Annotated in this window: 55 protein-coding genes (2 of these 55 running past the window's edge); 31 read left to right on the plus strand and 24 right to left on the minus strand. The window is 69.7% G+C overall.

What is annotated here, in order from left to right; all coding sequences use genetic code 11:
• The 5 genes from LX16_RS09165 to LX16_RS09180 form a co-directional block, all read left to right on the plus strand.
• Positions 1-958, plus strand: partial view of a hypothetical protein gene (locus tag LX16_RS09165; RefSeq protein WP_147136008.1) — the 3' portion only. 14 nt of this gene lie to the left of the window's left edge; the window shows 958 of its 972 coding nt (coding positions 15-972); the start codon falls outside the window, past its left edge; it ends in the stop codon at positions 956-958.
• Positions 949-1,086 (plus strand): hypothetical protein, encoded by a 138-nt coding sequence (locus tag LX16_RS26555; RefSeq protein ID WP_158645540.1) that lies wholly within the window; start codon positions 949-951, stop codon positions 1,084-1,086. The genes LX16_RS09165 and LX16_RS26555 overlap by 10 nt, the downstream gene beginning before the upstream one ends.
• 187 nt (positions 1,087-1,273) lie before the next feature.
• Positions 1,274-2,287 carry a prephenate dehydrogenase gene (locus LX16_RS09170; protein WP_147136011.1) on the plus strand — a complete coding sequence of 338 codons (1,014 nt, stop codon included), beginning with the start codon at positions 1,274-1,276 and terminating at the stop codon, positions 2,285-2,287.
• Between the two features lie 106 nt (positions 2,288-2,393).
• Complete coding sequence (locus LX16_RS09175) at positions 2,394-3,146, plus strand: alpha/beta fold hydrolase (RefSeq protein WP_147136016.1); 753 nt, start codon at positions 2,394-2,396, stop codon at positions 3,144-3,146.
• A gap of 32 nt (positions 3,147-3,178) precedes the next feature.
• The gene (locus LX16_RS09180) at positions 3,179-3,619 is read left to right on the plus strand and encodes a YbaK/EbsC family protein (protein WP_147137372.1); all 441 of its coding nucleotides are present in this window, start codon (positions 3,179-3,181) and stop codon (positions 3,617-3,619) included.
• 22 nt (positions 3,620-3,641) lie between these two features.
• On the opposite strand, the gene LX16_RS09185 is transcribed toward LX16_RS09180, so the two are convergent.
• The 8 genes from LX16_RS09185 to LX16_RS09220 all read right to left on the minus strand — a co-directional run bounded on the left by LX16_RS09185 (position 3,642) and on the right by LX16_RS09220 (position 12,375).
• Positions 3,642-4,967, minus strand: coding sequence for a radical SAM protein (locus LX16_RS09185; RefSeq protein ID WP_147136019.1), 1,326 nt, complete (start codon positions 4,965-4,967; stop codon positions 3,642-3,644).
• Between the two features lie 190 nt (positions 4,968-5,157).
• Positions 5,158-5,847 carry a PIG-L deacetylase family protein gene (locus LX16_RS09190; protein ID WP_147136022.1) on the minus strand — a complete coding sequence of 230 codons (690 nt, stop codon included), beginning with the start codon at positions 5,845-5,847 and terminating at the stop codon, positions 5,158-5,160.
• Between the two features lie 8 nt (positions 5,848-5,855).
• On the minus strand, positions 5,856-6,728 hold the full coding sequence (locus LX16_RS09195; protein WP_147136025.1) for a carbohydrate ABC transporter permease: 873 nt from the start codon (positions 6,726-6,728) through the stop codon (positions 5,856-5,858).
• Positions 6,725-7,684, minus strand: a complete 960-nt coding sequence (locus LX16_RS09200) for a carbohydrate ABC transporter permease (RefSeq protein WP_147136028.1) — start codon at positions 7,682-7,684, stop codon at positions 6,725-6,727. Before LX16_RS09200 ends, LX16_RS09195 begins: the two co-directional genes overlap by 4 nt.
• 4 nt (positions 7,685-7,688) lie before the next feature.
• Positions 7,689-8,978: an ABC transporter substrate-binding protein gene (locus tag LX16_RS09205; RefSeq protein ID WP_147136031.1), complete on the minus strand. Its 1,290-nt coding sequence runs from the start codon at positions 8,976-8,978 to the stop codon at positions 7,689-7,691.
• Positions 8,975-9,946 carry a GNAT family N-acetyltransferase gene (locus LX16_RS09210; RefSeq protein ID WP_147136034.1) on the minus strand — a complete coding sequence of 324 codons (972 nt, stop codon included), beginning with the start codon at positions 9,944-9,946 and terminating at the stop codon, positions 8,975-8,977. Before LX16_RS09210 ends, LX16_RS09205 begins: the two co-directional genes overlap by 4 nt.
• Before the next feature lie 303 nt (positions 9,947-10,249).
• Positions 10,250-11,170 (minus strand): MurR/RpiR family transcriptional regulator, encoded by a 921-nt coding sequence (locus tag LX16_RS09215; RefSeq protein WP_244615736.1) that lies wholly within the window; start codon positions 11,168-11,170, stop codon positions 10,250-10,252.
• Positions 11,171-11,175: 5 nt separating this feature from the next.
• The gene (locus LX16_RS09220) at positions 11,176-12,375 is read right to left on the minus strand and encodes an exo-beta-N-acetylmuramidase NamZ family protein (protein WP_244615737.1); all 1,200 of its coding nucleotides are present in this window, start codon (positions 12,373-12,375) and stop codon (positions 11,176-11,178) included.
• A 212-nt stretch (positions 12,376-12,587) separates the two neighbouring features.
• Between LX16_RS09220 and LX16_RS09225 the strand changes: the two genes are divergently transcribed.
• Positions 12,588-14,843 (plus strand): terpene synthase family protein, encoded by a 2,256-nt coding sequence (locus LX16_RS09225; protein WP_211354361.1) that lies wholly within the window; start codon positions 12,588-12,590, stop codon positions 14,841-14,843.
• A 102-nt stretch (positions 14,844-14,945) separates the two neighbouring features.
• Here the strand turns inward: LX16_RS09225 and LX16_RS09230 are convergent, their stop codons facing one another.
• Together LX16_RS09230 and LX16_RS09235 are read right to left on the minus strand one after the other, a co-directional pair.
• Complete coding sequence (locus LX16_RS09230; RefSeq protein WP_170283848.1) at positions 14,946-15,740, minus strand: DUF1206 domain-containing protein; 795 nt, start codon at positions 15,738-15,740, stop codon at positions 14,946-14,948.
• Positions 15,741-15,815: 75 nt separating this feature from the next.
• Complete coding sequence (locus LX16_RS09235; protein WP_147136042.1) at positions 15,816-18,830, minus strand: NACHT domain-containing protein; 3,015 nt, start codon at positions 18,828-18,830, stop codon at positions 15,816-15,818.
• Positions 18,831-19,058: 228 nt separating this feature from the next.
• On the opposite strand from LX16_RS09235, the gene LX16_RS09240 reads away from it, so the two are divergent.
• Both LX16_RS09240 and LX16_RS09245 read left to right on the plus strand, forming a co-directional pair.
• Positions 19,059-20,342, plus strand: coding sequence for a L,D-transpeptidase (locus LX16_RS09240; protein ID WP_244615738.1), 1,284 nt, complete (start codon positions 19,059-19,061; stop codon positions 20,340-20,342).
• 4 nt (positions 20,343-20,346) lie between these two features.
• Positions 20,347-20,559, plus strand: coding sequence for an SCO4848 family membrane protein (locus tag LX16_RS09245; protein WP_147136048.1), 213 nt, complete (start codon positions 20,347-20,349; stop codon positions 20,557-20,559).
• A 19-nt stretch (positions 20,560-20,578) separates the two neighbouring features.
• Here LX16_RS09245 and LX16_RS09250 read toward each other — a convergent pair whose 3' ends face one another.
• On the minus strand, positions 20,579-21,613 hold the full coding sequence (locus tag LX16_RS09250; protein ID WP_211354362.1) for a hypothetical protein: 1,035 nt from the start codon (positions 21,611-21,613) through the stop codon (positions 20,579-20,581).
• Positions 21,614-21,680: 67 nt separating this feature from the next.
• Entirely contained in the window at positions 21,681-22,373 is a 693-nt protein-coding gene (locus tag LX16_RS09255) for a helix-turn-helix transcriptional regulator (RefSeq protein WP_211354363.1), read from the minus strand.
• A 171-nt stretch (positions 22,374-22,544) separates the two neighbouring features.
• Here LX16_RS09255 and folE point away from each other — a divergent pair, with 171 nt between their 5' ends.
• The 4 genes from folE (at position 22,545) to LX16_RS09275 (ending at position 26,708) form a co-directional block, all read left to right on the plus strand.
• Positions 22,545-23,183, plus strand: a complete 639-nt coding sequence (gene folE / locus LX16_RS09260) for a GTP cyclohydrolase I FolE (protein ID WP_147136055.1) — start codon at positions 22,545-22,547, stop codon at positions 23,181-23,183.
• 19 nt (positions 23,184-23,202) lie between these two features.
• Entirely contained in the window at positions 23,203-24,447 is a 1,245-nt protein-coding gene (locus LX16_RS09265; RefSeq protein WP_147136058.1) for an NAD(P)/FAD-dependent oxidoreductase, read from the plus strand.
• Between the two features lie 216 nt (positions 24,448-24,663).
• Positions 24,664-25,590 (plus strand): aminoglycoside phosphotransferase family protein, encoded by a 927-nt coding sequence (locus LX16_RS09270; protein ID WP_147136061.1) that lies wholly within the window; start codon positions 24,664-24,666, stop codon positions 25,588-25,590.
• Between the two features lie 107 nt (positions 25,591-25,697).
• Positions 25,698-26,708, plus strand: a complete 1,011-nt coding sequence (locus LX16_RS09275) for an aldo/keto reductase (RefSeq protein ID WP_147136065.1) — start codon at positions 25,698-25,700, stop codon at positions 26,706-26,708.
• Positions 26,709-26,766: 58 nt separating this feature from the next.
• On the opposite strand, the gene LX16_RS09280 is transcribed toward LX16_RS09275, so the two are convergent.
• The gene (locus tag LX16_RS09280; RefSeq protein ID WP_147136069.1) at positions 26,767-27,522 is read right to left on the minus strand and encodes a YebC/PmpR family DNA-binding transcriptional regulator; all 756 of its coding nucleotides are present in this window, start codon (positions 27,520-27,522) and stop codon (positions 26,767-26,769) included.
• Between the two features lie 30 nt (positions 27,523-27,552).
• Complete coding sequence (gene pdxT / locus LX16_RS09285) at positions 27,553-28,149, minus strand: pyridoxal 5'-phosphate synthase glutaminase subunit PdxT (RefSeq protein ID WP_147136072.1); 597 nt, start codon at positions 28,147-28,149, stop codon at positions 27,553-27,555.
• Between the two features lie 167 nt (positions 28,150-28,316).
• Here pdxT and LX16_RS09290 point away from each other — a divergent pair, with 167 nt between their 5' ends.
• The 13 genes from LX16_RS09290 to LX16_RS09350 all read left to right on the plus strand — a co-directional run bounded on the left by LX16_RS09290 (position 28,317) and on the right by LX16_RS09350 (position 42,189).
• Positions 28,317-29,519, plus strand: coding sequence for a glycoside hydrolase family 64 protein (locus tag LX16_RS09290; RefSeq protein WP_147136075.1), 1,203 nt, complete (start codon positions 28,317-28,319; stop codon positions 29,517-29,519).
• 242 nt (positions 29,520-29,761) lie between these two features.
• The gene (locus LX16_RS09295; protein WP_244615739.1) at positions 29,762-32,230 is read left to right on the plus strand and encodes a beta-glucosidase family protein; all 2,469 of its coding nucleotides are present in this window, start codon (positions 29,762-29,764) and stop codon (positions 32,228-32,230) included.
• Positions 32,231-32,288: 58 nt separating this feature from the next.
• Positions 32,289-33,935 carry an ABC transporter substrate-binding protein gene (locus LX16_RS09300; protein WP_147136077.1) on the plus strand — a complete coding sequence of 549 codons (1,647 nt, stop codon included), beginning with the start codon at positions 32,289-32,291 and terminating at the stop codon, positions 33,933-33,935.
• Between the two features lie 180 nt (positions 33,936-34,115).
• Positions 34,116-35,138 (plus strand): ABC transporter ATP-binding protein, encoded by a 1,023-nt coding sequence (locus tag LX16_RS09305; protein ID WP_147136080.1) that lies wholly within the window; start codon positions 34,116-34,118, stop codon positions 35,136-35,138.
• Positions 35,135-36,115: an ABC transporter permease gene (locus tag LX16_RS09310; protein WP_147136083.1), complete on the plus strand. Its 981-nt coding sequence runs from the start codon at positions 35,135-35,137 to the stop codon at positions 36,113-36,115. The genes LX16_RS09305 and LX16_RS09310 overlap by 4 nt, the downstream gene beginning before the upstream one ends.
• 33 nt (positions 36,116-36,148) lie before the next feature.
• Entirely contained in the window at positions 36,149-37,117 is a 969-nt protein-coding gene (locus LX16_RS09315) for an ABC transporter permease (protein WP_147136086.1), read from the plus strand.
• A complete protein-coding gene (locus LX16_RS09320) occupies positions 37,114-38,151 on the plus strand; it encodes an ABC transporter ATP-binding protein (RefSeq protein ID WP_147136089.1) in 1,038 nt (345 codons plus the stop codon). The genes LX16_RS09315 and LX16_RS09320 overlap by 4 nt, the downstream gene beginning before the upstream one ends.
• An 89-nt stretch (positions 38,152-38,240) precedes the next feature.
• On the plus strand, positions 38,241-38,906 hold the full coding sequence (locus LX16_RS09325) for a TetR/AcrR family transcriptional regulator (RefSeq protein ID WP_147136092.1): 666 nt from the start codon (positions 38,241-38,243) through the stop codon (positions 38,904-38,906).
• A gap of 98 nt (positions 38,907-39,004) precedes the next feature.
• On the plus strand, positions 39,005-39,406 hold the full coding sequence (locus tag LX16_RS09330) for a hypothetical protein (RefSeq protein WP_147136095.1): 402 nt from the start codon (positions 39,005-39,007) through the stop codon (positions 39,404-39,406).
• Positions 39,407-39,546: 140 nt separating this feature from the next.
• Positions 39,547-40,023: a hypothetical protein gene (locus LX16_RS09335; protein ID WP_147136098.1), complete on the plus strand. Its 477-nt coding sequence runs from the start codon at positions 39,547-39,549 to the stop codon at positions 40,021-40,023.
• 88 nt (positions 40,024-40,111) lie between these two features.
• Positions 40,112-40,564 (plus strand): hypothetical protein, encoded by a 453-nt coding sequence (locus LX16_RS09340; protein ID WP_147136101.1) that lies wholly within the window; start codon positions 40,112-40,114, stop codon positions 40,562-40,564.
• Between the two features lie 114 nt (positions 40,565-40,678).
• Positions 40,679-41,080 carry a hypothetical protein gene (locus LX16_RS09345; RefSeq protein WP_147136104.1) on the plus strand — a complete coding sequence of 134 codons (402 nt, stop codon included), beginning with the start codon at positions 40,679-40,681 and terminating at the stop codon, positions 41,078-41,080.
• A gap of 143 nt (positions 41,081-41,223) precedes the next feature.
• Positions 41,224-42,189 carry a hypothetical protein gene (locus tag LX16_RS09350; RefSeq protein WP_147136107.1) on the plus strand — a complete coding sequence of 322 codons (966 nt, stop codon included), beginning with the start codon at positions 41,224-41,226 and terminating at the stop codon, positions 42,187-42,189.
• Positions 42,190-42,365: 176 nt separating this feature from the next.
• Here LX16_RS09350 and LX16_RS09355 read toward each other — a convergent pair whose 3' ends face one another.
• Positions 42,366-43,580: an MFS transporter gene (locus LX16_RS09355; protein ID WP_211354364.1), complete on the minus strand. Its 1,215-nt coding sequence runs from the start codon at positions 43,578-43,580 to the stop codon at positions 42,366-42,368.
• A 111-nt stretch (positions 43,581-43,691) separates the two neighbouring features.
• Here LX16_RS09355 and LX16_RS09360 point away from each other — a divergent pair, with 111 nt between their 5' ends.
• Positions 43,692-44,279, plus strand: a complete 588-nt coding sequence (locus tag LX16_RS09360; protein ID WP_147136112.1) for a TetR/AcrR family transcriptional regulator — start codon at positions 43,692-43,694, stop codon at positions 44,277-44,279.
• 62 nt (positions 44,280-44,341) lie between these two features.
• On the opposite strand, the gene LX16_RS09365 is transcribed toward LX16_RS09360, so the two are convergent.
• From LX16_RS09365 to pdxS, 3 genes are all read right to left on the minus strand, one after another.
• Positions 44,342-44,728 carry a TfoX/Sxy family protein gene (locus LX16_RS09365; RefSeq protein WP_211354365.1) on the minus strand — a complete coding sequence of 129 codons (387 nt, stop codon included), beginning with the start codon at positions 44,726-44,728 and terminating at the stop codon, positions 44,342-44,344.
• A gap of 55 nt (positions 44,729-44,783) precedes the next feature.
• Entirely contained in the window at positions 44,784-44,963 is a 180-nt protein-coding gene (locus LX16_RS27070; RefSeq protein ID WP_211354366.1) for a hypothetical protein, read from the minus strand.
• Between the two features lie 308 nt (positions 44,964-45,271).
• Positions 45,272-46,120 carry a pyridoxal 5'-phosphate synthase lyase subunit PdxS gene (pdxS, locus tag LX16_RS09375; protein ID WP_244615784.1) on the minus strand — a complete coding sequence of 283 codons (849 nt, stop codon included), beginning with the start codon at positions 46,118-46,120 and terminating at the stop codon, positions 45,272-45,274.
• A 354-nt stretch (positions 46,121-46,474) separates the two neighbouring features.
• Between pdxS and LX16_RS09380 the strand changes: the two genes are divergently transcribed.
• Positions 46,475-48,403 (plus strand): glycosyltransferase family 4 protein, encoded by a 1,929-nt coding sequence (locus LX16_RS09380; RefSeq protein ID WP_147136121.1) that lies wholly within the window; start codon positions 46,475-46,477, stop codon positions 48,401-48,403.
• Here LX16_RS09380 and LX16_RS09385 read toward each other — a convergent pair.
• On the minus strand, positions 48,376-48,858 hold the full coding sequence (locus LX16_RS09385; protein ID WP_147136124.1) for a hypothetical protein: 483 nt from the start codon (positions 48,856-48,858) through the stop codon (positions 48,376-48,378). The genes LX16_RS09380 and LX16_RS09385 overlap by 28 nt on opposite strands.
• Before the next feature lie 106 nt (positions 48,859-48,964).
• On the opposite strand from LX16_RS09385, the gene LX16_RS09390 reads away from it, so the two are divergent.
• On the plus strand, positions 48,965-49,690 hold the full coding sequence (locus LX16_RS09390) for an SDR family NAD(P)-dependent oxidoreductase (protein ID WP_147136127.1): 726 nt from the start codon (positions 48,965-48,967) through the stop codon (positions 49,688-49,690).
• Between the two features lie 16 nt (positions 49,691-49,706).
• On the opposite strand, the gene LX16_RS09395 is transcribed toward LX16_RS09390, so the two are convergent.
• From LX16_RS09395 to pgsA, 3 genes are read right to left on the minus strand one after another with little or no spacing between them, the layout of a single operon-like run.
• Positions 49,707-50,864: a glycosyltransferase family 4 protein gene (locus tag LX16_RS09395; RefSeq protein WP_147136130.1), complete on the minus strand. Its 1,158-nt coding sequence runs from the start codon at positions 50,862-50,864 to the stop codon at positions 49,707-49,709.
• A gap of 15 nt (positions 50,865-50,879) precedes the next feature.
• Complete coding sequence (locus tag LX16_RS09400) at positions 50,880-51,779, minus strand: phosphatidylinositol mannoside acyltransferase (RefSeq protein ID WP_147136134.1); 900 nt, start codon at positions 51,777-51,779, stop codon at positions 50,880-50,882.
• A complete protein-coding gene (gene pgsA / locus LX16_RS09405; RefSeq protein WP_147136137.1) occupies positions 51,776-52,393 on the minus strand; it encodes a phosphatidylinositol phosphate synthase in 618 nt (205 codons plus the stop codon). Before pgsA ends, LX16_RS09400 begins: the two co-directional genes overlap by 4 nt.
• Before the next feature lie 435 nt (positions 52,394-52,828).
• Between pgsA and LX16_RS09410 the strand changes: the two genes are divergently transcribed.
• Positions 52,829-54,976 carry an elongation factor G-like protein EF-G2 gene (locus LX16_RS09410; RefSeq protein WP_147136140.1) on the plus strand — a complete coding sequence of 716 codons (2,148 nt, stop codon included), beginning with the start codon at positions 52,829-52,831 and terminating at the stop codon, positions 54,974-54,976.
• A 28-nt stretch (positions 54,977-55,004) separates the two neighbouring features.
• On the opposite strand, the gene LX16_RS09415 is transcribed toward LX16_RS09410, so the two are convergent.
• Together LX16_RS09415 and LX16_RS09420 are read right to left on the minus strand one after the other, a co-directional pair.
• Positions 55,005-55,244, minus strand: a complete 240-nt coding sequence (locus tag LX16_RS09415; RefSeq protein ID WP_211354367.1) for a hypothetical protein — start codon at positions 55,242-55,244, stop codon at positions 55,005-55,007.
• A gap of 128 nt (positions 55,245-55,372) precedes the next feature.
• Positions 55,373-56,116, minus strand: coding sequence for a TetR/AcrR family transcriptional regulator (locus LX16_RS09420; protein ID WP_147136143.1), 744 nt, complete (start codon positions 56,114-56,116; stop codon positions 55,373-55,375).
• A 96-nt stretch (positions 56,117-56,212) separates the two neighbouring features.
• Here LX16_RS09420 and LX16_RS09425 point away from each other — a divergent pair, with 96 nt between their 5' ends.
• A complete protein-coding gene (locus LX16_RS09425) occupies positions 56,213-57,124 on the plus strand; it encodes an NmrA family NAD(P)-binding protein (protein WP_211354368.1) in 912 nt (303 codons plus the stop codon).
• A gap of 121 nt (positions 57,125-57,245) precedes the next feature.
• Positions 57,246-57,671, plus strand: the 5' end (the start) of a protein-coding gene (locus LX16_RS09430) for an Rv1352/Rv1906c domain-containing protein (protein ID WP_147136149.1). 531 nt of this gene lie beyond the right edge of the window; the window shows 426 of its 957 coding nt (coding positions 1-426); its start codon is at positions 57,246-57,248; its stop codon lies beyond the right edge, outside the window.

Raw genomic sequence — 57,671 nt, forward strand, 5'->3', positions numbered from 1 at the left:
ACTGCAGAACGCCGACATCGCCGGGATCGAGAAGTCCTACAGCCACTGGGAACGGGCGATCTCGCTGTTGAAGGACGCCGAATCCGGTGTGGCGGGACCCATCACCGGGAAGATCCGTTCGGGTGCATGGCAGGGACTCAGCGGTGTCACCGCCGCAACCACCGCCGACTCGATGCGGCAGAACCTCGCGACGGGGGAGACGGAGGCGACCTCGGTGAAGTGGTTGCTGTGGAGGGCCGCCGGGTACTTCCGTCCCGCGAAGGAACGGCTCAACCAACTGGTCGCGGGGGTACGCGCCAACCCGAAACTGAGGCTCGAAGAGGACGGCCGGGTATGGCCGGCACCGCCCACCGCCGCGGAGACGGTCTCCGGAACCGGCGCCCACCACGAATACATCCAACTGGTCGATCAGGCCAACCAGTACACCACCGCAATCCGGAAGATCCTGTCCGAGGCCACCGAGGCCGACAAGAAGATCGCCGACGCACTGCGGAAGGCGGCGGACACCGCGGGTATCGGATCGCCCCGCATGTTCAACACCGACGCGCCGACCGACGGTGCCCTGGACCTGTCGGAGATCCCCGGCCAACGGTTGGGCTGGTACTACACCCTGCTCGACCAGATCGGCGCCGGCAACATCGGGGGTGGCACTCCGAAGGAACAGTCGGCGCGCATCGGCGAGATGGCGCAACGCCACGCAGAACGAGGCGGCGGTCAATGCAGAGTCGTCGAAGGCATGATGACCTGTGTCGGGGTGCCGCCGCACATGTACGCGCGGGGCGGCACCACTTACGGGGACACGTTCATCTCGCCGTATGCGTCGTTCGAAGAACTCGAGACCGGGTACTCAACGACTCGAGCTACGAGGATTACGAACCGGGGTTGCTGCAGCACGAGATCCGTCACCGGGACGGACAGTGGCGGGTCCACGGCACGGACTTCGGTCGCATGTACCTGATGGAGGAACTCAAACCGGGCTCGTTCAACAAGTACGAGTACGACGCCACCGTCAACGGCGGGGACGGCGGTTACGAATACCCCTCTCCCTCACCGAGTCCAGGCGGGTCCCCCACCCCACGGCCCTGAACCACACCCACTCCATCACCGACCGGACCGACACCGCCCCCACCCCGTGGACGTGTCGTGCGCCCCCGCCGGACCGTTCCGCCGTGGGCGCACGACATGAAGGGATACTGGAGGAGCGACGTCGGCGGGGAGGAGGCCAACCGGGGCACCCTCGACCTGTACCGACCGGAGACCCTGGGGGACGGCAATGTGGAATGAGACGGTCGGGTCACTTCGGTTCGCCGTCATCGGCACCGGACTGATCGGCGGTTCCATCCTGCGAAGACTGTCCGACGCCGGTGCCGACGTCATCGGTTGGGACCCCGACCCCGAGACGGTCCGATACGGACACGCGCGCACCATCCCGTTCACGGACCGGCTCAGCGACGCGGTCATCGGCCGCGACGTCGTCCTGCTGGCGGCACCGCTGTCGGCGATCCCGGCGGCACTGGACTCGGTCGCCCCCCACCTGGGATCCGACTGCCTGGTCACTGACGTCGGATCCGCCAAGGCGGGAGTGGCCGCCCACGGACGCACCACCGGCGTCGCCGACCGGTTCATACCGGGCCACCCGATGGCCGGCACCGAACGCGCCGGGCTCGCCGCCGCCGACCCCGAGCTGTTCGACGAGGCGACCTGGGTGCTGTGCCCGGACCCCGCGGTGCCGCTGCGGCTGATCCGGCGGCTCATCCACGTGGTGGTGACGTTGTTCGGGGCGCAGGCGACCCTCATGGCCGCCGAGGACCACGACCGCACCGTGGCACTGTCGTCGCACATCCCGCACCTGCTCGCCGCCACGCTCGCCGGCGCCGTCGCCCGCTCGGACAGCCCCGACGCGGTGTTGGGCCTGGCGGCGGGCAGCTTCCGCGACGGCACCCGGGTGACCGGGACACCGCCGCGACGCACCGTCGACATGCTCGCCCACAACCGCGCCGCCGTGCTGGCGGGCACCCCCGGCGTCGAGGAGTTCCTGGCCGACCTGCTGGCGGCGGTCCGGCAGGACGACGTCAAGGCGCTCACCGAACTCGTCGACGAGGCGCACCGGCTGCGCGACCGGCTCACCGGCAGGCCGATGCGGCAGCGCGTGCACCGGTTCGGGGCGGCCGAGTCCGACGAGGAGCGCGCGTTCCTGATGTCCACCGGCACGACGGGCGGCCAGATCGTCGACGTGGTCTCCGACCCGGAGGGCACCGGCTACACGTTCCGGTCGCCCGCCGGATAGGCACCGTGCGAGCGGCCCGGCCGCACGTATCGGCATCCGGGCGAAAACGTCCCACCGTCACGGCAGGATGAGGGCGAGACACATCGACCATCCGAAGGAGTCAGTCATGCCGCACGTCGTCTCCGCCGACGGCACCCGGATCGGGTACGAGAGGCTGGGCGAGGGGCCGCCCGTCGTCATCGTCTCCGGTGCGATGTCGTTGGGGGCAGCCGCGATCCCGCTCTCCGAGGAGTTGGCGTCCCGGTTCACCGTCTACCGGTACGACCGGCGGGGCCGTGGCGACAGTGGAGACACCTCGCCGTACTCGGTCGAGGCGGAGATCGCCGACCTCGACGCCGTCATCGCCGAGGCCGGTGGCCACGCGTTCGTCCACGGCAACTCATCGGGCGCGATCCTGGCGTTGCGCGCCGCATGCGCGGGCTCGGCCGTCGACAGGCTGACCCTGTTCGAGCCGCCGTTCGTCGGCGCGGACCCGAATCTGGTCGCCGAACTGTCACGGTATCTGGACGCGGGTGACCGCGCCGGAGCCGTCGGCCACTTCATGCGGTCCATCGGTGTCCCCGAGGAGATGGCCGCGGCGGCCCACGAACCGGGACTCACCGCGATCGCGCACACCCTCATCTACGACCTGACGATCACCGGCGACAACGACGGACTCGTCCCCACCGAACGACTCGCCGGGTTGACCGTCCCGACCATGGTCCTCGACAGCACCGGCACCGCGCCGACGCTGCGGGAGGCCGCCGAGGCGACCGCCGACGCGATTCCCGGCGGCGTGCACCGCTCACTGGCGGGCGGCTGGCACGGTGTTCCCGACGCCGATCTGGCCGACGTCCTCGTCCGGTTCTTCGAGGCGTGAGCGACGGCGGATACCCCGAGGCGGTGCGGGCGATGCTGGCGGCGGCCGCCTCCCGAGGGGTGGACGTGACGGTGAGGGCGCGGCCGGCGGCGCGGACGCTGGAGGAGGCGGCCACGATCCTGGGGGTGACTCCCGCCGACATCGCCAAGACCCTCGTGGTGCGACGCGCCGAGGCCGACTACCTGTTCGCCGTGGTACCCGGCGACCGGGCGGTCTCGTGGCCGAGGCTGCGCCGGGCCGTGGGCGTCAACCGGCTCTCACTGCCCGACGCCGACGAGGCCCGGGAGGCCACCGGCTACGCGCGGGGCACCATCACGCCGATCGGGAGTCACACCGCGTGGCCCGTCTTCATCGACGACCGGTTGACGGGCCGCACGGTCGCGATGGGTGCGGGCGCCCACGGTTACAGCGCCTTCGTGGCGATCGACGCGCTCGCGGCCGGATACGGCGCCACGGTCACCGCGTTGACGTAGGCGCGACGACCGGCGATCCGGCTCAACCGGTGGCGGCGGGCGCCGTCTCGGGCGGGAGGCAGTCCATGAAGGACGACACGGAGAACACCGCGTTGCCCGCGCCGGGCGGGCCGTAGCCGGGCGGGCTGGTGAGCCCGTTGCGTTCCATGGTGGCCTGGTACGCCTCCAGCAGCCGAATGTGGTACTCCAGCGGCGCACCCTGCGGATTGGTCTTGCCCAGTGGCGTGGTCGGCTCCGGGCACCAGGTGGTGAACCGGGGGGTGATACCGCGGGACATGAAGTACTCCAGTCCCTCGGTCGTGGACTCGATCGCCTCGTTCACCGTCGTGAAGCCGAACGGTGCGGCCATCTCCACGCCCGCCACGAAGTTCGGGATGACGTTGCGGGGGCCGAACACCTCGGCGGACTCCAGGATGCGGCGGTGCCACTCCTCCCGGCCGACGTAGCGTTCCTTGCCGGGGCAGTACAGCTCGAACAGCCGCTTGTCCCAGACCTCGTAGTTGGGGTGGTAGATGCGGATCCCGTAGTCGTGGAAGCGTTGCACGTCCTCGCGGGGCAGCGCCTGTGCCACGACCTTGCCGATCCAGCGTCCGGGGAACCGCTCCTCGATCGCCTTGGCGTACCGGCCGTAGAAGTCGGCCTCGCCCAGGCCGTCGACCTTGGAGGTGACACTGCCGCCGGTCAGCGTGTAGGCGCGGGAGGCGCCGAGGGTGTCGTGCCGGTCGATGATCTCCATCGCCTCCAGCACCTCCTCGACCGGCTTGACCCCCGTGTACGGGCGCCCGGCGGCCTTGTGCTGGCGCCAGTTGTGGTTGATGTCGCAGTACTGGCACTCCTCCTTGGCGCCGAAGTACTGGCAGACCCGGAACACCGTCAGGTAGATCAGGTAACCCCACTGGATCGTCGGGGCCACCTCCATCACCGACTTGCCGTTGCCGAGGGTGTGACGGTAGTACTCCGGCATCGGGGGAAGCCCGACGTCGGCGATCGGCCGGCCGTCGAGGAACAGCCGCAGCGCCCCGTCCGCGTCGGCCTGCACCCGGTACGGCGAGTCCGGGTTGGTGCGCACCGACACCACGGTGCGGCGCAGGTCGTAGGGGCCGCCGGTGAGGACGACCTCCTCCGGCGGGCGACGCAGTGCGGCCGTCCCAAGTTCGGGAAGGGTGCGGTGGTCGAACGAGAAGATGAAGTACGACTTGGGTTTGACCTCGCCGTCCTCGTTGTCGGTCAACGCCGAGTCGTCGAAGGCCATGCCGCCTCGCAGCAGGTCCTCCTTGATGACGGCCTCCTTCGGCACGCCGGGGAACCGGGCCATCAGGTCCTCGATGAGATCCGTGCGGTTCTGCATTCGTCCTCCCGGGTTCGGCCGATTCCCTACCACTCCATCACATCACCCCGCGCGTCACGCCGCTGCCCGGCTGAACCCGTCGTGTCACCGGTCACCGCCGCCGGGCCGGTCGGGTGGGCCGGGGTGGGATCCGTGCCCGGATCCCACCCGTTCGTCCGTTTCCGTCACGACCGGAAGCGCCGGGTGGCGCTCACAGGGTGTCGGTGACCGACGGGTTCGCCTTGCTCGCGAAGGCGCAGGCCCGCTGGACACCTGCCAGGCAACCCTTCGCCCGCATCAGCGAGGTGTAGTAGTCGATGTACATGAAACCGTAGGTCTCGCCCCGCGCGAACGCGTGCACCTGGATCGCGTCGTACCAGGCGTCGAAGGCCTCGTCCGGGATGGAGACGTACCGGTCGGGCCGGAAGTCGTCCTGGTCCTCCCAGTTCTCCGCGTACACGAAGGTGGAGACGCCGTGCCGGGGAAGCTCGTGGTCCATCGGCAGTCCCGCGTAGAACCTGGCCTGCTCGGCGATGATCGAGGCGTTGCGGTGATCGGAGTGGATCGACTCGTTCCAGTGCGCGATCACGACGTCCGGCTTGAGGTCGCGGATGATGTCGGCGACCCGCAGGTGCACCTCCAGCTCCGGCTGCAGGAAACCGTCGGAGTGCTCCAGGACGGTGAACTCCGCGCCGATCTTCTCGGCGAAGGTGCGCCCCTCGGAGATCTTCTGCTCCTTGTACTCCTCCGGGGACAGCCGGGGGTGGCCCCGCTCGCCGGGGGTCAGCGCGAGCAGCGCGGTGCGGTGCCCGGCCATCGCGGCGGCGGTCAACACCGGCCCGGCGGTCAGGTCCATGTCACCGATGTGGGCGCCGATGGCGAGATAGGTCTTCTTGGACACGGATTACCTCATTTCAGTCCGCTGAGCATCATGCCGCGGATGTAGTACTTCTGAAGCAACAGGAAGACGAGCAGCACCGGCAGGGTGCTGATCACGAGACCGGCCATGACGATCGGCTGGGTCAGGTTGGGATCCAGGTAGCTCTGCAGCAGTTGGATGCCCACCGGCAGGGTCATCAGGTCGGGGTTGACGGTGGAGACCAGCAGCGTCCAGATGTACTCGTTCCAGACGTTCACGAAGGTCAACAGCCCCAGGGTGATCAGCGCGGCCTTGGTCTGCGGCACCACGATGCTCCACCAGATCCGCAGCTCGCCCGCGCCGTCGATGCGGGCCGCCTCCAGGATCTCGTCGGGGATCGCCACCACGAACTGCCGCATCAGGAACACACCGAATCCCGACACCAGGAACGGCATGAACAGCGCCGCGTACGTGGTGAGAAGGCCACCGTAACCGCCGGCGCCGAACAGGTCGTTGCCGCCGGCTCCCGGCCAGTTGGCCAGGATCAGGAAGTTCGGGATGAGGAACAGGAACGGCGGGAACATCATGGTGGCCAGCACGAACCGGAACAGCACCGCCCGGCCGCGGAACCGCAGTTTGGCGAGGGCGTACCCGGCGAGGCTGGCCGTCAGCAGTGTCGAGAACACCGCGACGCCGGTCATGAGGATGCTGTTGGCGAACAGCCTCGGCATGTCCAGTTGGGAGAACGCCGCGCCGTAGTTGGCGAAGTCGAAATCCTCCGGCAGGAACCGGTACGGCAGCCGGCCGAACTCGCCCGGCCCCTTGAACGAGGTGAACACCATGTCGAGGAACGGCACCACCATGATGAGGGCACCGACGGCGACCAGCAGATAAGAGAACCACGGGAACCTGCGGGGCTTCACGACGTCTCCTCTCCCTTCCGGCGGAAGAACCACAGCTGCAGCAGCGTGATGACGAAGATGACGGCGAACAGCACGAGCGCCATCGCGCTCGCCACGCCCCACGAGCCGAACCGGAACGCCTGCTGGTACATCTCGAACCCGGCGACGTTGGTGGCGTTGGCGGGACCGCCGCTGGTCATGACGATGATCAGCGCGAACGACTGCAACGCGCCGATGAACTGCGTGATCATCACGAACAGCAGGGTGGGCCGCAACAGCGGCAACGTGATGTGCCAGAACGCCGACCACGCGGTGGTGCCGTCGAGCTCACCGGCCTCGTAGTAGGTGTGCGGGATCGCCTTGAGGCCGGCGGTCAGGATGAGGATCGCCGAACCGATCGAGGCCCACGCCTGCACGACCACCACCGAGGGCAGCGCCGTGTCGGGGTCCGACAGGAACTGCACCGAGGAGATGCCCACCGCGTTGAGGAGCCCGTTGATCAGGCCGCCGCCGGGTTCGTACAGGTACTTCCAGATGTTGCCGACCGCCACGACGGTCGTCACGATCGGCAGGAAGTACAGGGTCCGCCAGAACCCCTCGAACCGCAGCCGGGTGATGGCGTGCGCGATCGCCACCGACGCCACAAGCGCCAGGGCGACCGCACCGAACGCGAACAGCAGCGTGTTGGTCAGGATCGGGGCGACGAACGACGAGCCCTCGCTCAGGATGGCCCCGAAGTTGTCCAGGCCGGTGAACTCGATGCGGGTCAGGTCGAAGCCGCCCCACACCGACAGGGACAGGCCGATCGCGAACAGCAGTGGCAGGACCAGGAAGATCCCGAAGAACAGCAGGGTGGGCGACAGGAAGAACCACGCCGCCCACGCCTGCCGGCGCCGGGACTTCGCCAGCGAACCGCGCCGGGACCGCTTCGAGGCGGTGGGCGCGGTCGCCGGGGACGACCCGTTGAGCGTCGTCATCGGGCTATCCCTCACTCAACGCCGCATCGGCCGCCGCCGCGGCGGCGGCCAGCGCCTCCTCGACCGTCTGTTGGCCGGTCCACACCGCCTCGATGCTGCCCTGGAGGGAACTCTTCATCTCCTGTCCGTTGCGGCCGTTGGGTTCGGGGGCCGCGTACTCCAGTGCCGCCACGAAGGGGTCGAAGTTGGGGTCGTCGATGGTGCCCGCCAGCGCCTCGCTGTCGGCCATCCGGCCGGGGATGGTGCCCAGTGAGAACTGGAAGCTGCCCATCCGGGTCGCGCCGTTGTCGCCCTTCTCACCGTTGAGCCACTTCAGGAACTCCCAGGCGTCGTCCTGGCGTTCGCTGCGGGAGTTGACGCCCGCGAAGTAGCCGTACGCCATCGAACCGGTGTCGCCCACCTCGGGGCCGGGGATCTCGGCGACTCCGATGTCCTCGTAGTCGTCGCCCATGGTCGTCTTGAGGCTGCCGATCCACCAGCCCGCGTTGATCGTCATGGCGGTGGTGCCGCTGGGGAAGGACTTCAGGACGTCGATCGCCGGGTCGGCGACGCCGTCGTCGATCATGCGCTTCTCCAGTTCCAATGCCGCGCGGCCCTCCGGGGAGTCGAAGGCGGTGGCGGTGCCGTCCTCGTTCATGTACCGGCCGCCCGCCGACTGGAGCAGCGAGACCCACGGGTGGACGACCGCGGAGTCCCAACCGCTGGTCAGGCCGAAGCCGGCGACCTCGATGTTCCCGGAGTCGTCACGCTTGGTGGTGGCCGCGGCGATCTCCTCCAGTTCCTCCCAGCTGCTGGGCGGGGCGTCGTATCCGGCTTCGGCGAGCAGGCGCTTGTTGTAGTAGAGGCCGTAGGTCTGCACCTCGGTCGGGTAGCCGACGATCCGGTCGTCGACGGTCACGGATCCGACCGCCGCCGGTGAGTAGTTGTCACGCACGTCCTGGGCGACGTCCTCCGGGACCTCCGCGAGTACGTTGGCCTCAGCGAGCTGTCCACCCCACAGGCTGTAGGCGTGGACGATGTCGGGCGCCTCGCCGCCGGTCTGCCGGACGGTGATCGTCTGGAGCAGTTCGTCGAACGACACTGCCTGGGTCTCGACCTGGAGGTCGGGATTCGCCGCGTTCCACTCGTCGACCATCTCCTGCAACCCCGACTTCAACGGGTCGTTGGCGTAGTGCGTGAGGATGGTGAGGGTGTCGCGGGCGCCGCCCTCGTAGTTGCTCGTGGTGCATGCCGAGGCGCCGAGCAGCAGCACTGCCGCCGTCGCCACGACTCGCGCGGTGGCGCGGGTCTTCATGACTGGTCCTTTCGGGGGTGGAGGGGGGCGCGCATGACGTCGAAGGTGCGGGTGATGGTGAAGCCGGTCTTGAGGTAGAGGTGACCGGCGGGCGACTCCCTACCGGTCCACAGGAACCAGGCGTTGTGGGCGCCCAGTGCCCGCATGCGTTCGAGGCAGAGGTGCAGCAGGACCTCGCCCAGTCCGAGGCCCCGGCGGTCGGCGAGCACGCCGAACGGGCCGAAGCGGTCGATGACGGACTCGTAACCGGCGCACATGCCCCATCCGATGACGCGTCCGCCGGGGGCGCGGGCCACCACGATGCGGTTCAGCGGGATGCCCGCGACCGCGGCCTCGCGGATGGCGCGCGCCCAGTCCGGGTTGAACTCCTCGTGGGCCAGGCGGATCAGCGGCACCAGTTCGTCGGCGTCGGGTGTGCCGAAGGTGTAGCCGTCGGCGGTGAGGGCGGCGATCCGGTCGCGCACCTTCTCGGGGATCGTGTGGCCGACCAGGTTCATGTCCATGGCGGAGGCGCGGTAGAGCGTGCGGAAGCCGCGGCTCTCCAGCAGGCCGGCGGCCTCGGGGTGGCGCTCTCGGTCGATGCCGGGCTGGATGTAGTTGGGCGTGTACGAGGAGAAGTCGGCCTGTCGGCGGCCGTGGCCGCGCAGCCAGTCGAGGGCCTCGTCGAGGAGGCGTCCGCCGATGCCGCGTCGGCGGTGCGCCGGGGTCGTGAACAGGAACGGGATCCAACCCTGCTCGGGTTCGAGGTCGTCGGCGGTCATGGCGACGGTGCGTCGTACCGCGTAGACGGCTCCCACGATCTCGTCGCCGTCGTGTGCGATCCGGAGACCCTCGGGGTCGAAGTTGGGGTCCAGGAGGACGAGCCTGCGGAACCGTTCCTCGGTGATGGGATCGCCTGGAACGCTCTCGTTCCACGCGGTGACCAGTCGATGACCCATGCCGACGTCGAAGCCGGTCGTGACAACCATGGCGGAAAACTCCTGAAGGTGCCGATATTGAGTTGGAAAACTACCAACCTGACGCGGAAACGTCAATGATTGTCTTAACAAGTGGATCTCCCGATGACGGGACCCCTCCGAGGCTCCACTTCGCGCAGGCACGGATACCCGACCACACTGGATATGCAGCTCTTTCCGGCGGCACGCGGTGGCCGTCGGGCGCGAAGGACGGGACTCTCGGCCACGCGGCAGCGCGCCGTGCCCGTGACGACTCACGGGCACGGCATCACCCTCGGTGGTAATTCACCAACGCGACGGCGGAGGAACCCGGGGTCACTGCCGCCGGGTGGAGTCCTCCGGGTGCACGACCTGGTGGGTACGGGTCAGCGCCTGCAACGTGGCGTCGTAGGACCGTTGCGCCATACCGAGGAAGACACAGTCCACGACGGCCAGTTGCGCGAGGCGGCTCGCCATCGCGCCCGAGCGGAACCGGGTCTCGCGCACCTGCGTGGTGATCACCAGGTCCGCGTGACGGGTCAGCGGCGAGCGCGGATAGTTCACTATGGCCACCGTCGTGGCCCCGTGGTCGCGCGCGACCCGCAGGTACGCGACCACTTCGGAGGTCTCACCGGTGTGCGACAGTCCCACCGCCACGTCCTCGGCCGACAGCAACGCCGCGGTACCGAGCGCCAGGTGTGAGTCGGCGATCGCCAGCGCGATCCGGTCGACCCGCAGCAGCTTGTGTTGTAGGTCCTGAGCCGCGAAGGCACTGGCGCCCATACCGAACAGGCTTATCCGCCGCGCCGCCGACAGGGCCGTGATCACCCGGTCGAGCTGCCCGATGTCCAGGTGTTCCATCGTCTCCTGGATCGCCCGCACGTCGGCGAACGCGACCTTCCGCACCAGCTCCTGCAGGGTGTCGTCCCGGTCGATGTCGGTCCCGGGCGTCAGGCCGCCGTCCGCGCGGGCCTGGTCGGCACCGAGCTCGGTGGCCACCGCGAGCCGTAGTTCGGCGTAGCCCCGGAATCCGGCGCGACGGCAGAACCTCACGACGGTGGTCTCCGACGTGCTGCACCGTTGGGCGAGTTCGGTGATGGTCGTGGACACCACCAGACGGGGCTCGGCGGTGATCGCGTCCGCGACGCGACGCTCGGCCGGCGCCAACGTCGGTGCGAGGCCGCGAATGTGCTGGACGACCGACGACCGCTGTCGCGCCGGATTGCCGAAGTCGCCGGTCATGTCAACCGCGTTCACGAGTGTCACTCGTACATGAGAACATCCGCGCCCGCCCAGTCGCGCGGGTGCCCGATGTCCACCGAATCCAGCAGGGCCACCGGATCCCCGCCGGAGTCCAATGTCGCCCGCAGATTCTCGGATCCCCACAGCAGGTCGACGGCGGGTCGCCCGCTGGAGTGTTCCTCACCGCTGTGCTTCGGCCGCCAGCCGAAGCCGTCGGGGTACAGGTCGCGAAGTTCCCGCAGCATAGTCAAGGCGGTGCGGACCGGCTGGAAGACAGCCCGGTCGGTCAGGTGCAGTTGCACCCCCCGAACCGCGGTGCCGGCGTGCTTGTGGAACGTGGGCGCGAACGAGACGTCACGGAACCGCACGCCCGGAAGGCCCAGCGAGTTCAGCCGTACCGCCCAGCGGCCGTCGACGTAGGGCGCGCCGATCAGTTCGAACGGCCGGGTGGTGCCCCGGCCCTCCGACAGGTTCGTCCCCTCGAACAGACCGGTCCCCGGATACACGACCGCACTGTCCAGTGTGGGCATGTTGACGGAGGGCATCACCCAGGGCTGGCCGGTCAGGTCGGCCATGTCGCCGCGCCGCCAGCCCGTCGCGGCCACGACCGACAGGTCCGCGGAACGCCCGGCCACCGCCGGGATCTCGGTGTCGTTGAGGTGTCGGGCCAGTTCCCCCACCGTGAGTCCGTGCCGGATCGGAATCGCGGTGCGCCCGACGAAGCTCGACACGGCCGGGTCCAGCAGCGGTCCCTCCGCCACCGTGCCGCCGATCGGATTGGGCCGGTCGAGGACGACGAACCGGGTACCGGTGCGCGCGGCGCTCGCCAGCAGGTCGAACATCGTCCAGATGTAGGTGTAGAACCGGGTGCCGATGTCCTGCAGGTCGTACAACAGCACCTCGACGTCGGCGGAGCGCACCAGGTCGTCGAGCCGGTCGCCCTCGTGCCGGTAGGTGTCGTAGAGCGGCAGGCCCGTGTCGGGGTCGGCGGTGTCGGGCTCGCTCTCACCGGCCTGCGTGGTGCCGCGCAGCCCGTGTTCGGGCCCGAAGAGCGCCACCAGCGGCACCCCCGCCTCCCGTAGCGCGGTGACCGAGGTGCGCAGGTCCCTCACCACGCCGGTGTAGTTGGTGATCATCCCGATCCGGTCTCCGGCGACCAGGCCGGGATCGGCGCACAACCGCTCGACTCCGGTGGAAACGACTTGTCGCGGCTGGCTCACGGAATCTCCTTCGTAGGACACGACAGATGGTAGATAAATTACCTACGTCAAGCCGCATTCGTCAATAAGCGACCATCCAGTGGAACCGGCACCCCGATCCACCCCGAGAACGGTTGCCACGGCGGGCATGCCGCCACGCGCATGTCGATAGCCGAGCGTGGATCCTTGATGACGTAGGGTGATGCCCGCAATCACGCGATATGAGGAGTCGGATGTCCACGAAGCAGCCGTTCAACCTTCCGGTGTTCTACATGCCGTATCCCGCCCGGTTGAACCCCAATCTCGAAACCGCCCGGCAGCACACCCGGACATGGGCGCGCGACATGGGAATGCTCGACGCGCCGCGCGTCGACGGGGGCCTCATCTGGGACGAGGCCGAGCTGGAGCGACACGACTACGGTCTGCTCTGCGCCTACACGCATCCCGACTGCGACGGTCCCGCCCTCGACCTCATCACCGACTGGTACGTCTGGGTGTTCTTCTTCGACGACCACTTCCTGGAGATGTTCAAGCGCACCAAGGACACCGACGGCGCGAAGGCCTACCTCGACCGGCTGCACATGTTCATGCCGCTGAACGGGGAGCCGATGCCGGAACCCACCAACCCGGTCGAACTGGGGCTGGCGGACCTGTGGCAACGCACCGCCCCCGCCATGTCGGACGACTGGCGGCGCCGGTTCACCGTCAGCACCCGCAACCTGTTGATGGAGTCGTTGTGGGAACTGGCGAACATCAGCCAGGACCGGGTCGCCAACCCGATCGAGTACATCGCCATGCGCCGCAAGGTCGGCGGCGCCCCGTGGTCGGCCAACCTCGTCGAGTACGCCGTGGGGGCCGAGGTACCGGCGGACCTCGCCGCGACCCGTCCGCTCAAGGTCCTGCGCGACACGTTCTCCGACGGTGTGCATCTGCGCAACGACCTGTTCTCCTATCAACGTGAGGTGCAGGACGAAGGCGAGAACGCCAACGCGGTCCTGGTGTTCGAACGGTTCCTCGGCCGCCCCACCCAGGAGTCGGCCGAACTCGTCAACGACCTGCTCACGTCACGGCTGCACCAGTTCGAGAACACCGCCCTCACCGAGATCCCGTTGCTGTTCGCCGATCGGGCGGTGACACCCGACGCGCAGGCCGCGGTCGCCGCCTACGCCAAGGGCCTGCAGGACTGGCAGTCGGGCGGCCACGAGTGGCACATGCGTTCCAGCCGGTACATGAACAAGGCGCCCGGTGTGAACCCCGGCCCCAGCGGCCTCGGTACGGCGGCGGCCCGCCAGGCGTGGTCGGGTCCGCGGCGGCACACCAACGTGCCGTTCCAACAGGTCGGGCAGACACGGCTTCCGGACTTCTACCTGCCGTATCCCAACCCGATCAACCCGCACCTGGCCGAGGCGCGGAAGCACAACGTCGACTGGATCCGTCGCGTGGGGATGACCCAGGCGATCGAGGGCCTGCCCGGCCCGGGGATCTGGACCGAACACCAGGCCGAGATCTTCGACCTGGCACTGTGCGCGGCCGGAATCGACCCCGACGGCACCGCCGAGGAGTTGAAACTGGCGTCCGACTGGCTCGCATGGGGCACCTACGGCGACGACTACTACCCCGTCGTGTTCGGACGGACCGGCGACATCCCCGCCGCCATCGCCCAGAACAAGCGGCTGAGCCTGTTCATGCCGGTGGAACTCACCGAGATGCCGCCGGCCACCAACCCGATCGAGGCCGGATTGGCCGATCTGTGGCTGCGGACCGCGACTCCGATGCCGATGCGGGCGCGCCGGGAGTTCCGTAACGCGGTCGAGGTGATGATCGAGTCCTGGATCTGGGAACTGTCCAATCAGATGCAGAACCGGATACCCGACCCCATCGACTACGTCGAGATGCGCCGCAAGACCTTCGGCTCGGACCTGACGATGAGCCTGGCACGTCTCAAGCACGGGCAGCTGGTGCCCGACGACGTCTACGAGTCCCGGCCGATCCAGGAGTTGGAGAGCGCCGCCTCCGACTACGCGTGCCTGCTAAACGACGTCTTCTCGTACCAGAAGGAGATCCAGTTCGAGGGCGAGATCCACAACGGAGTCCTCGTCACACAGGAGTTCCTGGGTTGCCCGCCCGCCGAGGCGGTGAACGTGGTCAACGACCTCATGACCGCCCGGATGCGGCAGTTCCAGTACATCATCGACACCGAACTCCCCCAGCTCTACGAGGAGTTCGACCTCTCCACGGAGGCGCGCGGGGTGCTCGACGCGTACGTCGTCGACCTCCAGAACTGGATGGCGGCGATCCTGCGGTGGCACCGCGACTGCGGGCGCTACGACGAGCACGAGCAGCGGGGGATGCCGACGGTCCTGGACGGCCCGGTGGGGGTCGGCACGTCGGCCGCCCATCACCTGCGACCGGGATCCGGACGCTTCCCCGGCCTGTCGCGACGGACCCCGATGGCGGGCCGGAGCCGGCCCGCCGCCATGGTGCGGTGAACTCCGTGGGGCGCACGGGTCTCCGTGGGGCGCACGGGTCTCCGTGGGGCGCACGGGTCTCCGTGCGCCCCACGGCACCGGTCGCCGTGGGCCTTTTGCGGGTCACGTCCGGTGCCAACGGGACTCGGCGAAGCAGTACACCGCGAACAGGACGAGGCCGACGGCCACGACCACCAGCGACACCGGTCCGGCCGGTGTGTCGGCCAACGCCTTGAGCGCACCGTCGATTCCGACGGCCTCCTCTGGATCGTAGGTGACGGCGGCCCTGCCGATCAGGATGCCGGCCGCCACCGCGACCACACCGCGCGCCACGTGTCCGGCCACGCCCAACCGGGTGATGGTCTTGCGGGCTTCGGGAGTGGTGACCCGCATGTCCTTCATGAACTCACGGGTCCAGCCCTGATACATCCAGTAGCAGCCCAGGGCGATCACGCCCAGCGCGACGACACCGACCAGGAACGGACCACCGGGAAGTTCGAACAACGCCCGAGTGGCGTCCCGCGACTGCGAGTCCGTGGAGGCGGCTTTCTTACCGCCGATCAGCAGGCCGAGGATCGAGAACACCAGCAGCAGATACACCACGAACCGCCCGCCGGACTCGACGCGGTCGCGCGCCCGGCCGCCACCGAAGACCGCCTCACCGAACTGCCAGACGGCGAGGCCCGCCAGGCCCACCGCCATGACCCACAGCAGTACCTCACCCAGCGGCTGGGCGGCGACCAGGTGGATCGCGCCGCTCTTGTCGGCCTCCTTCCCGCCACCACCGAAGGCGACCTGAATCGCCAGGATCCCCAACAGCGCGTAAAGGACGCCTCTGGCGGCGAATCCCACCTTCGCCAGCAGGGACAACGCCGGGTGGTCGGCGGCTCGTCGGGCGGTTCCAGACAGACGGGACATCACGGATGCCTCCTCGGGGGTGATGGGGCCACCGACTGTCCATACCCGCGCCGACGGCACGGCAACCGGTACCGTTCAGGAGCGGGCCAGCACCACGACGTCGGCCGGCGTCCACTCCCCCGCCACCCGGCATCGCAACACCAGCAGTGCCCGAGCGGCACCGCGCAGCGACGAGGCGGCCTCGGCGAGCCGTGCGGCCGACTCCGCCGGAACCGTCCCGGTGAGTCGGTCCATCGCCGCGGCGGCCGCGTACATCCCGAGCCCGGCGCACCGTGCCGCGGTCTCGTCGTATCCGGCCCTGCGGCGCAGGAAGGGGTCCGTCAACACGGCTGCCTCCTGGATGACCCGCACCGCCATGGGCGACATGGTGTCGGTGGGATCGGCGCGTGCCACGGCGGTGGCGATGCGTTCCGCGCGGCGGAGGGCCGCCGGGACACCGTCGGGATGCAGGTGGTCGGCTTCGGCGGTCGTTGTCGAGGCGAGGAAGTCGTCGAACCCGTCACTCGCCTCGGCGGCCCCCGCCACGTCCGGCTGTTCCAACCACCGTGCCGTCAGCAGCAGCCACGCCCGGATCGCCAGCAGTTCGGCCCGCCCCAGACGTTCGGGGACGGCGCCGATCCGGGTGAGCAGTCGCACGAGTGACGTCTCGGAGACTCTGCCCACGTCGGAGTCGGCGGCGCGGCGCCACAGGTCGGTGGACGTCGGCCGCAGAAACCTGTGCCGGGCCAGGACGTAGCTCAACGCCGCCGCCACGTGCGGTTCGGTGTCGTCGGATTCGTCGTACGCCTGCGCGAAGCCGTAGGCGTGGGTGAAGTTGACCGTGTGGTCGAAGCGGTCGGTGAACTCCCCGTCGGAGGCGACGCCGCGGTGATACGCCAGCGCGATCATGAGGAACACGCCGAGTTCCCTGCGGTCCGCCAGCACCCCGTCACGCCACCTGTCGGCGCCGATCCGGAACGGGTCCGCCGCGCCGGGTGCGAGGAACAGGTCCACGCCGCGCGGCCCGGTCCCCCACACCGGCCGGGTCGCGGCGTCGAGCACCAGCCGCACCGCCGGATCGGCGAGTTCGGCCCAGGTGGGGAGCCGGTAGGCGGTCCCGTCGTCGAAGAAGGAGTTGACCCACGCGACGAACCTGCGGACGTCGCCGGCCCAGGCGCCGTGGACCGGGGCGAGCGGGTCGGCGGCCGGACGCGCGTCGGCGGCGGGCCGGCGTCCGTCCCGGCTCATGTCCGCCTGGAACAGCCGCCACAGACCGTCGTCGACCGGCCGACCGCACAGTTCCACGTCCCCGGACAACCGCACGGTCTCGTGCAGGTCGTGGGAGATGCGCACCGCCGCCACCAGCGCCCGTCCGTCGTCGTCGGTGGGCGGAGTCCCGTTCAACAGGTCGTCGAGCTGGGCACGCAGCCGCGGGTCGAGTTCCCTGGGCCGCTTCGCGCACTCGAAGGCCAACGCGAGCGCGTGCACCGATCCCGACCGCAGGCACGTCTCGACGACGGTCGAGGCGTCGGACGCCTCGGTCCACAACAGGATGGTCTCCCGCCACCACGGGTCGTCGATGCGCGCGGACAGCGCGTCGTCGGCGGGGCCGTCGGCCAGCTCGGTGGACGCCAGGTACTCCTGGAACGTCAGGTGCGGGAACGCCACGAGGTCGTCCCGCCGCACGATCAGCGTGCCGCCCTCGACCAGGTCGGCCAGGCACTCCTCGGCGGTCGCCTCGACCGGGATGCGTTGCAGCGTCTCCGACAGCACCCGGAGCGCGAGCGGCGTCGCCAGCGACTTCACCCGCGACTCCATCATCATGATCGCCAGCCTTCGCGCCAGCAGGCCCTTCTGCCCGATGGTCAGGGTGGAGTCCCCGACGCCCTTCTCGTCCCGGCGGCGGGAGAGCAGCATCTCGCACATCTCGCGGTACAGCTCGGCGCGGCTCCCCGGGAGCGCGCCCCGGTACCGGTGGACGTTGGCGATCATCGTCAACAGCAAGGGGTTGGACGCCAGGTCGTACAGCGCGGGCCGACGGCGCATCCGCTCCATCAGGGCCTCGGCCTCCCGGTGCGCCCGCGCCCGGACCTGTTGACCGGTCTCGCCGGTGCTGCGGCTCTCCGACACGTGGTACCACCGGTGCAGGAACGCCGCGATCTGGTCCGAGGTGAAACCGCGGATGTGCAGCCGCGTCGTGTTGCGCAACGCGTTGTCGTCGTATCCGTGGGGACGGGACGTCACGACGTACACGTTGTCCTCGTACCGTGCGATCTGATCGGTCAACCAGTCGGCCACCTTGCGTCGCGCCTCGGCGTCGCCGGTCTCGTCGAGCCCGTCGCACAGGACGAGGCAGTTGCCGCGCTCCAGGCGACGTCGTAGCCAGGCGGCCGGAACCCTGCCCGCCAACCAGGCGGTTCCGGCGACCAGGTCCGCGACGTCGGGCGGCTCCTCGGCGTCCACGACGGCCTCCGCGTGGTCCCGCAGGGTCAGCAGCACCGGCAACCTTCCGCGCCGCAGGACACCGCGACGCGCCCCGGTGGCCGCGGCGTGGCGCAGCAGTGAGGTCTTGCCGGCTCCCGGGTATCCCGCGACGGTGAAGACCCTCGCGTCGGTGCCCTCGATGAAGTGCGCCAGCGGTCGGCGCTCCCCCGGTTCCCAGCGGGTGTGCAGGCCCTCGGCCACCACGGAGGTGGCGCGCGGATCGAGGCTGACGTCGACATAGACCTCCGGGAGCCACAGCGCGAACGGCCCCTGTGTGGTGAGACCGTGCAGTTCGAGTTCGCGGGCGTGCCGCCGGATTCGTTTCACGAAGGTGCGGCGGTGCCCGAGCAGCGCGGCGCTCAACACCGAGTCCGCAGAGTCGGCGATGCGCTGCACCCAGCGGTCGGCGACGTCGCCACCGACTCGGCCGACGAACCGCAGCACCGCCAGGGCGGCCCAGTAGGCCGCCAACGCCAGGACGCTCTCCAGCGGGTTGGCGGCGATGGCGTCCCAGAACTGGGTCGCGATGATCCCCGGAGGCGCTAAAGCCAACAGCGCCAGCAGGGAGGTCGCGATCACCTCGCTGGGTGAGGCCGGGTTGGGAGGGGGAACGGGCAAATTCGACATGATCACCTCATCCGGGTCGAATCAGGTCCTTTCAGATGCTAACCGGTGCTGTCACGCCTCGTCGGCGCCTCGATACGCCGCGCGGTGGTGGCCGGTGTGGCCGCCGGGGCCGGAGTGGGGCGTCGTGCCTGGTGAGGTCCACATTTCAGCTCCGCGCGGTCCGATCCGGACTCTAGGCTCTCGGGCATGAGGAGCCGACGAAGCCGTCTGTGGACCAGTCTCGTTGCCGTGGCACTGATCGCCGGCGTCGTCTCCGGATGCTCCGGCGGGGAGGACGGCACCATCGTGCCGCCGGCGGAGTCGGTGGCACGGCTGACGTTGACGCCCGAGGCGGGCGAGACGGGGATGCCGGTCAGCACCGAACTGGGTGTCACCGTCACCGACGGCGGCGTCGAAGAGGTCACCCTGCGCGACGAGGACGGTGACGCCGTGTCGGGTGCGATGCGGGCCGACGGCTCGGCGTGGGTGCCGGACTCGCCACTGGAGTACCGCACCCGGTACACCGCCACCGCGTCGGCCGTCGACGCGGAACACCGCGTCGTCACCGCCGAGACCTCGTTCACGACGATGGCCGAGCCCCGTGACCGCGTCGAGGCGAGTCTGTGGAACACCGCCGACTACGAGTACGGGCACGCGATGCCCGTGATGATCGACTTCCCGCCCGACTTCGAGGTGCCGGAGAAACACCGTGCCCAGGTGGAGCGGCGGCTGTTCGTCACCAGCGACCCGCCCCAACCGGGTGTGTGGCACTGGTTCACCGGAGGCCACCTGGAGTACCGGCCGGAGTCGTTCTGGAAGCCGGGCAGCGTCGTCACCGTCCGGGCCGCGTTGGAGGGCGTGCCGCTGGGCGGTGACCGCTACGGCGCAGGAGACGTCACCAGGAAGATCCACTTCGACGACACGGCGAGGGTCATCGAGGTGTCGAACGAGGACAAGGTGATGGTGGCCAAGGAGAACGGCGAAGCGGTCAAGTCGATGGACATCAGCCTCGGCAAGGCGAGCACCCCCTCCTACTCCGGGACGATGACCGTGATGGAGAAGCTGGAGCACACCGTGTTCGACACGACCGCGCAGTGCGGTGGCCGGGTCTCCGGTGACGACTGCTACCGCACACCGGTCGACTGGGCACAGCGGCTCACCTGGAGCGGACAGTTCATCCACTCGGCTCCGTGGTCGGTGGCCGACCAGGGCGTCCGCAACGTCTCGCACGGCTGTGTCAACGTCTCGGCGGGGAACGCCGAGTGGATCTTCGACTTCGCCCGGGTCGGGGACCCGGTGATCATCACCGGCACGGAGGCCGAGCTGCCCTACGGTGACGGCTTCACCGCCTTCGACCTGAGCTGGGAGGAGTTCCGGGAGGGGAGCTACCTGGCAGGACCGGGGGCCGACGCCGACGCCGACGCGGGTACCGGGTCACCCGACACCGACTTACCCGACGTCCGACACGTCCGTGGCGCGGCGCACCCGCACCCGGCACGGCGTCGCGGCGGCGGGCGGGTGCGACGATACTGACACGGTGAAGCTCTCCAAACCCGCCGCGCTCTTCCTCGCCGGCCTGGCCGTCTTCATGGTGTTCGAGTGGACGATGCTGGCCTTCAACCTCGCCGAGGGCCATCCGACCGCGTTCTACGTGGTCCACGGCGTACTCATCGGGGGCAACATCGTGCTGGCGGTCGTCGTGGCGGCGATCGTGTGGCGTGCCTGGGCTGCGGAACGGCGCCGACGCTGACCGGGCGTTCCCGCCGGGCTCACTCGGCGGCCGGGACGTCCAGCAGGCCGCTGTGCGTCACCCAGATCGACGCCGGGTCCACATAGGGTCGCAGCAGGGAGATGAGCTCGCCGTCGGCGTTGCCGCGCAGCTCCTCGGAGGCGATCTTGCGCGCCACGCCCGCGAGGATGTCGGCGAGCTGGATCCGGGGATCGACGAACGACTCCACCAGGCGCACCGCCCGTGGCCCTCCGGCCGTGGTCAGGGCGCGGATGCGTTCCGGCGACAACGCGTTCTGCCTGTCGTGGAACAGCTCCACGGGACTGCCGCCGGCACCCCAGTACATCGCCCCCTGCACGATGGCGGGAAGCAGCGGGTCCAGTGGCGGCCAGGCCGGTGACTCGGCACGCAGCCGTTCCCGGAAGGTCTCCGCCCGCGCGGCGGTCATGCGCACCGCCGTCAGCGCGTCGGCGAGTTCGCCGTCCGCCGCGCGGTGCGCCAGCAACCCGGTCATGTGGCCGTACACGTCACCCGGTGTCGTACCGTCGGGTCGCTCCTTGCTGCGCATCACGTCGTTGGCCGCCAGCAGGAACGCCTCCCACCAGTCGGGGGGTAGTTCCGTGCGACCGTGGCGGTACAACCGGAGCGCGATCCGGTCGGTGGCCGGGTTCCGGTACAGGCCCGGCGACGTGGCGTGGAAGTCGTCGGCGACGACGGCCTCGGTGAGTTTGCCGAGCAGGTGGAACTCCTTGTCGATGAGGCACACGTGCGAGTGGCCCAGCAACGGCCCCGTCGGTCCGAGCAACCACAGCAGCACCGAGCGGTGCTTCTCGCGTTGCAGGTGGTTGGCCTTGTACTCGGTGGCGGGTGACCGGATCCGGTCACGCAGTTCCGCCATGACGACGGCGGCGGCCGCCGGAGCCAGCGAGACCGTGCCGTGGGCGAAGACGTCGGTGGTCCCGCCGACCAGCTTCTCCCCCTCGTAACCGGATTCGTCGCCGGCGACCACGACCGGTCGGCCGTCGGGCTCTCGCGACGGGCCGAGCGGTCCGTCGGTCCCGGCGGCGTGAATCACCTCGCCATGGTAGGCGCGGACCGCGCCGCGCCTCACGTGAATATCCGCGACGGCGATCGCCGGAGGGTCATCCGGCGGGTTCGGCGCGTTCCAGGCGTACGCAACAACGGTCGGGGCCGGGTGCGAGTGCGGCGCCGACTCCCGAGACGGCGAGTCCGTCGAGCATGCCCTCGACCAGGCGGAGGTTCATGCCGCACACCAGCGCCGGGTGCCGCCGCGCCATGTCGTGGAACGGGCAGTTGCCCAGGACGATGGAGTCGCCGGCGACGCGGGGTTCGAAACCGTTGTCCTCCAGCGCGGCCACGACGGGGTCGTCGCCGGAGCCGGCCGGTCTCGCCCGGCGGGCCTCGTGTCCGAGCCGGTTGCCGAGTTCTTCGGCGCGCCGGTCCAGTACGGCCCGGGCGGATTCACCGGTCCGCTCCGCCTCCTCGACGGCGGCGGCGAGCAGTTCACCGATCAGCGCGTATCTCCGTTCGGGAAGGGTCACCGTGATCTGCTGCGAGGAGCGCCGGTACAGCTTCGCGGGCCGGCCCGCCCCGGGTCCGCTGCGGCCGGTGCGGCGTTCGTGGTCGACGGTGAGCAGCCCCTCGTCGGCGAGCCGGTCGAGATGGAAGGCGGCGGTGTTGCGTGGCACGCCCACCGCGGCGGCCGCCTCGTCCCGGCTCACCGGCGAGGTCTGGCGCGCCACGAAATCGTAGAGCGCGCGTCTGGTCGGTTCCGCGAGGACGGCGACCGCGGAAACGAGGGCTTCATCCGCCATGAATTCTAAAACCAACTTCTATTGACTCAATGCGGTCGGTCGTTCTAACATTAACATCTCTTGTTCATAGAAGAGGTCGCGCGACCACGACGGAGACCGTCGGCACGCGCCCCTCCCGGCGACGGGTCGACCGAGCCGACCGCCGCCCACATCCGACCATGGAGTGTCGCCATGAACGTCACCACGGCAACCACCCCCACCACGGCCCCACCGGAGGCCACCGCCACCCACCGGCGACTGATCCACGAAGGACCCGAGATCGACCTGCGCGGCGCCGAGAAGGCGATCGCCGACCTACTGGCCGCCTTGGGCCGCGACCCGGCCTCACCGCACCTGGCCGACACCCCGCGCCGGGTCGCCCAGGCATACGCCGAACTGCTCACCCCGCGGGAGTTCGACCTCACCACCTTCCCGAACGAGGAGGGTTACGACGAACTGGTCATCGCCAGGGACATCCCCGTGCACTCACTGTGCGAACACCACCTCCTGCCGTTCCACGGCGTGGCACACGTCGGCTACCTGCCCGGCGAACGCATCCTCGGCCTGTCGAAACTGGCCAGGGTCGTGGAGTGGTTCGCCCGTGACCTCCAGGTCCAGGAACGACTGACGAAGCAGGTGACCGACTGGCTGCAACGGCACCTCGCGCCCAAGGGCGTCGGCGTCGTCATCGAGGCCGAACACATGTGCATGGCGCTGCGCGGCGTCAGAGCGGCGGGATCACGGACCGCCACGTCCGCGCTGGAGGGGACACTCCGCGACGACCCGCGGTCGCGACAGGAGTTCTTCACACTCGCCGGCATTCGCCACTGAGAGGGTAGGAGGAGGAATCATGGACATCGACCGACCGATCGTGATCGTGGGTGCCGGGCTCGCCGGCGCCAAGGCCGCCGAAACCCTGCGCGAACAGGGTTTCACCGGCCGAGTGGTCCTGATCGGCGCCGAGGCCGAACGGCCGTACGAGCGGCCGGGGTTGTCGAAGGGATACCTGCTCGGCGACGACGACCGCGCCGCCCTGTTCGTCCACGACGAGAACTGGTACACCCGGTTCTCGGTGGAGCTACGACTGGGGCGGCGGGCGACGCGGCTGGACCGCGACGCACACACCGTGCGCCTCGACGACGGCGAGGACGTCGAGTACGGCAGGCTGCTGCTGACCACCGGCGCGTCACCACGTGCGCTGCCGGTACCGGGGGCCGAACTGGACGGGGTGTTCCGGCTACGACGCCTCACCGACTCCGACCGGCTGCGGGCCGCACTGCGGGCCGGCGGCCGGGTGGTCGTCGTCGGCGCGGGCTGGATCGGCCTGGAGACCGCCGCCGCCGCACGCACGCTCGGCTGCGAGGTCACGGTGCTGGAACCCGCGTCCACCGTGCTCGGTGCGGCGCTCGGCGCCGAGATGGGTGACCACTTCGCGGACCTGCACCGCCGACACGGCGTGGACCTGCGACTGGGCCACGGCGCGGAACGCATCCTGGGAGACGGTGGCCGGGTCCGCGCGGTAGTGGCCGACGACGGCGCCGAGATCGCCGCGGACACGGTGATAGTGGGAATCGGCGCACGGCCCGACACGGACCTGGCCGAACAGGCGGGGTTGGCCGTGGACGACGGCGTCCTCGTCGACGCCTCACTGCGCACCGGCGATCCGGACGTGTTCGCCGCCGGCGACGTGGCCAATCCGCACCACCCGCACTACGGTCGGCGGATCCGGGTGGAACACTGGGACAACGCGCTGCACGCCGGAACGATCGCGGCGAGGGCGATGCTCGGCGAGCCGGTGGTCTTCGATCGCATCCCCTTCTTCTTCACCGACCAGTACGACGTCGGGATGGAGTACGCCGGGTGGTTCCCGCGCGGCGGATACGACCGGGTGGTGACCCGCGGCGACGTACCGGGCCAGTCGTTCCAGGCGTTCTGGCTCTCCGGTGACAGGGTGGTCGCCGGTATGCACGTCAACCGCTGGGACGAGGGAATCGACCCGATCCGGGCGTTGGTGCGCGGCGGCGGCCCCGTCACCGCCGCGCGGCTGGCCGATCCCACGGTGCCGCTCGCGGAACTGGCCGCACCGGCACGGTGACGACCGGACGGGGGCTGGACGGGGACCGTCCACGCCCTCCACCGAAGCGCGGATCGTGCTGGCGCCGACGGCCGGTAAAGCGGTTGCCCGACCGGCGCGTTCCGGCGAACCTGTTGCCATGCACCCACCCGAACCCGTTACGGCGTCACCGACACGCCGAGGCGTCCGCACCACCTTCGCGGCCCCCGTCACCACCTCGATGGCACGGAGGTCCCGTTGAGCGACACACCCGATCTCGGCCCCGTCCCCGAGCGGATCACCGTCGAGGCCGCGCAGGTGCGCCGCCTCATCGCCGACCAGTTCCCACAGTGGACCGATCTCCCCGTCACACCGGTCGCCGCCGGAGGCTGGGACAACCGGACCTTCCACCTCGGCACCGACATGACGGTCCGGCTTCCCAGCGCGGCCGAGTACGCCCGGGCCGTCGAGAAGGAGCACCGGTGGCTGCCCGTCCTCGCCGCCCGGCTCCCCCTGCCGATTCCCACCCCGCTGGCGAAGGGCCTGCCCGGCGAGGACTACCCGTACCCCTGGTCGGTCTACCGGTGGCTCGACGGCGAGACCGCCACGCGGGAGCGGATCACCGACCCGGTCGGGTTCGCCGCCGACCTCGCCGACTTCCTGGTCGCGCTGTGGGCCGTCTCGCCCGAGGACGGTCCGGCTCCGGGAGTCCACAACTGGTTCCGGGGCGGGACACTGCGCACCTTCGACGGGTTGACCCGGCGTGCGCTCACCGAACTGGACGGCCACGTCGACGTCGACCGGCTTCGCGACGTCTGGCGGGACGCACTCGACACGCCCTGGGACGGGATCGACCGCTGGTTCCACGGCGACGTCGCCAAGGGGAACCTGCTGCTGAACGACGGTCGGTTGGCGGCCGTCATCGACTTCGGCACCTGCGGTGTGGGAGACCCCTCCTGCGACCTGGCGATCGCCTGGACCCTGCTGACCGCCGAGGGCCGACGGGTGTTCCGGGAACGGCTGTCGGTGGACGACGACACCTGGGCGCGGGGAAGGGGCTGGGCACTGTGGAAGGCCCTGACCACCTGCGCGAACACCTACGCGGACCCCGAGGACGCGGCGGAGTTCACCGAGGCGGGCCACACCCTGGACGCGATCCTCTCCGATATCCCGAGTGGACGGTGAGACGTGGGCGGTGACCGACTCAGACCCGCGACCCGCACGTTTGCGCTGGAGTGCGCTCCAGCGGCTAGGTTCACCCACGTCGTAACCGACCGGATCAGGAGTTCACCATGGAATACCGCAGGATCGGCCGCACAGGGCTGAGGGTCAGCGAACTGTGCCTCGGCGCGATGTACTTCGGCGGCGACACCGACGAGAAGACGGCGTTCGAGATCCTCGACCGGTTCGTCGAGGCGGGGGGCAACTTCATCGACACCGCCAACCGGTACAACGACGGCGAGTCCGAGTCGCTGCTGGGCCGATGGCTGAAGAACCGCGACCGCGACCGCATGGTCGTCGCGACCAAGGTCTTCGGCCGGATGCACGACCACCCCAACGGCCTCGGCCTGTCCCGTAAGCACATCGTGTCCGCGGTGGAGGACAGTCTCCGCCGCCTCGACACCGACTACATCGATCTCTACTACACGCACGTGTTCAGCCGGGACACCCCGCTGGAGGAGACGCTATCCACTCTCGACACCCTGGTGACGGCGGGGAAGGTCCGCTATCTGGGTGCCAGCAACCTGGCCGGCTGGCAACTGCAGAAGGCCGTGGACCTGTCCACGCACCACGGCTGGAACCGTTATGTCGCACTCCAACCGCTGTACAACCTGCTGGACCGTGACATCGAGTGGGACTCGGTGGAGGTGTGCCTGGCCGAGGGCCTGGGGGTCATGCCGTGGAGCCCGCTACGGGCCGGCTGGTTGTCGGGCAGGTTCACCCGGGGAATGCAGGCGCCACCGGAGTCGGCACGGGTGCGGCAGAGCTCGGACGTCCCCTTCGACATGTCTTGGGAGCAGTACAACACCGCACACACCTGGCAGGTCCTCGACGCCCTGGAGGCGGTCGCGGCCGAGACCGGGCGGTCGGTACCGCAGGTGGCCACCCGCTGGCTGATCCAGAAGCCCGGCGTCACCGCGCCGATCATCGGCCCTCGCACGCTCGCGCACGCCGAGAGCAGTCTCGGCGCGGCGGGATGGACCCTGTCGGCGGAGCAGATGTCGACACTCGACGCCGCCAGCGCCAAGCCGAAACCGTACCCGTTCAACCTGCTGGAGTTCTACGCCGCCAACCCCGGCTGAGCCGCGACTCCGGCGGACACCGACGCCCCGGCCCTCGCGGGCCGGGGCCGCACGCCGGTCAGCCCTCGATCTTGGCCATGACCTCGTCAGGCACATCGAAGTTCGCCCATACGTTCTGGACGTCGTCGGAGTCCTCCAGGGCGTCGATCAGGCGCAGGACCTTGCGTGCGCCGTCCTCGTCCAAGGGCACCTCGACACTCGGCACGAAACTGGCCTCGGCCGACTCGTAGTCGTTGCCGGCCTCCTGGAGGGCGGTACGGACGGCGACCAGGTCGGTGGCCTCGCTGAGCACCTCGAAGGAGTCACCGATGTCGTTGACCTCCTCGGCGCCCGCGTCCAGCACCGCCATGAGGACGTCGTCCTCGGTCACCCCGTCGTTCTTGGGGACGATCACGACACCCTTGCGGCTGAACATGTACGACACGCTGCCCGGGTCGGCCAACTGTCCGCCGTTGCGGGTCAGCGCGGTGCGGACCTCCGCGGCGGCGCGGTTGCGGTTGTCGGTGAGGCATTCGATGAGTACCGCCACTCCGCCGGGCGCGTAACCCTCGTACATGATGGTCTGGTAGTCGGCGCCACCGGCCTCCGCACCGGATCCCCGCTTCACCGCCCGATCGATGTTGTCGTTCGGCACCGAACTCTTCTTCGCCTTCTGGATGGCGTCGTAGAGCGTGGGGTTGCCCTCCGGGTCTCCACCGCCCGTCCGGGCGGCCACCTCGACGTTCTTGATGAGCTTGGCGAACAGCTTGCCGCGTTTGGCGTCGATGACGGCCTTCTTGTGCTTGGTCGTCGCCCATTTGGAGTGGCCGCTCATCGGACCTCTTTCTTGTCGTGACCTGGTGGACTACGCGTGACGCACCAGTTCGACGAAGGCCCGGTGAATCCGAAGGTCTCCCGTAACCTCCGGATGAAACGCGGTCGCCATGACGCATCCGGCGCGCACCGCGACGATCTTACCGTTCGCCGCTCCCCCGCTGATTCGGCCGACCACCTCGACGCCGGGCCCGACGCGCTCCGCCCAGGGGGCACGGATGAAGACGGTGCGGAAGGGGCCGCCGGGAATACCGTCGAGTACGACGTCCGTCTCGAAGGAGTCGACCTGCCGCCCGAACGCGTTGCGGCGCACGGTCATGTCGACGGCCGAGAGCACCCGCTGGTCGGGGCGGCCGTCCAGCACCTCGCTGGCGAGCATGATCATCCCGGCGCACGAACCGTAGGCCGGCATGCCGGCGGCGATGCGTTCCCGAAGAGGTGTGAACAGTTCGAACGCGTCCAGCAGCTTGCCGATCGTGGTGGACTCCCCGCCGGGGATGACGATGCCGTCCACCTTCTCGAGCTCGGTCGGGCGCCGCACCGGCACGGCGGTGACCGACAGGTCGGCGAGCGCCCGCAGGTGCTCGGCGGTGTCACCCTGAAGCGCCAGCACTCCGATGGTCGGCATGGCGTCCTCCTCTGATCGAGCCTATGCCGCCGGAATTTCCGGCGCCGTCATCGGGTGAAATTACGCCCTCCAGTGCTTACTGACTCGTCAGTAAGTGTGTTAACGTGACCTGGACCTCAGTCGGAGGCGATCTTCGCCATTAGATATCGAAATATTTGGAGGTCTAGATGCTCTCTCGACGCTCACTCCTCCGCGCCGCGACGGCCGGCGCGCTCACCGCACCGGGGTGGCTGCCCGGCACCGCCACCACCTCACCGCATCCGTCCGCCCCCGCGACCTGCGAACTCGCACTGGAGAACCGGAGCGGCGGCACGCTCCGCGCCTACGTCACCGGTCGCGAGTTCGGCACCGGCCGCTGGGTACTGCTGCGCGCCGACAGCTCCGTCTACCATCTCACCGAACCACCGGCACCGCTCACACCGTTGCCGGTCGACTGCGCCATCCCGGTCGGCTCCTCGACCGTCCTGACGCTGCCGAGGATGTTCGGCGCGCGGATCTACTTCGTCCGCGACGACACCCTCCAGTTCTACGTCAACCCCGGTCCCGCCCTGGTCGAACCCGCCTTCGCCACCCCCGCGGACCCCAACTTCTCCAAGACCTGGTCCTTCTGCGAGTTCACGTTCAACGACGTGCAGCTCTTCGCGAACATCAGCTACGTCGATCTGGTGACGGCACTTCCGATCGGGCTCACCCTGGTCGGCGACGGCACGCACACCGTCGCGGCCCTGCCCGACGGCGCGGTCGGGCGCATCGCCGACGAGCTGGCGGCCCAGGCCGGTCGCGACGGGCAACCGTGGGACGACCTGATCATCCGCGACGGCGGGCAGGTACTGCGGATCATCTCGCCGCAGAACCTCATGGCGCCGCACTTCGACCAGCCGAACATGCCGTTCCGGGGTTACTGGGAGGGCTACGTCGACCAGGTCTGGAACCACTATCGCGGCAATGATCTGCGGGTGGACGTCCAGGGAGGCGGCGGTGTCTACACCGGTCGCGTCGTGGGTGACGTCCTGGAGTTCAACGGCGGTCACCGGTTCGGCAGGCCCTCCTCCAAGGACGTCTTCACCTGTAACCACGGGCCGTTCACCAACAACCCGTCCGACCCCGATCCCAAGAAGGGGATCCTCGCGAGGCTGGCGGCGGCGTTCAACCGCTCCACGATCCACTCCGTCCCCGACCAACCGAACGGCGCCACCGCCGCCGACTACTACGGGCACCAGGTGACCAACCACTGGGCGCGGGCGGTCCACGCCCACGCACCGATCGGCTACGCCTTCCCCTACGACGACGTCCGCCCCGACGGGCAGCCGGACCAGTCCGGTGCCGCCCACGACGGGAATCCGCGACGCTTCACGGTGCACGCCGGCTGAACCGGTCCGCGCGGCGGAGTCCGCTTCGCCGCGCGGACCCACCCGATTCCCGTGACGCCCTTGACACGGCCGTCCCGGCGATCCACGGTGTACATATCGGCGTCATTGGGCGTTTCTCCCGATTTCCGCGCGGCGTTTCGCAACCCAATCGAAACATTCGAGACTTACTGACTTGTCAGTAAGCTTGCTACGATCGGCCTCACATGTGACCCGTGTTACTCCCGTCCTCCAGGAGGGCCGCCGTGACCCCCGATGTGAACCCCCCACACACACCCGACGAGGCCGACGTCGAGAGGCGGCTCGCCGCCCTCTCCCTGGAGGAGAAGATCGGACTGCTGACCGGCCGGGGCCCGTGGCGGCTGCACCCGGCGGAGGGTGTCGGCCTGCGCTCCCTGGCACTGGGCGACGGCCCCGCCGGTATCCGCGGCGTCACCGACGACCCCGCCGAGACCGGCGCCTCCTTCCCCTCGCCGTCCGCGCTGTCGGCCACCTGGGACGTGCGGCTCGCCGACGAGTTGGGCGACCTGTTCGCCGCCGAGGCGGTGCGGCACGGTGTCGACGTGGTGCTGGCGCCGGTCGTCAACCTCCAACGCACCCCGGTCGGGGGCCGCCACTTCGAGTGCTTCTCGGAGGATCCGCTGCTCACGGCCGACATCGCCCACGCCCTGGTGGCCGCGATCCAGCGAAACGGCGTCGCCGCCTGCGCCAAGCACTTCGTCGCCAACGACTCCGAGACCGCCCGCACCGAGTACACCGCGCGGATCGACGAACGCGCCCTGCGCGAGGTCTACCTCGCACCCTTCGAGAAGCTGGTCCGCGATACCGGCGTATGGACGGTCATGGCCGCCTACAACGGACTGGAGACCGACGCCGAGACCGCCAGCGCGACCCAGAACCACTGGCTGCTCACCGAACTGCTCAAGACCGAATGGGGCTTCGACGGCGTCGTGGTCAGCGACTGGACCGCCGCCCACTCCACGGCCGAATCCGCGAACGCCGGTCTCGACCTGGTGATGCCCGGCCCCGGCGGGCCGTGGGAGGCCGCGCTACTCAAGGCCGTCAACCGGGGCGAGGTCGCCGAGAAGGTGATCGACGCCAAGGTCCGCCGGCTGCTCCGGTTGGCGCACCGCGTCGGCGGTTTCGGTCCGGTGCGTGACGGCGGACCCGCCGCGCACACCGAGGACCTGCTGCGCAGGATCGGCGCCCGGTCCACCGTCGTGCTGAAGGACGCCGCGCGGCGGCTGCCCTGTGCCCCGGCGTCGCTGTCGAGGGTCGCGCTCATCGGTCCCAACGCGGTGGACACCTTCTTCCAAGGCGGCGGAAGCGCACACGTCAACCCCGACCACGTCGTCACCCCCGAGGCCGGGCTACGGGCCGCGCTCCCCCACGCCGAGATCTCGGTGCACCGCGGCGGCTACGCCCGCCCGCACGAACCCGACCTGGCGGTGGAACGTGTCGTCGGGGAGGTCTCGATCGATCTGCTCGACGGTCACGGCGGCGTGATCGACACCGTCCCGATGCCGGCCGGCGGCTGGCTCCGCGATCTCGGTCCGGCGCCGGTCGCCGCGCGACTGCGCGCGGTGGTCCGGCTCCCCGAGACCGGCGTCCACCGACTCGGCATCGGCACCGTCGGCACCTTCCGGTTGCGGTTCGACGGCAGAGAGGTCGCCTCGGGTGATCACCTCGCCGGACACGACGTGGTCCTGGACTCCAGTGTCAACGCCCCGCCGTCCCACGGCGCCGACGTGCACGTCACCGAACCCCGCGAGCTGACGGTGGAGGCCGACCTCCAGATCATCGAGGCATGGGGATACGGCCGGTTCGTGCGGGCCGTCCTGCGCCACCGGCTCCCGGGCCCCGGTGTGGACGACGAGATAGCCGAGGCCGTCGCCGCCGCGGCGCGGGCCGATCTGGCGATCGTCGTCGTCGGCACCAACAGCGAGGTCGAATCGGAGGGATTCGACCGTACCGACCTCGCGCTGCCCGGCAGGCAGGACGAGCTGGTCCGGCAGGTCTGCCGCGCCAATCCGGCGACCGTGGTCGTCGTCAACGCCGGCTCTCCCGTCCTGTTGCCCTGGCTGGATGAGGCCGCGACGGTGCTGTGGACCTGGTTCCCCGGACAGGAGTGCGGCCACTCGCTCGCCGACGTCCTGTTCGGACGGACCGAGCCCTCGGGCCGGCTGCCGTGGACGCTCCCCGCCACCGCCGAACAGGTTCCGGTCCCGCACGCCGTCCCGGTGGACGGCGTCGTCGAATACCACGAGGGAATCCACATCGGATACCGCGGGTACCTGCGGGCGGGACTGCGGCCCGCGGTGCCGTTCGGGCACGGCCTCGGCTGGACCGACTGGAGCTACGACGAGGCCGAGGTCGCCGACGGGGACGAGGTGACGGTCACCGTGTCCGTCACCAACAGCGGGAGACGGCCCGGCCACGAGACCGTACAGGTCTACCTGGAACACCACGGCGACGGCCCCGAGCGGCCGGTGCGATGGCTCGCCGGGTTCGCCGTCGTCGACGCCGCCCCGGGCGAGTCCGCGCGGGCGGTCGTGACCGTGCCGCGGCGGGCGTTCCAGGTGTGGGATCCGCCGTCCCGGGACTGGCGCACGCCGCCGGGCGAATACACGCTACACGTCGGACGGTCTATTGAAGACATCCGTTGGGCCGGCCGCATCACGCGAGAAGACGTCTCCTCGCCGGCCGGCGGCTGAACCGCCAGCCACACCCTCCTACCGCCCCCACCCCTTTGCTCTGCAAGGAGACCCCCTCATGAAACGACGCACCCTCTTCACGGCGATCGGCGGTGTCGGCGCCGCCGGTGTGCTGGCCGCCTGCGGCGGCGACGGCGGAAGCGGTTCGGCACGCGTGCTGACCGTGGGAATGCCCAACGGCGCACTGACCGAGAACCACAACCCGTTCATGCCGGACTCGGCGGGCAACAAACTGGGATACCGCTGGCTCATCTACGAACCGCTCGCGCAGGTCAACCTGATCGCCCCCGACTCCGACCCGACCCCGTGGTTGTCGACGGAGTGGGCCTGGAACGAGGACTACACCGCCGTCGACCTGACGATCCGGACCGGTGTCAAGTGGTCCGACGACGAGGACCTGACCGCCGACGACGTCGCCTTCACCTTCAACCTGATGAAGGACAACCCCGCACTCAACGGCGAGGCGCTCCCGTTCGAGTCGGTGACGGCGGCCGGTGACGTGGTCACGGTGACGTTCTCGGAGTCCCAGTTCATCAACCAGGGCAAGGTCCTGGGCACCATGGTGCTGCCGCAGCACGTGTGGAGCGCCATGGACGACCCCGCCACCGACATCAACCTCAACCCGATCGGTTCCGGTCCGTACACGCTCAAGAGCTGGACCACGCAGGTCGTGACCGTGGTGCCCAACGACAAGTACTGGGGCGGTGAGCCGCCGGTACCGGAGATCCGGTACACGTCCTACAACGACAACAACGCGCAGACCACCGCACTGGCCAACGGCGACTGCCAGTGGTCCTACGTGTTCATCCCCGACTTCCAGAAGATCTTCATCGACAAGGACCCCGAACACTTCCACCTGTGGTTCCCGTCGGGTCTGGGCATCCACGCCCTGTGGCTCAACCACACCCGCAAGCCGTTCGACAACGTGGCGCTGCGCCGGGCGGTGAACCTCGCCATCGACCGCGTCATGGTCCACGAGATCGGTGAGTCGGGACTCTACCCGCTGGTCGACAACCTGACCGGCATCCCGCGGCCCGCCGGTGACGCGTTCATCGCGCCCGAGTTCCAGGACGCGACCCACCAGGTCGATCTGGACGAGGCGAAACGCATCCTGGAGGAGGCCGACTACACCTGGGACGCCGACGGCGCGCTCCTCGACCCCGACGGTGAGCCCGTCACCTTCGTGATGCAGGACCCGACCGGCTGGTCGGACTACCTGGCGTCGCTGGCGATCATCGCCGACAACCTGTCGGCGCTGGGCATCGAGGCCACCGTGGAGGCTCCGGAGTTCGACGTGTGGAACGACGCCAAGGCGACCGGCGACTTCGACGCCATGCTGCACTGGACCGCCACGGGCGTCACGCCCTACGAGATCTTCGCCAACTGCATGGACATGGCGTACTACAAGGAGCTCGGCGAGATCGCCAACTGGAACTTCGGCCGGTTCGAGAGCGAGGAGGCGACGCAGGCGTTGCGGGACTACGCCTCCGCCACCGACGACGAGACGCGCGCCGAGTGCATGGCGACGCTGCAACGGATCATGATCGAGGAGGTGCCGGTGATCCCCCTGGTCGCGGGACCGATCGGCGCCGAGTACTCGACGCGGCACTGGACCGGCTGGCCCAGTGAGGAGGACCCGTACGCGATGCCGCAACCGACCCAGCCGAGCGCCTCGCAGATCGTCATGAACCTCAAACCCGCCTGACCCGCCCTCCCCCGCGCGCTTGGTTGGTCATACGCCCGGCTTGGTTGGTCATACGACGCCGAAAAATCGGACATCGGGGCCTATTCGAGGCATGTCGATGGTCGTACGGCCAACCAAGCCGCGTAGCGGCGGCCCACCGGCGCTCCCCCCATCGTTCCCACCGCATCTGGCAGGTACCACATGGCGACCACCGAACTCGCATCCTCCGATCAGTCCGACGTGGTGCTGGCCGCCCACGCGCTGTCGAAACACTTCCGTCTCCACCGGGGACGCCGCCGCCTCCACGCCGTGGACGGGGTCGACCTCGCACTGCGCCGCGGCCGGGTCGTGGCCCTGGTCGGCGAGTCCGGTTCGGGCAAGTCGACCGTCGCGCGACTCCTGGCGCAACTCCATCCGGCGACGTCCGGTGAGGTACGACTGCACGGCCGGCCGGTGAAGGTACGGGCAGGCAGGCGTTTCCGCGCCTACGCCCGCCGGGTACAGCTCATCCTGCAGGACCCGTTCGCCTCGCTCAACCCGATCCACACCGTGCGATACGTGTTGACCCGGTCGCTGAAGATCCACCACCCCGGCATCAAGGGCGAGGCACTGGAACAGGGGCTCACCGACCTGCTGACCAAGGTCCACCTGCAACCCGACCGGTTCCTCGACAAGTTCCCCCACGAGTTGTCGGGCGGCCAACGCCAGCGGGTGTCGATCGCACGCGCCCTGGGCGCCACCCCGGAGGTGCTGCTGGCCGACGAACCGGTGTCCATGTTGGACGTCTCGATCCGCCTCGGAGTCCTCAACCTCCTGTCGGAACTGAAGAACGACATGAACCTGGCGATCCTGTACATCACGCACGACATCGCCTCGGCACGCTACTTCTCCGACGAGACGATCGTGATGTACGCCGGCCAGGTCGTGGAACGGGGCGACTCGGAGACCGTCACGCAACGACCCGCGCACCCCTACACGAGGCTGCTCATCGCCTCGGCGCCCGACCCCGACAACCTCGCCGCCGCGCCGGAGACCAACGGCGCCAAGGGGGAGCCGCCGAGCCTGATCGATCCCCCTCCGGGCTGTCGCTTCCAGCCCCGCTGTCCCAGGGCGACCGCCCGCTGCGCGACCGAGTCACCGCCGTCGTTCCCGGTGTCGGGGACGCAGGAGGCCGCCTGCTGGCTGTTCGCACCGGCCGGCGGGAACGAGGAGGTCCCACGGTGAGATACCTGCTTCGCCGCGCGGCGTTCTACCTGCTCACCGCGTGGGCGGCCATCACGTTGAACTTCCTCATACCCCGGATGCTCCCGGGCGACCCGGTGCGTTCGCTCATCGCCCGTTTCCAGGGCCGGATCAGCGTCGAGGCCACCGAGTCCCTGTACATCCTGTTCGGGCTCGACGAGCAGAAGAGCCTCTGGCAGCAGTACCTCGACTACTGGGGCAACCTGTTGTCGGGCAACCTGGGACTGTCGTTCGCGTACTTCCCGACCCCGGTGGTCGACATCATCGAGCAGAGTCTCCCCTGGACGCTGGCGCTCGTCGGACTGTCGACGATCCTGAGCTTCGTACTCGGCACCATGCTGGGCGTGTGGGTGGGTTGGCGGCGCGGAACCTGGGCCGACGGACTGCTCCCGGTGACGAACTTCCTGTCGGCCATCCCGTACTTCTGGATCGGATTGATCGCCATCGCGGTGTTCGCGGTGGCGTGGCCGATCTTCCCCGCCTCGGGCGGCTTCGACCCCGGCCTGATCCCCTCGGCCACACCGGAGTTCATCGGGTCGGCGATCTACCACGGCCTGCTGCCCGCGTTCACGATCGTCATCAGTTCGGTGGCCGGGTGGATCCTGGGGATGCGGAACATGATGGTGACGGTGTCCTCGGAGGACTACGTGACGGTGGCGCACGCGAAGGGCCTGCCGGAACGGCGGGTGATGATCGGATACGCGGCCCGCAACGCCGTCCTGCCGAACGTCTCCGGTTTCGCCCTGTCACTGGGTTTCATCGTCGGCGGCACCCTGGTGACCGAGATGGTGTTCACCTATCCCGGAATCGGATACATGCTGTTCCAGGCCGTGGGCGCCAAGGACTACCCGCTCATGCAGGGGTTCTTCCTCATCATCACGCTGTCGGTGTTGGTCGCCAACATGCTGGCCGACATCGCCTACGCCGTACTCGACCCGCGCACCCGGCAGGAGGGCTGACCCGTGGTGACACCCGCCCAAGCTCCCGCAGTCGTGACCGAACCCACCGCGGGCTCGACCCGCCGGCGACGCGGCCTGACCGGGAACCTGTTGTTCTTCCGCAACCGCAAGACCGTCATCGGACTGGTCATCCTGGGTTTCTTCACCGTGCTCGCCCTGATCGGCGACCTGATCGCACCGTACGATCCGTCGCTGCCCTCCGAGGTGGGACTCCAACCGCCGTCGGCCGACCACTGGCTGGGAACGACCCTGTTGGGCCAGGACATCCTCTCCCAGATCCTGGTGGGGACCCGCGGCGTGCTGTTCGTGGGCCTGCTGGCGGGCCTGCTCGCCGCCGTGCTGTCGGTACTGGTCGGCGTCACCGCCGGCTTCCTCGGCGGCATCGGGGACGAGGGGTTGTCGTTGTTGTCGAACATCTTCCTCGTCATCCCGGCGCTTCCACTGATCATCATCGTGGCGGGCCTGCTGCCCGACGCCGGTGGGCTGACCGTGGCCCTCATCATCGCGCTGACCGGCTGGGCGTGGGGCGCCAGGGTGTTGCGCGCCCAGACCCTGTCCCTGCGGCGACGCGACTTCATCGAGGCGGCCCGCGCCAACGGCGAGTCGACGTGGCGCATCATCGTCTTCGAGATCCTGCCGAACCTGACGGCCGTGATCGCCTCCGGTTTCATCGGGACGGTCATCTTCGCCATCCTCTCCGAGATCACCCTCGCGTTCATGGGCGTCACCAACATCAGCGAGTGGAACTGGGGGACCATCCTGTTCTGGGCGCAGAGCAACCAGGCGCTCGCCCTGGGCGCCTGGTGGTGGTTCGTACCCGCCGGACTGTGCATCGCGGCGGTGGGCACCGCGTTGACCCTCATCAACTTCGGCATCGACGAGTTCGTCAACCCCCGCCTGCGGACGACCGGGAAGAACGCCAAGATCCTGCGTGCCCGGCGGATCCGGGCCAGGGTCGGTTTCACCCCGGTCTACCGCGGCACCGGAAAGGAGCAGTCATGACCGGCGAACCGGTTCTGGAGATCCGCAACCTGAGCGTCGAGTACGGGTACGACGCCGACGCCGTCCGGGTGCTCCGCGACGTGAACCTCACGTTGCACGCCGGTGAGGTGTTGGGGCTGGCCGGCGAGAGCGGCTGCGGCAAGTCGACGTTGGCGTACGCGGCCACCCGCCTGCTGCCGCCACCGGGGATCATCACCGGCGGAGAGGTGGTGTTCACCAGCACCCGGGACGATCGGCGCTACGACCTGTTGACCGCCACCGACGACGAGTTGCGTGCCACCCGGTGGGAGGACACCGCGATCGTGTTCCAGGGCGCCATGAACTCGCTCAACCCGGTGTACCGGATCGGTCGTCAGCTCACCGACGCCATCTCCGCGCACCGGCCGGAGCAGTCGGCGCGGCAGCGCCGCGACCGTGCCGCCGAGTTGCTGGACATGGTCGGGATCCCGGCGGACCGCCTTCGCAGTTACCCGCACCAGTTGTCGGGCGGGATGCGGCAGCGGGTGATGATCGCGATGGCGCTCGCCCTGGAGCCACAACTGGTCATAATGGACGAACCGACGACGGCGCTCGACGTGGTGATGCAGCGTCAGATCCTCCAGCAGCTCGCGGACCTGCGGACCCGGCTGGGCTTCTCGGTCGTGTTCATCACCCACGACGTGTCGCTGCTGATCGAGCTGGCCGACCGGATCGCGGTCATGTACGCCGGTGAGATCGTCGAGGACGCCACCGCCTCCCAGATGTACCGGACGCCGCGGCATCCCTACACCGACGGGCTGTTGCACTCGTTCCCGCCGCTGCACGGGCCGCGGCAGGAGCTGGGCGGCATCCCGGGCGCCCCACCGGACCTGATGTCGCTCCCGCGCGGTTGCACGTTCGCACCCCGTTGCCGGGTGGCGCTGGACCGGTGCCGCGACGAACGGCCGGCCCTGACCGCCACGGCGTTCGCGGACCGGGAGCCGCACCGGCGGGTGGCGTGTTTCCAACACGAGCGGGAGGCGGCGGCCATCCCACCCTCGCTCACGGTGATGTGAGCACCGTCCGGGAGTATGGACGTACCCCGGTTCACATCCGACTTACTTACCGATCAGTAAGTGAGCATATCCAAAGTAGGCTTTATCCCATGACTGACGCCGACGGCACTCCGGCGAACCGCGCCTCCGGCAAGGCCAAGGGCCCCCGACAACTGCGCTCGGAACAACGCCGCCTGGAGATACTGCGCGCCGCCACCGCCACCTTCGGCGCTCGCGGCTACCGCAACGGATCACTCGGCGAGATCGCCGACCAGGTCGGCATCACCCACGCCGGCATCCTCCACCACTTCGGTTCGAAGAACCAACTCCTGTTGGAGGTACTGGACTACCGCGACCAGGTCGACGTCGAACAGTTGGAGGGCAAGCACCCACCCGAGGGCCTTCCACTGTTCCGGCACCTGGTGGACACCGCCCGCAACAACACCACCCGTCCCGGCATCGTGCAGACCTACGCGGTGCTGTCGGCCGACTCGGTCACCGACGACCACCCGGCACAGGAGTACTTCCGCAACCGGTTCAGCGGGCTGCGCGAGATGATCTCCCGCTCGCTCGCGCAGATCTGCGACCCCGACGCGATGCCCTCCGACACCGACATCGACACCGCTGCCTCGGCGATCATCGGCGTCATGGACGGCCTCCAGGTGCAGTGGCTGCTCGACGACGGGGCGGTGGACCTGCCCTACGCGACGGCATTCGCCATCGACGCGATCCTGACCGCCCTGGTGGCCGGTCGCACCGGTGACCGGCTGCGATGAGCGCCCGACGGGCCTTCAGCCGGGCGGGTCGCATACCCACGGCATATCGACACCGGTTAACCTGCTCCAGCAGGAAACCACCATCCCTAGGAGTAGCCATGCCCAAGCAACTCAACCCGATGCCGCCGTCGGCCAAGACGGCCCGCCGCGCGATATGGGTTCAGGTGCTGTTGGCTCTGGCGCTGGGCGGCGCGATCTGGTTCGGGCACGAGAACCGCCACGAGTGGATTCCCGACGTGGTCGCCGACGACATCTACCGCACCGCCGCCGGGCTCGCCGCCGGGGCGGTGTTCCTCCTCCTGATGTCCTGGCTCATGCGCTACCAGTGGCGGTGGGTCTGGGTCCTCGTACTGCTCGTCGAGATCGGTTGCGTCGCCGCCCTGGTGTGGACCGGCATCGAGGGGGTCAACTGGTGGATCGTCGCGGCGCTGTGCCTGGTCCCGGTCACCGTGTTCTTCTCGCTGATCGGACGCGTGTCGCGCCGCTGGTTCCACCACTAGGCCACGTGTGGCGCACCCACCCGCCGACCCGGCCACCGTCGTTCCGGCCTCCGGCGGGGTGGAGAATGCGGGACGTCACGGGCCGATCGTCGGTCCAGCCGCCGGGCGGGGACACCCCCGCCCCGACCACGGGGAGCAGCATGAGTTTTCTGTCGGCCGCACGTTTCGGCAGGCCGGACCCTGACGGCCCACCGAACCCGGTCCGGATCCCCCGCATCCTCATGTGGGTGCAACTGGCTCTCGTGCTGCTCATGGTGGCCGCGAGCGTGCAGAACCTACTCACGCTGCGCGCGATGACCGACGCCGAGCTGGCCGAGAGCACCGACGGCGACATCACCTCCCAGGCCGACATCCAGTACACGCCCGCCTGGGCCATCACCATCGTGCTGATCGCCCTGGGACTGGCCCTGGGCTGGTGCGCCTGGCGGCTGCCGACACGCGCCCGCGCGGTGCGGACCGCCACCATCACCACCGAGGTGCTGCTCATCGTGGTCATCATGCTGGCCGCGCCCTCACTGTGCAACCTGGGCCTGTTCGTGCTTCCCGCCGGGGCCGTCATCATCACGCTGACGCGGTCTCCCGCCAGGGAGTGGTTCACCGGGAAGCCACAGGACTGACCCACACCGCCGTATCGGACCGATCGGCCGTGTCCGAAGGCGCGTACAGTGTGGGCGTTCCGTTCGCCACCGTCCGGCAGGAGCCCAGATGAGTTCGGACCGAAAGCCGTCCGCAGTACCGGACGCGATCCTGCTACTGCGACTCGTACTCGTCGTGCAGTGTGCGGTGGCGTTGCTCGGCGGACTGTTGTTGTCCGCCCTGGCCGATCCCGCGATCGGCCTGTCGGGTCGTGCGGAACCGTTGCGGCACACGCAGACCGGCGTCACGATCGCGTTCTCGCTCGCGACCGCGGCGATGCTCGCCGGTTGCGCGGTGTCGCTGTCACGCCCGTCGGTCCGGCTGTTCCGCGTCATCCTGCTCATGGAGGCCGTACTCCTCGCCGGCTGGGCGAACACGCTGCTGAACAACGGTCTCGGACCGTTGCCGATGCTGGGCATCCTGCTCGTCGCCGTCGCCCTGGTCTCACTGTTCCGCCAGGAGGGCAAGAGGTTCCTGTGTGACGGTGGTCGTCGGCCGCCGGCGGCCTCCACACCGGGATGATCCGCGCGACGACGATCTCGGCCGCTTTATCGGGTGACACACGGGGAACGTGACGGTACAGTGTGGGCGGATAATGCCGCCCCACATCCCCGTGCCCACAAGGAGTCCCCTCCGATGCCCATGCCCGACCACTACTACATGCCCTCGCCGGTGAGGCGACTGCGCGTCATCCTCTGGACGCAGTGCGGCTTCACGCTGCTGGGCGCCGCGCTGATCCTCTTCGCACTGTCCCAGATCGACGACGCCACCGCCCAGGCGGTCATCGCCGTGACCCTGGGCATCTCGTTCATCTCGGCGGCCGCACTGGGAGTGTGCGCCGCCTTGACACACAAGCGGTATAGCTGGGTGTTCTACCTGGTCATCGTCGTGGAAGGCCTGGTTATCCTCGACCGCCTCGTCACCCTCCTGAGCGGTCAGTTCAACATCTTCCTGCTGCTCGGGATGCTGATCGCCGTCCTGGCACTGGTCAACGTGCTCAACGAGGAGAGTCGCGACTACCTGCTCCGTCGCGGCTGATCGGCACCCCGGCGGCCCCCACGGGCCGCCGGGCTCGACGTCGCCGACCGAAGCACGGCCGGTCTCGACACGAGGAGGTAGCCTCGTTGTCACCCACCGCAGTCGGTCTCTGCGTGTTCCCCCATATCGAAGGAGCGACGTCGATGGTCTCCTACGCCGAACTGGCCAATATGGACATGACGAGGCTCGCGGGTGCGGCCGAGGTGTCCGGTGTCCTGGCCGGTCGACTGGCCACACATACCACCGACCTGCGGACGGTCGCCGACATCCCGCCGGACGTGTGGAGCGGCCCCGACGAGGCCGCCGCCTCCGACAGCCTCGTGACGAGATCCGAGTCGCTCTACGCGGTCTCCGACGTGTTCGCACGCTGCCGGACGATCCTGGAGGAGCTCGTCACGGCCCTCGGCACCGCCAGGGAGCGATTGGGCGACGCCCACGAACGGATCGCGGGCACCGGCATCACCATCGGTCCCGACGGCACCGTCACTACACCGGTGGTCCAGGACGCCGACGTCGCCACCTTCAACGAGGAACTGGCTCAGCAGGCACGTGCCGTCATCGACGAGGCGCTCCGGTGGGCCCGAGAGGCCGACGACCGGGCCGCGAACGCCCTCGCCCTGTTCGGATTCGGGTTCGGGTTCGGTGACGAGTCCTCGCTGTTCGGCGACGACGGCAAGCCACCACTCTGGCTGGAGATCCTGACCGAACGACTCAGCCCCGGCTTCTTCGACCTGCTGCCACCCGAGATGCAGTCGAAGATCATAGGCACCCTCACGAAGGAGACGGCCGAGGCCCAAGGCGCGGACTGCCGGGAGATCGACGGCCTGATGGTCTGCGTCAACGCGCCGAGCTGGATGTACGAACGGGGTGGAACCACCATCGGCGACACCTTCGTCAGTGCCGCCGACAGTTTCGAGGAGCTCGAAGCGCGGCCGGCCCCGTTCACGCTGTCGGAACTGATCAACCACGAGAAGTTCCACCGCGACGAACAGTGGCGACGCTACGGGATCGGATTCATCCCCATGTACCTCGCCGAGGAGGCGGTGGCGCCGGGCGGGGAGAACAGGTACGAGCGCGCCGCCGAGGCGGCGGGAAGGACCGGCTACTGACCATCGCGTGCCGATACCGGCGATACACGTGGGACCGTCTCCTCACCGCTCGTTCGGCGTGTGCCGTGTCGTTCCGGGTGGCGGGCGCACCACGCGCACCGAGGTGGCCGAAGTCGGGGGGACAGCGACCTTGAAAACCACGGAGTAACGTCGATGTGCCCCGGCTTCGTGGCCGTTCAGGGCTCGATCGCCGACTCGCGCCGACTGAACAGCGTCAGGCACAACACGGCGATGGCGGTGAGGCCCGCCAATCCGAGCAACAGGGCCGGGAAGGCGAGGTCCAGGCCGGCGGTGAGCGGTCCGAGGCTCGCCCCGATGAACAGCACGAACCCGTTCAGCGCCATCCCGCCGGCCCGCTGGGGAACGGCGGCTTCCCCGAACAGGGTGATCATCGCCGGCACCGCCAGCGCCACACCGACGACGTAGACCAGGCTCGTCACGGCGATGCCCACCGGCGAGTCGGCGAGCAGGGCTTCGGTGACGAGCCCGAGGGCTGCCACGGCGAAGCCGAGACGGGCGACGCCCGACGTACCGAACCGGCGGGCGAGAGGTCCGACCGCCAGGGATGCGAACATGCCGGGTAGGCCGGCCAGCCGCAGCCAGATCGTATGCGACGCGTCCAGTCCGAGCGTGCCAAGCTGCGGTCCGAGGCCGGTGTACATCGCGACGAACCCGAGCAGCAGTGTGAGGTGTGCGGCGGCCAGTAGTAGCACCCGCGGCATCACCGCGACCCGCCCGAGCGCGACGAAGCGCTTCCCCAGGCCGCCGGGAACGGCGGGGCGTGGCGGCTCGACGACCAGGACGGCGACACCGGCGAGGCAGCCGCACAGCACCACACCGGACAACACGAACATCCACGACCAACCGAGACTCAGGGCGATCGCGGAGGCGAGCGCCTGCCCGGTGATGCCCGCCACGAGGAACGCGGTCGACATCGCGCCGATGGAGGCGGCACGACGGGACGGCGGGGTGGCCTCGGCCAGGTAGGCGAGTGCGACGGGGGCGAAACTCGCCGCCGCGAGGCCCTGCAACCCGCGCAGTGTCCCCAGTGCCGGAACGGACGATGCCCCGGCCGCACCCAACGTCGCGAGCGTCAGGGCGGCGAGTCCGATCACGAGTACCCTCCTGCGCCCGTATTGGTCCGCCAGCGGCCCCCAGACGAGGAACCCGACCGCGTAACAGACGCTGAACGCGGTCGACAGCGCGAACGACACGTCCCCGCCCAGGTCTTCACCGACCGGTCCGACCAACGGGATCGCCGCGTACAGCTGGGTGAGTACGAACAACGCCGTGACAACGAGCACGACGACCGCCCCGGCAGACGCCGGGAACTCCGGTGGCCGAGCGCTCCTGCGGTGGGAGGTCTGCGCGGTGAGCGTGGATGGTGACACGACTCCTCCATTTCCAACGTCAACGTTGGAAGTAACCATAGTACGCTCGCGACACATCTCCAACTCATTCGTTGGAGTTCGCGGTCGGCAATGATCGGAGTAGGGTGTGTGATGGCGTGGGACACTGAGGGAACTAAGCGGAGCATCCTTGACGCCGCCGTGGACGAGTTCGCGGCGCACGGCCCGGACGGCACGACCATCGAGCGGATCGCGCGCAAGGCGGGGGTCAACAAGGAACGGGTTTACAACTACTTCGGCGGCAAACGGGAACTGTTCGCCCGCGTGCTGCGCGACGAACTGGCCAAGGTCGCCCGGGATGTGCCGGTGGAGTCCTTCGCCACCGAGGACATCGGCGAGTACGCCGGTCGGGTCTACGACTACCACCGTCTCCACCCCGAACTCGGACGACTGCTGCGCTGGGAGGGGCTCGCCTTCGATGCCGCGGTGCCCGACGAGGAACAACGGCGGGAGCACTACAGCTACAAGACCGCCGCCGTCGCCGACGGACAGGAGCACGGGGCACTCACCCGGGAGCTCGACGCGGACCACCTGATCTTTCTCGTGCTGTCGCTGGCCGGCTGGTGGTCCGCCGTGCCGCAGGTCGCGCGGATGATCACCGGCGACGAGACCGAGGCCGAACACCAACGCCGCCGCGCCTCCGTCGTCGCGGCCACGCGCAGACTCGCCGCGCCCGGGTGACGAAGGGGCCGGACCCGGCTTCCGGAAACGAAGCCGGAACGTCGCCCACCCGGCCGTGTTCGTCATCCCGGCAGGACACCTTCGAGTGGTCGGCTCGTAGCCCGCCGAGAAAGGTGAACAGCCCGGTGCGAGCCGGGAACGTGCTCACGGGTGCCGCCCGTCACGTTCCGGTTGTAGTCCATCGCGATCCCGATCCAGCACGACAAGTGCTCGTCGACGCTGATCGCGTCGGCAGCGACTTCGATCCAACAGGGGCCCATGTCGCGGCCAGGGCCCATCTCCGCCTGCGCGGCCCCGGGCCTACCGAGGAGTTCGTCGTGCCGGCCGGTGTCGACCCGTACGAGGAGGTCACCGTCTCTCAGAGCGCTGACGATGATCTTCTCATTCACCATCACGGATATACCGCCGAACATCGAGACCTCACGTACCACCGGTTCACCGGCGATCAAGCCACGGATCCGTCCGAGGAGGACGGTCTGCGCGGGAGTCATGACCCACTCCCGCTCAAGCCTGCTGAGGCGGCACGTAGGAGAGCCGGTCGAAGACGAGCACACTCTCGGTGATCCTGCCGCCCTCGACGGTGAAGAACTCGGCAGCCGGTGTGGTGGAGGTCGTCGCGGTCCGGGGGTGGTAGAAGAGTGCGACACGATCGCCGTCGACGAACTCGGCGATGCCGGTGAGCATCGGGGCGAAGTCGCCGATGCCCCCCGTAGGAGTCCTTGCCGTTCAGGTCGACGCCCGGAGCGCGACACGCGATGTCGTCCGCGACGTGGCTCATCGCCGTGTCGATGTCACCGCTGGTCCATGCGCGGTTACTCCTGCACGGTGTCCCTCAACGCCGGCTGGATCGAGGCGACCGGGTCACCGACGGGACGGGCCGTTGAACGGCCCGTCCCGGGAACGACGTCAGGGTCGTCCGTGGGAAACCGTGGCGCTCGGCGTCTCCGCTCGACGGTGGGTGCGAGCGTTCGACCGAGGCCCCGACGTCCGTACTACCAGCCGCGCTTGGCGAACTGCTGGGTCTCGGGGAGGGTCTGCACGTTCAGGCCGACCATGGCCTCGCCCAGGCCCCGGGAGACCTTCGCGACGACGTCGGCGTCGTCGTGGAACGCGGTCGCCTTGACGATGGCGGCGGCACGCTTGGCGGGATCACCGGACTTGAAGATGCCCGAGCCGACGAACACGCCCTCGGCGCCGAGCTGCATCATCATGGCCGCGTCGGCGGGGGTGGCGATACCGCCGGCGGTGAACAGGACGACCGGGAGGCGGCCGGCCTTCGCGACCTCCTGCACCAGGTCGAACGGCGCGCGCAGCTCCTTGGCGGCGGCGTACAGTTCGGCCTCGTCCAGCACGGTGAGCCGCTTCACGTCGGCGCGGATCTGACGCATGTGCCGGGTCGCCTCGACGACGTTGCCGGTACCGGCCTCGCCCTTGGAGCGGATCATCGCCGCACCCTCGGAGATGCGCCGCAGCGCCTCACCCAGGTTGGTGGCACCGCAGACGAACGGAACGGTGAACGGCCACTTGTCGATGTGGTTGGCCTCGTCGGCGGGCGTAAGCACCTCCGACTCGTCGATGTAGTCGACGCCGAGGGACTGCAGCACCTGGGCCTCGACGAAGTGACCGATCCGCGCCTTCGCCATCACGGGGATCGACACGGCCTCGATGATGCCGTCGATCATGTCGGGGTCGCTCATCCGCGACACACCGCCCTCGGCGCGGATGTCGGCGGGCACCCGCTCCAGGGCCATCACCGCGACCGCCCCGGCGTCCTCGGCGATCTTGGCCTGCTCGGGCGTGACCACGTCCATGATGACGCCGCCCTTGAGCATGTCGGCCATGCCGCGCTTCACCCGGGCGGTACCGGTCGTGTTCAATGCAGTCGCCTGGTCGTTCGTCACGCTGGGCCCGCTCCTTCGCGTACGTGAGGGATGTTCAACCCCTCAATCCTACGCAGGAGACGACCGCCACCGACACGGCGGCGACGGTCCCATCCCTGGTCACCGCCGGTGAGATTCACCACTGGACGGAACGCGTGCCCCCGACGGCCGCCGGTGTCCCCGGACCGCGACCGAACCCGCCACGCCCGCCGCGCGTCCGTGGGGCGGGCTCTAGGCTGAAACCCCGACACACCACCGGGACCGGCGTCGCCCGGTCGGTGGTCTCGCCGACTCGTCCGCGCGGAAGGGCCAACCGTGAAGATCAGTTTCCTGATGCACTCGCTGTACAACGTGGGCGGGACCATCCGGACCACGTTGAGCACCGCGACCGCCCTGGCGGACCTGGGCCACGAGATCGCACTCGTCACCGTGTTCCGCAGGCGCACCGAACCGATCTTCCGGATAGACCCGCGCTTCACCGTGACGTCCCTCGTCGACGTGCGCAAGGACGCGCCACCGCCGGCTCCCGGCGACGCGAAGCTGGCGGCCCGGCCGGCCCGGTTGTTCCCCAAGACGGAGGGACGGTACCGGCAGTACAGCCGCCTCACCGACCGGCGGATCGTCGAGTGGCTGCGGGGCTGCGACGCCGACGTCATCGTCGGCACCCGTCCCGGTCTCAACGTGATGCTCGCCCGCTACGGGCCGCGTGACGCCGTCAAGGTCGCGCAGGAACACCTGTTCCTCTCCAAGCACGGCGGACGGCTGACCCGGCGCCTGTACCGGGCGTACCGCAGGGTCGACGCGGTCACGACGGTCTCGGCAACCGACGCCGACGACTACCGGCGGCGGATGCCGCGGATAGCCGACCGGATCGACCACATACCCAACTCCGTCCCGGCCAGTCCGCTGCCGCCCGCGACCGGGGACAGCAGGCTCGTCGTCGCGGCCGGGAGGCTGGAGACGGTGAAACGGTACGACGTGCTGTTGCGCGCGTTCGCGCTGCTGCTCCCCCGCTTCCCGGAATGGCGGCTGCGGATCTACGGCCACGGCCGTGACACCGGGCGGCTCCGGTCGCTCGTCGACGCGCTCGGGCTGAACGACTCAGTCATGTTGATGGGAAGCCGGCACCCCATCGACGCCGAATGGGTGAAGGGCTCCATCGCGGCGGTCACCTCCGACATGGAGTCGTTCGGCCTGACGATCGTGGAGGCCATGGACTGTGGCCTGGCCGTGGTGTCCACCGCCTGCCCGTACGGTCCCCCGGAACTGATCGACCACGGTGTGGACGGCCTGCTCACTCCGATCGGGGACCCGGCGGCGTTCGCCGACGCGCTCGCCCGCGTGATGGCCGACGAGTCGTTGCGCCGGTCGATCGCCGAGGCCGGTCGCGCCAAGGCCGCCGGATTCACCCCGGAGGCCGTCGGCGCCAGGTACGAGGAACTCTTCACCCGGCTGCTGGCCGCCCGTGGCCGCGCCGTCCGCCCCGCCACACCGACCGCGGCGCCTCCGCCGCCGGCCGAGACAGACTGCCGTTCCGTGTCGTTCTCGGCGCTCGAGTTGACCGGTCCACCGGCAGGTGAACTGTTCTGGGACGACGGGACGCGCCGGGTCCCGGTGAAGACCGGCCGGGTCCTGACCGACTGGACGGACCTCACCGACGGCGTGTGGCGGCTGAGCGTCGACTCCGGTCCGGTACCGGCGGGCAGGATCGACACTCGGGCTCTGACGACGCCGCCCGAGGTCGCGCCCCCGGTCGTGGTGGTCCCGTTCGCCGACGAGGGCGGTCTCGCCGTCCGGGTCTGGCGACGCGAGGGGTTCGCCGAGCCGGAGACCGTCGCCGTGACCTCGGAGACGTTGACGGTGACCGGCCGCCTACTGGGAACGCCGCTCGACGGCCTCACCGGTTGGACGCTGGCCAACCGCCGCCGCGAGGATGTCGCCCTGTCGGGCCGGGCCGACGCGACCGCGGACCGGTTCGAGGTCGGCGTCCCCGTCGTTGACCTGCTCGCCGAATCGGTGCCCGGTGACCTGTGGGACCTGTGGTTGACCGGCCCGGATCCGTCGCGGCGGGTCCGGGTTAGCCGGATCCTCGACGACGTCGCGCGACGCAAGGGCGTGGACCGGCCACGGCACCTCACGATCGGGGATCGCCGGATCGAGCCGTACTTCACGGTCGACAACGACCTGGCGGTGCGGATCCGCGAGACGACGCCGGATCAGTCCGGGTTGTCCATGTTGAAGTAGCGTGGCCGGGGCAGTCGCCTGGTCAGACCGAACAGCCTCACCACCCACCGGTGCCGGGTGGCGACCGCGTCCCGTACGACGTCGGTGTGGACCTGCCTGGCGATGGCGACCCGCCGGTTGACGCGCCGCACCTCCTCCAGCGCGGGATCGTCGGGCGGCAGCGGGAGCTCTCGCAACACGCGGGTGAGGTCGTTCTCCGCCGTCTCGCGTTCCTCGGGAAGTGAGTCGAGGCTGGCGTGACCGGCTGCCCGCAACGCCTCGGCGTGCCGTCCCAGGCGCGGGGCCTCGGTGTCGGCCAGTGCCAGCGCGGTCTTGGCCCGGATGTCGAGCTTGCCGGAGAGCGCGGCGTCGGCGTCGACGGCCCGTGCGTGCAGCCGTTCGACGCGGGTGGCGGTCCAGGTGAGGTAGGTGCCGAGCACCGCCACCACGACGACCACGACCACCAACCACCACATAGACGCCGATCTTATCGGTAGCTCCCGTACCGTCCCGGTGGTCTCAGCGTGCTCTCAGCCACCACGGGACGACCGCTATCCTGCACGGAACGGCGGGAGGTAAGGCGTGGAACTCACGGGACTGCGTGTGGTGGTGACCTCGGCGGGCCGGGACTTCGGACGGTCGTTGGCGATCGACCTGGCCGACGCCGGGGCGGCGGTGCACCTGTCGGCCCGCGACCCGGCCGCCGCCGACGAGACGGCCGCGCTCATCCGGCGGCGGGGCGGTCAGGCGTGGCCGTACCGTTGCGACCTCGCCGACCCCGACTCGATCCGGGAGTTCACCGCCCAGGTCGCGGCACGCACCCCGTACGTCGACGTGCTGGTCAACAACGGTGCTCGGTACCTCGCCGGGGCGGATCCGGTCTCCGGGACCGACCGGGACGTCATCGACACGATCGCCGCCACGGCGACCGGAACGATCCTGGTCACCCGGGGCCTGCTGCCGTCGCTGGAACGGTCCGAACGGCCCGACATCGTCACGATGGTGTCGGCGGTCGCCGACCCGGGGCATCGCCGGTCGGAGGCGCATCCGGCGTACTACGCGGCGAAACACGCCCAGGCCGGGTTCCTGGAGATCCTGTCGCACCGGCTCCGGCCGAAGGGCATCCGGGTGATGTCGCTGTATCCGCCCGACTTCGACAACCCGGACCGGCTCGGCCCGGACTGGGACGCTCCGACGTCGGCGACGGACCCGTTGCGGGCGCCGTCGTTGACCGCGTGCGTGAAGTTCGCGATCGGGCAGCCGAGGGACTGCTTCCTCACGTCCCTGCGGTTCGAACAGGCGGTGTGACGCCGAAGCCTCGGCGTCAGCCGCGCAGTTCCTCCGGCAGTTCGGCCTCGTCCTCGGTGACGGTGCCGCCGCTGGCCTCGATGGCGGCGGTGTACACCTCGAGCACCCGTCGCGCCACGACCGGCCAGTCGTAGTCGGCGACCACCTCGGTGGCCCGGCGGGCCAGGTCGGCGCGCAGCCGGGCGTCGTCCAGCAGTTCGGCGGCCGAGGCGCACAGCGCCGCCGCGTCGCCCACCGGGAACAACCGTCCGGCGGTGCCGTTGTCGAGGACGCGGCGGAACGCGTCCAGGTCACTGGCCAGTACCGGCGTACCGGCGGCCATCGCCTCGGTGAGGATCATCCCGAACGACTCCCCGCCGGTGTTGGGCGCGACGTAGACGTCCACGCTGCGCAACATGCGCGCCTTCACCTCGTCGCTCGCCATCCCCAGGAACTCGATCCGGTCGGCGACGTCGGCGGGGACCGACTCCAGCACCTCGGCCGGCTCGCCCGGGCCGAGCACGAGCAACCGCACGCCGGGGTGCCTGCCCGCGAGTTCCACGAAGGCGTCCTTGAGGATGCCGAAACCCTTCCTGGGTTCGGTGAACCTGCCCACGAACCCCAGGGCACCGCCCTCACCGGGCCAGCCGGGCAAGGGTTCCGCGTCGACGAAGAAGGACGCCATGACGCCGTTGGGTATCTCGACCGCACCGCCGCCGAGGTGTTCGACCTGCACCCGCCTGGCGAGCGCACTGACCGCGATGCGCGCGGTGATCTTCTCCAACACGAGCTGCGCCACCCCCTTGCCGGCGGCGAGGGTGCGGGAACGGGTCATCGCGGTGTGGAAGGTCGCCACGACGGGGCCGCGCGCCGACAGACAGGCCAGCAGGGACAGACTGGGCGACAACGGCTCGTGAACGTGCAGCACGTCGAAATCGCCCGCGCGCAACCACTTCCGCACCCGGGTCGCCGCGATCGGCCCGAACGCCAGACGCGCCACCGAACCGTTGTAGGGCACCGGTATCGCCCGGCCGGCGGGCACCACGTAGTCCGGGACGGGGTCGTCGCGTTCGGCGGGGGCGAGCACGCTCACACCGTGGCCGAGCGCCGTCAGGGTCTCCGCGAGGTCACGGATGTGCCCCTGCACCCCACCGGGCACCGCGAACGAGTACGGGCTGACGATTCCGATCTTCACTGGGTCACGTCTCCGTCAGTCGCGGCGGGAGGGGAGGTCGGCCAGCCACAGCCGTTGCAGCATGTGCCAGTCCTGGGGGTTGCGGGCGATGCCTTCGGCGAACCGGTCGGCGATCCGCTGCATCGTGCCGGTGATCCGCTCCGCCAGCGAACCGTCCGCGGGTACCTCCACCGGCCCGAGGAGTTCGCCGCGGCCGGTGCGGTCGGAGTCGTTGTAGAGCACGACGGTGTATATCGGCGCGCCCGTGCGGATGGCGAGCAGTGCGGGGCCGGCGGGCATCCTGGTCGGTTCCCCGAAGAAGTCCACCTCCACGCCGCGGCTCGACAGGTCGCGGTCGGCGACCAGCGGTACGACGTGCCCCTTGCCGAGTGCCTCCGCGAGCACGGTCTGCACAGGGCGTTCCCCGCCGACGTGCGGCTCGATGTGCATTCCGAGCCTGCGCCGGAAGTCCAGGAACCGGTCGAACACGGCCTCCGGTTTGAGGCGCTCGGCCACCGTGGTGACCTGCCATCCCTTCGCGGTCACCCACGCCCCCGCCCAGTCCCAGTTGCCGGAGTGGGGAATCGCGACGATGACGCCCCGGCCGGTGTCGCGGGCCTCGTCGAACGCCTCGGTGCCGTCGAGGTGGAACCGGTTCAGCAGTTCCTCGCGGGAGTACGAGGGCAGCCGGAACGCCTCCAGCCAGTAGCGGCAGTAGGAACGCATCCCCGCTCGGGTGAGGGCGTCCAGCTCGGCGGGGCCGGCGTCCGGGACGACCCTGGCGAGGTTGGCGCGCAGTTGGCGGACGCCCTTGCCGCCCTTGGCGTGGACCCGGTCGGCCGCCATCCGGAACAGGCGTGCCGCGACCGGCTCCGGCAGCATCCGGACCGCCCGCCAGGCGGCACCGTAACCCCACTCCACGAGTCGATCGTTCATGTCGCCGTCCTGCTCAGTTCGCGTTTGACGTACCAGAGTCGCTGCCCGACGGTGAACACCGACAGCGCCGCGAGCAGCCACAGGGTCACCGGCATGCCGTACGGGACACCGAACAGGTACAGCAGCGCCGCCACGCCGACCAGCACCAGGCGTTCGGCGCGTTCGACGACGCCGACGTCGCAGCGGACACCCAGTCCCTCCGCCCGTGCCTTGGCGTAGGAGGTCACCTCCGCGGCCACCAGGCAGACGAGGGCGGCCGCCATCGTGGCGAACCGGTCGGTCGTGGCCAGCCAGAACGCGAGGCCGCCGAAGACCGCGCCGTCGGCGATGCGGTCCATGGTCGAGTCGAGCATGGCGCCGAAACGCCCACCGCCGCCCTTGATGCGGGCCATGGCGCCGTCGAGCAGATCGGTGCAGACCGACAGCGTGATCCCTATCAGTGCCCACAGCAATTCACCGCGCGCCAGCAGCAGCACCGACGACGCGATGACACCCAGGGTGCCCAGCACCGTCACCGCGTTCGGCGACAGGCCCCACCGGACCAGTCCGGCCGCCACCGGGTCCAGGAACTTCGCGACCGTCGCCCGGCCGGAGACGCTGAGAAACTTCGCCATTTCACCCATCGTCCGGACGAGTTCGACAATGGATGCCTACCGCGGGCCCCGCCCGGCATCAGCCCGCCTGAGGTTCCTAACGATATCGGTAGCCCCGCGGCGGCGACGTGCACCACCGCGCCCGGCACGGTGACACTGGTCAGCCCGGCGGTGGGTCCGGCCGGTGCCGGCGGTCGATCGCGTCCTACCGAAAAAACCCGTACCGCATACTTGTGATCTACCCCGCGGTGGGTGTGTGATCTAGGGGGTAAAGGCATCCGAACGCGTGCCAGTCGCCTGGCCCGGCCCTACGGCGGGGAACGACCGGCGGTGTGAGCGGCGTGCCGGACACGTCCGGCGCGACGTCCCATCCCGGGTGTGACGCCCCGCCATCGGCGGTCATCGCGAGGTGACCGGTCCGCCGCAGGACCGAACGACTCGCGTGAAAGGCCGACCATGTCCCACAAGCACCGCGAAAAGGCGGAGGCCGACGCCCCTTCGCAGGTCACCGACCCGGCGAACATCCGCAACGTGGCGCTGGTGGGCCACGCCGGGGTGGGCAAGACCACCCTCGCCGAAGCCCTGCTGGCCGTCACCGGCACCATCGACCGTGCCGGGAACGTCGATGACGGCACCACCGTCTGCGACCACGATCCGGCGGCCGTCGCCCAGCGGCGTTCCGTGGGTGTGGCGTGCGCGCCCCTGCGGTTCGGCGACCTCAAGATCAACCTGTTGGACACCCCCGGCTACGGCGACTTCGTCGGTGAACTGCGCGCCGGGCTGCGCGCGGCCGACGCCGCGTTGTTCGTCGTGTCGGCCGTCAACGGGCTCGACATGGCGACCCGGGCCCTGTGGGAGGAGTGCGCGGCGGCGGGAACACCCCGGGCGGTGGCCGTCACCCGCCTCGACCACCCGCAGGCCGACTTCGACGAGACGGTGGCGTTGTGCCAACGGATGTTCGGCGACGGCGTGCTTCCGGTGTACCTGCCGCTGCTGGGAGACGACGGCGAGTCCACGGCCGGACTGATCGGCCTGATATCCCGGCAGATATTCGATCACGGTGCGGGGAATCCACCGACGGTGTCCTCACCGGAGGAGGTCCATCTGGAGGCGATCGCCGAGGCCCGTGACGCGCTCATCGAGGGGGTCATCGCCGAGAGCGAGGACGAGACGCTGATGGACCGGTACCTGGCCGGGGAGGAGATCGACGCCAAGACCCTGGTGAGTGACCTGGAGACGGCGGTGGCCAGAGGCGCGTTCCACCCCGTGGTGCCGGTGAACGCGACGACCGGCGTGGGACTCGAAGCGGTGCTGGAGCTGATCGCGGGAGGGTTCCCGTCCCCGTTGGAACGCCCGGTGCCGACCGTGACCGGTGTCGACGGTTCGCCCGTGCCACCGCTAACCCCGGACCCGGCCGGTCCGCTCGCCGCCGAGGTCGTCAAGACCACCGTCGACCCGTACGTGGGGCGGGTGTCATTGGTGCGGGTGTTCTCGGGGACGCTTCGCACCGACACGGCGGTACACGTCAGCGGCCACGGCCTGTCCGAACGCGGCCGCCCCGACCACGACTCGGACGAACGGGTCGCGCACGTCTACTCCCCGCTGGGGGCGGCGTTGCGGGAGGTCCCCGAGTGCGTCGCGGGTGACGTCTGCGCCATCACGAAGTCCGGGACCGCCGAGACCGGGGACACGATATCGGCCAGGGACACCCCGTTGCTCATGGCGCCGTGGCCGATGCCCGAACCGTTGCTGCCGATCGCGGTCACCGCCGCCACCCGCGCGGACGAGGACGCGATGGCGAAGAACCTGGCGCGCCTGGTCGCGGCCGATCCGACACTGCGGTTGGAACGCAACGCCGAGACCCACCAGGTCGTGCTGTGGTGCATGGGCGAGTCCCACGCGGAGGTCGTGCTCGACCGGCTCCGCGCCGGTGGCACGCACGTGGACACCGAACCGGTGCGGGTGGCGCTCCGGGAGACCTTCACGGCCGTGGCGACCGGCACCGGCCGCCACGTCAAACAGTCGGGGGGACACGGCCAGTACGGCGTCTGCCACATCCAGGTCGAACCGTTGCCGCAGGGTGGCGGGTTCGAGTTCGTCAACCGCGTCGTCGGCGGCGCGATCCCGACACAGTTCATCGCCAGCGTCGAGAAGGGCGTCGTCGCCCAGATGGAACGTGGCCTGGTGACCGGGCACCCCGTCATCGACATCAGGGTCACCCTGCACGACGGCAAGGCGCACTCGGTGGACTCCTCCGACGCGGCGTTCCAGGCGGCGGGTGCGGCGGCGTTGCGCGACGCCGCCGAGTCCGGGAGGGTGTCGTTGCTGGAACCGGTCGACCGCGTCGCGGTGACGGTCGCCGACGGGTACGTCGGCACGGTGATGAGCGACCTGGCGTCACGACGCGGCCGGGTGCTCGGCACCGAGACCGACGAGCACGATCGCGCCGTCGTCAACGCCGAGGTGCCCGCGGTCGAGTTGCTGCGTTACGCGATCGAGTTGCGCGCGATGACCGCCGGCTCCGGCTGGTTCCGCCGCCGGTTCAGCCGGTACGAGCCGATGCCGCCGCAGTCGGCGGAACAGCACGTGAGGAGCACCCGCTGACCGGGCCGCGCGGAACCGGCCGGGCCGGTCATTCGGGGTCGGGCAGATCGGTCAGGTGCACGTCGGCGGTGCCGTCGCCGCTGGTGTCGATGCGCACCTCGTCGATCACACCGTCACCGTCGTGGTCGACGGCGTGGATGTCGGTCCTGCCGTCACCGGTGGTGTCCACCAGATAGGTGGCGCTGCCGTCGTCGCCCTTGATCACCTGCACGGTGTCGGGTGTGCCGTCGCCGTTGACGTCCATTTCGAAGCTGTGTTTCTCGGCCATCACTTCCGCCTTTCGAGTGTGGGGCGCGGGGTGTTCGCGTCGAACCATATGGGACCGCCGCATCCGGTCCGCCGTGACGGTGGGATCCGGCCCGTGCCCGGGGCTACTTGCCCGGGCCGGGCGGCGGGCTAACCCTCCGGCGCGGCACGGCGCCGGTCACGGTGGGCCCGCTGCCGGCAGGTGGCGCCGCAGTAACGGGCGGGCCGCCCGGTACCGCGCCGCCTCAGGGGGTTCCCACAGACCTCGCAACGGGTTTCGTGACGCCACTCGTGACCGGGCGGTGTCTCGTGGCCCGGTTCCGCGTCGGCGGGTGGTTTCGTGACCGGTCCGGGTGGCCGCAACGAGTCCAGGACCACGCCGGTCGCCCTGGCCACCTCGGGGTGGGCGTGGCGGGCCGCCACCGCGGCGGTGAGGACCGCGCGCACCTCCGGCATACCAACGTCGGACCGCACCCGGCCCTGTGCCTGGGCGGTGCGAAGCCGCGCCGTCAAGACGTCGTCCAGCCGACGGCCCGCCGCGTCGAGGACCTTCCGTGGCCAGCCCTCGCCGTTCACCAGTCGTCGGCACAACGCCTGCCGGACCGGCGCGGACTCCACGATCGACGTCAGCAGCGAGAAGAACGGGTCGGTACCGGGTTCACGCAACGCCTGCGACGTCACTCCCTCGATGTACTGGGACAGCACGGCCTCACGCAGGGCGTCCCCGGTGGGGAAGTGACGCTGCACCGTGGCGGGGCCGACTCCGGCGGCGTAGGCGATCCGCGCCAACGGGACCCCCGGGCCGTGGGCCTCGTAGGCACGACGGGCCGCCGACAGCACCCGCGCCCGACAGTCCCCCATCCCGGCATGCCGCGCCCCGTCATGAGTCGCCATGTCACGAAACCACCGTCTCCACGCTCGTCGATCGGCTCACCGCGCGGATACCTTGCCGGGCGGAACGGCCCGATTGTATCGATGTGGAGGAATCCCGTGAACCACCGAAACCGCACCGTCCTCGTCACCGGCGCCACCGGCAGACAGGGTGGGGTCACCGCTCACCGGTTGCTCGCCGACGGCTGGCACGTCAAGGCCCTGGTCCGCGACCCGGACGCGGCCGGTGCCGCCGCGTTGCGGCGGGCCGGAGCCGAGCCGGTCACCGGGGACTTCGACGACCGCGCGGGACTGGCCGAGGCGATGACCGGGGTCCACGGCGTGTTCGCCGTCCCGGGCGTGTCCTACCAGGAGGGCGGCTGGCCGTTCGCGCGCGAACTGCGACACATGCGGAACGTCGTGGACGCCGCCGCCGGCGCGGGGGTGTCACACCTGGTGTTCACCGGCATCGGCACCGTCGGGACGCCCGGCGGCGCCGGCTTCAACGCCAAGGAGGCCGTCGAGCGGCACATCCGCGACTCCGGGGTGCCGTTCACGCTGCTGCGGCCGGTGCGCTTCATGGAGAACCACCTGCTCACCGGTTTGCCGGTCAACGGGATCAGTGGCGGCGTACACCGGCATCTGTTCCTTCCGCACGTCCCCGCCCAGATGATCGCGTTGGAGGACATCGGGGTGTTCGCGGCCCTCGCCTTCGGCGATCCCGACCGCTACGCCGGTGAGGCGCTGGAACTGGCGGGGGACGCGGTCTCCCCGGTCACGGCCGCGGAGATGGTGACGGCGGCGACCGGCCGTGCCGTCTCGTACCGCCGGATCGACGTCGAGGAGGCCGCCGCCATGGGGGACGACGTGCGGCACATGTGGACGCTCGCCTCGGAGGGGCACGGGTGGGTCGCCGACATCCCCGCGCTGCGGAGGTCGCATCCCGGGCTGCAGGGCTTCGCCGACTGGCTGCACCGGGGTGGGGCGGCGCGGCTGCGACACATGATGGACGCCGAGACCGCCACCGGTTGATCGTCCCCACGGCCACGCCATTCGGTCATGGCGCACCATACTTCGCAAAGGGGGAGGGCGTGGCCGTGGAAAACCGTCGTTTCCCTCACTTCCCGTGACCGCTCGGTGCACGATGGCGGACATGGGGCACTCGATCGAAGGGGACCGTCCGGAACCCGGCACACCGTCACGAATCGAACCGTCACCGTTCGACTTCTCCGACGACGACGACCTGGTCGCCTTGCAGGCGGCGCTGGAGTCACCCGCGCGCGACGAGGCGGACCGTGCGACGGTGAGCCCGGCCGGACGCGAATCGGACGGCTCGTTCAGCACCTTCCGGCCGCCGACGGTCACGTGGCCGTCGATGCCTCGCGGCTCCTGGGAGACCACACCCGAGACCGGCGACATCTCACCGCCGGAACCGGTGCCGCCACCCGAACCGGTCCCCCATCCGCAACCCGAACCACCGGGGCCGCCGAGCCCGCAACCACCACCGAGGCCCCCGGTTCCCGAACCACCCGCACCGGTCCCGCCGGAGGAGGAGGCCGCCACGTCCCGGCCCCCCGAC

The sequence above is a fragment of the Stackebrandtia albiflava genome (assembly GCF_007994225.1).
GTDB classification, from domain to species: Bacteria; Actinomycetota; Actinomycetes; order Mycobacteriales; family Micromonosporaceae; genus Stackebrandtia; species Stackebrandtia albiflava.

Coding starts and splice junctions, on each gene's coding strand:
- LX16_RS26555 (WP_158645540.1), top strand. CDS start 949: ATGTACCTGATGGAGGAACTCAAACCGGGCTCGTTCAACAAGTACGAG.
- LX16_RS09170 (WP_147136011.1), top strand. CDS start 1,274: ATGTGGAATGAGACGGTCGGGTCACTTCGGTTCGCCGTCATCGGCACC.
- LX16_RS09175 (WP_147136016.1), top strand. CDS start 2,394: ATGCCGCACGTCGTCTCCGCCGACGGCACCCGGATCGGGTACGAGAGG.
- LX16_RS09180 (WP_147137372.1), top strand. CDS start 3,179: ATGCTGGCGGCGGCCGCCTCCCGAGGGGTGGACGTGACGGTGAGGGCG.
- LX16_RS09185 (WP_147136019.1), bottom strand. CDS start 4,967: ATGCAGAACCGCACGGATCTCATCGAGGACCTGATGGCCCGGTTCCCC.
- LX16_RS09200 (WP_147136028.1), bottom strand. CDS start 7,684: ATGACGACGCTCAACGGGTCGTCCCCGGCGACCGCGCCCACCGCCTCG.
- LX16_RS09205 (WP_147136031.1), bottom strand. CDS start 8,978: ATGAAGACCCGCGCCACCGCGCGAGTCGTGGCGACGGCGGCAGTGCTG.
- LX16_RS09210 (WP_147136034.1), bottom strand. CDS start 9,946: ATGGTTGTCACGACCGGCTTCGACGTCGGCATGGGTCATCGACTGGTC.
- LX16_RS09225 (WP_211354361.1), top strand. CDS start 12,588: ATGTCCACGAAGCAGCCGTTCAACCTTCCGGTGTTCTACATGCCGTAT.
- LX16_RS09230 (WP_170283848.1), bottom strand. CDS start 15,740: ATGTCCCGTCTGTCTGGAACCGCCCGACGAGCCGCCGACCACCCGGCG.
- LX16_RS09235 (WP_147136042.1), bottom strand. CDS start 18,830: ATGTCGAATTTGCCCGTTCCCCCTCCCAACCCGGCCTCACCCAGCGAG.
- LX16_RS09255 (WP_211354363.1), bottom strand. CDS start 22,373: ATGGCGGATGAAGCCCTCGTTTCCGCGGTCGCCGTCCTCGCGGAACCG.
- folE (WP_147136055.1), top strand. CDS start 22,545: ATGAACGTCACCACGGCAACCACCCCCACCACGGCCCCACCGGAGGCC.
- LX16_RS09265 (WP_147136058.1), top strand. CDS start 23,203: ATGGACATCGACCGACCGATCGTGATCGTGGGTGCCGGGCTCGCCGGC.
- LX16_RS09275 (WP_147136065.1), top strand. CDS start 25,698: ATGGAATACCGCAGGATCGGCCGCACAGGGCTGAGGGTCAGCGAACTG.
- LX16_RS09280 (WP_147136069.1), bottom strand. CDS start 27,522: ATGAGCGGCCACTCCAAATGGGCGACGACCAAGCACAAGAAGGCCGTC.
- pdxT (WP_147136072.1), bottom strand. CDS start 28,149: ATGCCGACCATCGGAGTGCTGGCGCTTCAGGGTGACACCGCCGAGCAC.
- LX16_RS09290 (WP_147136075.1), top strand. CDS start 28,317: ATGCTCTCTCGACGCTCACTCCTCCGCGCCGCGACGGCCGGCGCGCTC.
- LX16_RS09300 (WP_147136077.1), top strand. CDS start 32,289: ATGAAACGACGCACCCTCTTCACGGCGATCGGCGGTGTCGGCGCCGCC.
- LX16_RS09305 (WP_147136080.1), top strand. CDS start 34,116: ATGGCGACCACCGAACTCGCATCCTCCGATCAGTCCGACGTGGTGCTG.
- LX16_RS09320 (WP_147136089.1), top strand. CDS start 37,114: ATGACCGGCGAACCGGTTCTGGAGATCCGCAACCTGAGCGTCGAGTAC.
- LX16_RS09325 (WP_147136092.1), top strand. CDS start 38,241: ATGACTGACGCCGACGGCACTCCGGCGAACCGCGCCTCCGGCAAGGCC.
- LX16_RS09330 (WP_147136095.1), top strand. CDS start 39,005: ATGCCCAAGCAACTCAACCCGATGCCGCCGTCGGCCAAGACGGCCCGC.
- LX16_RS09335 (WP_147136098.1), top strand. CDS start 39,547: ATGAGTTTTCTGTCGGCCGCACGTTTCGGCAGGCCGGACCCTGACGGC.
- LX16_RS09340 (WP_147136101.1), top strand. CDS start 40,112: ATGAGTTCGGACCGAAAGCCGTCCGCAGTACCGGACGCGATCCTGCTA.
- LX16_RS09345 (WP_147136104.1), top strand. CDS start 40,679: ATGCCCATGCCCGACCACTACTACATGCCCTCGCCGGTGAGGCGACTG.
- LX16_RS09350 (WP_147136107.1), top strand. CDS start 41,224: ATGGTCTCCTACGCCGAACTGGCCAATATGGACATGACGAGGCTCGCG.
- LX16_RS09360 (WP_147136112.1), top strand. CDS start 43,692: ATGGCGTGGGACACTGAGGGAACTAAGCGGAGCATCCTTGACGCCGCC.
- LX16_RS27070 (WP_211354366.1), bottom strand. CDS start 44,963: ATGCTCACCGGCATCGCCGAGTTCGTCGACGGCGATCGTGTCGCACTC.
- pdxS (WP_244615784.1), bottom strand. CDS start 46,120: ATGGCCGACATGCTCAAGGGCGGCGTCATCATGGACGTGGTCACGCCC.
- LX16_RS09385 (WP_147136124.1), bottom strand. CDS start 48,858: ATGTGGTGGTTGGTGGTCGTGGTCGTCGTGGTGGCGGTGCTCGGCACC.
- LX16_RS09400 (WP_147136134.1), bottom strand. CDS start 51,779: ATGAACGATCGACTCGTGGAGTGGGGTTACGGTGCCGCCTGGCGGGCG.
- pgsA (WP_147136137.1), bottom strand. CDS start 52,393: ATGGCGAAGTTTCTCAGCGTCTCCGGCCGGGCGACGGTCGCGAAGTTC.
- LX16_RS09410 (WP_147136140.1), top strand. CDS start 52,829: ATGTCCCACAAGCACCGCGAAAAGGCGGAGGCCGACGCCCCTTCGCAG.
- LX16_RS09415 (WP_211354367.1), bottom strand. CDS start 55,244: ATGGCCGAGAAACACAGCTTCGAAATGGACGTCAACGGCGACGGCACA.
- LX16_RS09420 (WP_147136143.1), bottom strand. CDS start 56,116: ATGGCGACTCATGACGGGGCGCGGCATGCCGGGATGGGGGACTGTCGG.